Source organism: Saprospira sp. CCB-QB6 (genome assembly GCF_028464065.1).
Classification (GTDB): Bacteria; Bacteroidota; Bacteroidia; order Chitinophagales; family Saprospiraceae; genus Saprospira.
This window is the reverse complement of record NZ_CP116808.1, coordinates 4,141,618-4,185,531: the sequence shown is the minus strand read 5'-3', so window position 1 is coordinate 4,185,531 and position 43,914 is coordinate 4,141,618. Positions and strand designations below refer to the sequence as shown.

The 43,914-nt window shown below is 44.1% G+C and carries 30 protein-coding genes (1 of these 30 only partly in view); 21 read left to right on the top strand and 9 right to left on the bottom strand.

All coding sequences use genetic code 11. The annotated features are described in order from the left end of the window. Window positions 1-320: 320 nt before the first annotated feature. Complete coding sequence (locus PPO43_RS15995; RefSeq protein WP_272619641.1) at window positions 321-1,280, bottom strand: bifunctional metallophosphatase/5'-nucleotidase; 960 nt, start codon at window positions 1,278-1,280, stop codon at window positions 321-323. Between the two features lie 4 nt (window positions 1,281-1,284). Further along, complete coding sequence (locus PPO43_RS15990; protein ID WP_272619639.1) at window positions 1,285-2,043, bottom strand: 5'-nucleotidase C-terminal domain-containing protein; 759 nt, start codon at window positions 2,041-2,043, stop codon at window positions 1,285-1,287. A gap of 408 nt (window positions 2,044-2,451) precedes the next feature. Between PPO43_RS15990 and PPO43_RS15985 the strand changes: the two genes are divergently transcribed. Further along, window positions 2,452-4,347 (top strand): SH3 domain-containing protein, encoded by a 1,896-nt coding sequence (locus PPO43_RS15985; protein WP_272619637.1) that lies wholly within the window; start codon window positions 2,452-2,454, stop codon window positions 4,345-4,347. A 205-nt stretch (window positions 4,348-4,552) separates the two neighbouring features. Beyond that, a complete protein-coding gene (locus PPO43_RS15980) occupies window positions 4,553-5,593 on the top strand; it encodes a DUF6340 family protein (RefSeq protein ID WP_272619635.1) in 1,041 nt (346 codons plus the stop codon). On the opposite strand, the gene PPO43_RS15975 is transcribed toward PPO43_RS15980, so the two are convergent. The 6 genes from PPO43_RS15975 to PPO43_RS15950 all read right to left on the bottom strand — a co-directional run bounded on the left by PPO43_RS15975 (window position 5,550) and on the right by PPO43_RS15950 (window position 14,159). Continuing rightward, entirely contained in the window at window positions 5,550-6,119 is a 570-nt protein-coding gene (locus PPO43_RS15975; RefSeq protein WP_272619633.1) for a 4'-phosphopantetheinyl transferase family protein, read from the bottom strand. The genes PPO43_RS15980 and PPO43_RS15975 overlap by 44 nt on opposite strands. Window position 6,120: 1 nt before the next feature. After that, a complete protein-coding gene (locus tag PPO43_RS15970) occupies window positions 6,121-6,372 on the bottom strand; it encodes a phosphopantetheine-binding protein (protein ID WP_272619631.1) in 252 nt (83 codons plus the stop codon). Window positions 6,373-6,556: 184 nt separating this feature from the next. Next, window positions 6,557-9,001 carry a TonB-dependent receptor gene (locus tag PPO43_RS15965; protein ID WP_272619629.1) on the bottom strand — a complete coding sequence of 815 codons (2,445 nt, stop codon included), beginning with the start codon at window positions 8,999-9,001 and terminating at the stop codon, window positions 6,557-6,559. A gap of 75 nt (window positions 9,002-9,076) precedes the next feature. Continuing rightward, the gene (locus PPO43_RS15960) at window positions 9,077-10,909 is read right to left on the bottom strand and encodes a cell envelope biogenesis protein OmpA (RefSeq protein ID WP_272619627.1); all 1,833 of its coding nucleotides are present in this window, start codon (window positions 10,907-10,909) and stop codon (window positions 9,077-9,079) included. 97 nt (window positions 10,910-11,006) lie between these two features. Continuing rightward, the gene (locus tag PPO43_RS15955) at window positions 11,007-11,690 is read right to left on the bottom strand and encodes a hypothetical protein (RefSeq protein WP_272619625.1); all 684 of its coding nucleotides are present in this window, start codon (window positions 11,688-11,690) and stop codon (window positions 11,007-11,009) included. A gap of 9 nt (window positions 11,691-11,699) precedes the next feature. Next, window positions 11,700-14,159 carry a M48 family metallopeptidase gene (locus tag PPO43_RS15950; protein ID WP_272619623.1) on the bottom strand — a complete coding sequence of 820 codons (2,460 nt, stop codon included), beginning with the start codon at window positions 14,157-14,159 and terminating at the stop codon, window positions 11,700-11,702. 1,151 nt (window positions 14,160-15,310) lie between these two features. Between PPO43_RS15950 and PPO43_RS15945 the strand changes: the two genes are divergently transcribed. The 12 genes from PPO43_RS15945 to PPO43_RS15890 all read left to right on the top strand — a co-directional run bounded on the left by PPO43_RS15945 (window position 15,311) and on the right by PPO43_RS15890 (window position 32,765). Beyond that, entirely contained in the window at window positions 15,311-16,834 is a 1,524-nt protein-coding gene (locus PPO43_RS15945; protein ID WP_442985465.1) for a type I restriction-modification system subunit M, read from the top strand. Further along, window positions 16,831-18,096, top strand: coding sequence for a restriction endonuclease subunit S (locus PPO43_RS15940; protein ID WP_272619619.1), 1,266 nt, complete (start codon window positions 16,831-16,833; stop codon window positions 18,094-18,096). Before PPO43_RS15945 ends, PPO43_RS15940 begins: the two co-directional genes overlap by 4 nt. A gap of 443 nt (window positions 18,097-18,539) precedes the next feature. After that, window positions 18,540-21,752, top strand: a complete 3,213-nt coding sequence (locus PPO43_RS15935; protein ID WP_272619617.1) for a type I restriction endonuclease subunit R — start codon at window positions 18,540-18,542, stop codon at window positions 21,750-21,752. Beyond that, entirely contained in the window at window positions 21,749-22,447 is a 699-nt protein-coding gene (locus PPO43_RS15930; protein ID WP_272619615.1) for a M48 family metallopeptidase, read from the top strand. The genes PPO43_RS15935 and PPO43_RS15930 overlap by 4 nt, the downstream gene beginning before the upstream one ends. A 95-nt stretch (window positions 22,448-22,542) precedes the next feature. After that, window positions 22,543-23,928, top strand: a complete 1,386-nt coding sequence (locus tag PPO43_RS15925; protein ID WP_272619613.1) for an RtcB family protein — start codon at window positions 22,543-22,545, stop codon at window positions 23,926-23,928. Window positions 23,929-24,013: 85 nt separating this feature from the next. Next, a complete protein-coding gene (locus tag PPO43_RS15920; protein WP_272619611.1) occupies window positions 24,014-24,451 on the top strand; it encodes a hypothetical protein in 438 nt (145 codons plus the stop codon). An 89-nt stretch (window positions 24,452-24,540) separates the two neighbouring features. Then, on the top strand, window positions 24,541-24,972 hold the full coding sequence (locus PPO43_RS15915; protein WP_272619609.1) for a hypothetical protein: 432 nt from the start codon (window positions 24,541-24,543) through the stop codon (window positions 24,970-24,972). A 97-nt stretch (window positions 24,973-25,069) separates the two neighbouring features. Then, entirely contained in the window at window positions 25,070-25,327 is a 258-nt protein-coding gene (locus PPO43_RS15910) for a hypothetical protein (RefSeq protein WP_272619607.1), read from the top strand. Between the two features lie 650 nt (window positions 25,328-25,977). Beyond that, window positions 25,978-28,797: a leucine--tRNA ligase gene (gene leuS, locus PPO43_RS15905; RefSeq protein ID WP_272619605.1), complete on the top strand. Its 2,820-nt coding sequence runs from the start codon at window positions 25,978-25,980 to the stop codon at window positions 28,795-28,797. A gap of 302 nt (window positions 28,798-29,099) precedes the next feature. Continuing rightward, window positions 29,100-29,717, top strand: coding sequence for a class I SAM-dependent methyltransferase (locus tag PPO43_RS15900; protein ID WP_272619603.1), 618 nt, complete (start codon window positions 29,100-29,102; stop codon window positions 29,715-29,717). Window positions 29,718-29,720: 3 nt separating this feature from the next. Continuing rightward, on the top strand, window positions 29,721-30,527 hold the full coding sequence (locus tag PPO43_RS15895) for an ABC transporter substrate-binding protein (protein WP_272619601.1): 807 nt from the start codon (window positions 29,721-29,723) through the stop codon (window positions 30,525-30,527). A 195-nt stretch (window positions 30,528-30,722) separates the two neighbouring features. Next, window positions 30,723-32,765 carry a DUF3857 domain-containing protein gene (locus PPO43_RS15890; RefSeq protein ID WP_272619599.1) on the top strand — a complete coding sequence of 681 codons (2,043 nt, stop codon included), beginning with the start codon at window positions 30,723-30,725 and terminating at the stop codon, window positions 32,763-32,765. A 65-nt stretch (window positions 32,766-32,830) separates the two neighbouring features. Here the strand turns inward: PPO43_RS15890 and PPO43_RS15885 are convergent, their stop codons facing one another. After that, window positions 32,831-36,124: an AAA family ATPase gene (locus PPO43_RS15885; protein ID WP_272619597.1), complete on the bottom strand. Its 3,294-nt coding sequence runs from the start codon at window positions 36,122-36,124 to the stop codon at window positions 32,831-32,833. 346 nt (window positions 36,125-36,470) lie between these two features. On the opposite strand from PPO43_RS15885, the gene PPO43_RS15880 reads away from it, so the two are divergent. From PPO43_RS15880 to PPO43_RS15850, 7 genes are all read left to right on the top strand, one after another. Continuing rightward, window positions 36,471-37,040 carry a hypothetical protein gene (locus tag PPO43_RS15880; protein ID WP_272619595.1) on the top strand — a complete coding sequence of 190 codons (570 nt, stop codon included), beginning with the start codon at window positions 36,471-36,473 and terminating at the stop codon, window positions 37,038-37,040. Between the two features lie 195 nt (window positions 37,041-37,235). Beyond that, window positions 37,236-38,177 (top strand): hypothetical protein, encoded by a 942-nt coding sequence (locus tag PPO43_RS15875; RefSeq protein WP_272619593.1) that lies wholly within the window; start codon window positions 37,236-37,238, stop codon window positions 38,175-38,177. A 4-nt stretch (window positions 38,178-38,181) separates the two neighbouring features. Continuing rightward, window positions 38,182-39,141 (top strand): hypothetical protein, encoded by a 960-nt coding sequence (locus PPO43_RS15870; RefSeq protein ID WP_272619591.1) that lies wholly within the window; start codon window positions 38,182-38,184, stop codon window positions 39,139-39,141. Window positions 39,142-39,179: 38 nt separating this feature from the next. Beyond that, complete coding sequence (locus PPO43_RS15865; protein ID WP_272619589.1) at window positions 39,180-40,409, top strand: hypothetical protein; 1,230 nt, start codon at window positions 39,180-39,182, stop codon at window positions 40,407-40,409. Between the two features lie 6 nt (window positions 40,410-40,415). Further along, window positions 40,416-41,288 carry a hypothetical protein gene (locus PPO43_RS15860; RefSeq protein WP_272619587.1) on the top strand — a complete coding sequence of 291 codons (873 nt, stop codon included), beginning with the start codon at window positions 40,416-40,418 and terminating at the stop codon, window positions 41,286-41,288. Window positions 41,289-41,515: 227 nt separating this feature from the next. Then, entirely contained in the window at window positions 41,516-42,613 is a 1,098-nt protein-coding gene (locus tag PPO43_RS15855) for a hypothetical protein (protein ID WP_272619585.1), read from the top strand. A gap of 628 nt (window positions 42,614-43,241) precedes the next feature. Beyond that, window positions 43,242-43,914 carry the 5' portion of a hypothetical protein gene (locus tag PPO43_RS15850; protein ID WP_272619583.1) on the top strand. The gene runs 485 nt beyond the window's last position, so 673 of the gene's 1,158 nt are visible here — the first part of the coding sequence; it begins with the start codon at window positions 43,242-43,244; the stop codon falls past the right edge of the window.

The window sequence follows — 43,914 nt, the reverse complement described above, 5'->3', positions numbered from 1 at the left end:
TAAATGAAATGGGGGAGGAAAAAGGCTTTAGGCCTTGAGCCGGGAAGGGCTAAGGTCGAGAAAAAAAGACAAAGAAAAAAATTGATTTTTTGCTAAAAATGCCTTAGCGATGACAGGCAATTGATTTAGAACTTATTTAAACAAAGGATTTACTTTGTTTCATTGGTCAAGGGCTGTTTAGAGGAGCGAAGCGACTGGCCTAGCGATGTGCAGCAGTGGCCGAAGGCCAGACCCAGGCGGCGAAGCCGCCGCAGGGCCGAGCGAAGAGCGAGCTGCGAAACGTAGCGCCCGCCGCAGGCGGGAGGCCCCAAATCCTTATACTAGTCAATAATTGTATTTTGGCAGCTAATACATTTCTTCTTTTTGGAGGGTTCAAAATAGACATCGATGCGGCCAAGGACGATGCCTGCCCAGCCTGCTTGAGAAACCAGTACTTCTTCGCCTTTGGGGTTTTTGACCAAAGTGGGTTGTTCTAGAAAAGTGTGGGTGTGTCCGCCAATAATGAGGTCTACTGCCTCTGAATTTTGGGCCAAAACGAGGTCTGAAATCTTGTTGTGTTTATAGCTATAACCGAGGTGAGAGAGGCAAATGACATAATCGCATTTTTTCTCTTCCTTGAGGAAACGAGCCATTTTGTTGAGGGCCTTTTGGGGGTCTTGATATTGGGTTTGGCCGTAAAGTGGACCAGGCACTAGGCCATCTAGCTCAATGCCAACCCCTGTGAGCCCAATTTTGAGTGCTCCTTTTTTGATAATCGTATAGGGTTTGGCGAGGCCTTGCATGGGGGTGTCCTCAAAATTGTAATTGCAGTTGAGGATCGGGAAATTGGCATGGGCCTTTAGTTGCTGCTCTAGGTTTTCGATGCCCGCATCAAAATCGTGATTGCCCAAAGTGCCCGCTTCATAGCCCATATTCGACATCAATTTGAGTTCGAGCTCGCCTTTGAAGTAATTAAAATAGGGGGTACCTTGAAACATATCGCCAGCATCGAGCAAAAGGACATGTTCTTCCTCTTGACGAATTTTTTGGATGAGGGCGGCCCGACGGGCGGCGCCTGCCTTGCCTTGGTTGCGGCCTCCATCCATAGGAAAAGGTTCGATGCGGCTATGCACATCATTGGTGTGCAAAATGCTTAGTTTGATGAGTTCTGGGGCTTCATCGCTTTGGGCCAAAAGTTGGCCATGAAAAGCTTTGAGGGAAGAGGGGAGAATCAGGCTTGTTCCAGCCAAAAGACCAAATTGGCCCAAGCGGCCCAAGAATTTTCTTCTATTGTAGTTCATGCGCTTATTTTTTTTGGCTGATTCGGCCTTCTTTTCGGGCCTTAATAGTTTTTCCTTTGGCCGTTTGGGCAGAGATGTATTCTATGGCTGCATCTCGGAGAAATTTCCCCGTTTCATAGCGTTTTTTGCCTTTAAAGAAGCTGCAATTATCGCCTCCATTGGCCAAATAATCAATAGTGGCAATGCGATAGTTCTGATCGGGAACAATGGCTTGACCTTCTAGGCTAATATTATGGGGTGCAAACTCGTCGTCCATCTGCATCCGAACCGCAGCGCTAACCGGCCAACCGCCCTTCATGCAGATGTGCTCAAAGAGGGCAGGCAATTCGCTGCCTTTAAGCTCAACCACGACAATCATATTGTCAAAGGGGAGGAGCTCATAGATTTTGCCTTTTTTGAGTGGGCCTTTGGGAATAGAGGGCAGGCGAAGCCCACCATAATTGAGGACCGCAAAATCAATACTTTGACCAGTATATAATTGTGCTTGGACGGCGACCATATCAGCCGTGAAATTCCCCATGTTAGACTCTGGCTGTTCCTTGATGAGATCTACATCCAATTGGCCCAATTGCTCATTCATCTTGGCCTCCAATTGTTTTTTGTAAGGAGCATAAATAGCCGCAGTGCTGCTATCCGCCTCTTGGTGCTCACTGCTGTTGAGCTGATAATATTGTCCCTCTTCTTTGACAAAGTGCTGGTAGGACTGACAACTGCCCAATAGCAAAAGAAAGAGGGCAAGTATAAAAAGCTGTGGTTTGTTCATGATGTTTTGGCTGTTTCGGGCCGAAAATACAAAAAAGCCCCGCTATTTTGGGCGCAGCCCTTGTTTTAAGTTTTTGTTTAGTCAGTTTAGGCCAACTTAAAATCCCGCTTGCCTTAAAGGCCCAAATAGTTAAAAAAGCTTAAAATATTGGCCAGGGAAATGAGTGGAATTCATGGAGTAATAGCTTCCCTTAGGGGCCCAATAATATCCTAGAAGCAGCTTGTTTAATATTATTTTCCCTCATAAAAGAAAAGCTTTGAATAGCAAAAAAAAAGAATAAGTTACCGCTAACTATATGGATTATTGGAGTGGGCTAGCTCAAAAATTAAAAGTTTTTTTGCATCTTGAAGAAGCAAAACAACTTGAGCTGAGCCCTTTGAAGCTCGGCTTTTAATCAAAAAATCTCTTATGTCGCTCACTCCTACTTCTTCTTTATTCCTTTTGTTGAGTATGCTAATTTTTTGGACTGCCAATGCCCAAGATATCCTTTACAATAAAGTGGCGGCCCCCCTGCTACATGAGCCTGAAGCTGAAAGCGCTATGGTCGAATTTCTCCTACAAGGAGAATTATTATATCCTCTGCAAAAAGAAGAAGGCGACTTTGTTGCCATCGAAAATCAATCTGGCCGAAGAGGTTGGCTACATAAACAAGACTTGAGTACCGAAGCCATCCGCCCCCAGTATCGTTGCTTCTTGTCTAATCTCCGCCTAAGAAGTCAAGGCAATTTAAAGGCTAGTGTAGTGGCCAAATTACAAGTAGGGGAGCTGGTCCGCTTTACGGGCCGAAGAAGCCCAAACAAGGAAACTATTAGTATCCGTGGCCAAAAACTTCCCCATTATTGGCTAGAGGTAGAAACCCAAAAAGGACTAATTGCTTGGACCTATGGCGGCGGACTGGAAAAATTGGTCCCTATCCCAACTATCCCTGGCAACCCTGATGTAGAAAATGAAACAACAAAGCCCAAAACGGAGGATAAGACCGAGAATACTAACTCGCATCTAGAATTGCCGCATGCCTCTAAAGTAAAACAGGCCGAATCTCTTTTCCTTTGGTGGAATGCACTTCAGCCCGAATGGAAAGCCTTTTATAACCAGATGGTCCTACTCAAACCAATTGAACAAGCGTATAGCGAGGCGAGCCTAGCGGAGATTGAACAGATTATGCGCCTAGAAGAACTGGATCTCTCTCAAGATGATGCCTGCAAAACGGGCCCTTTCTATGCCGTGCCCCTAAAAAACCTTTCGGGCCTAAGCGGCCTGCCCCTGCTCAAACGCTTGCACGGCAGAGGCCTCCAACTCGAAAATCTTAATGGTCTTCGTCAATTGACGAACTTAGAAGAGCTAAGCCTAACAGAATTGCATCTGCAACAATTACTCTTTTTACCCAAAAAATTAAAGAAACTCCAATTGGCTTTTGCTCAAGAACAAGAGTTTCCCCTACAACTGCTAGAGGGCCAGACCCAACTGCAGGAACTGCATATTCAGGCCCAAAAAATTAAAGACTTAGACCGCCTGATCCAACTTCCCAAAATTAAGAAACTTAGCTTACACATCAGCGACCTCCGAAGCACCCAAGGCATCAATAGCCTCTTTCTACTCGAAGAGCTAAGCCTGAAAGCCGAACAATCTGATCTCGATTTACGCCCCCTAGCTGGACTCAGTCGCCTCAAAAAACTGAGCCTCCTAGCCGATGAGGTCCAAAATATGAACAGTCTTGTCCATCTACAACAACTGCAAGAACTCGAACTGAATGTTAAAGCGAACCGAATTGACGCCCGCTTATTGGCTCGCTTTAAAGCTATGCGCTGGCTGAAAATTAAAACGCCCGAACTTAGCCAGACAGAAAGCTTGGCCGAACTAAAAGCCCTGCAGTTTTTTGCCTGCCAACAGGAAACGGCTTTTCCCATCCAACATCTGCCTAAGCAAATCCAACAACTAGAGTTGGCCGCAACCAACTTCCAAAATCTTAAAACGCTAGCCCAATTCCCCAATCTACAGAGCCTAGAACTCTCCTCCATTGCCCTCCAAGGTCTAGGGCAAATTCCCGCCCTCGAAAAATTAGAAAAACTCTATATCAAGGCGCCCAAACTCATCAACCTCAAAAACCTTAACCCCCTCCCCAATTTGCGCCTTTTAGACCTTAGCCAATGTCCTGAATTACAAAGTTTTGAAGAACTTAAACAGCTACAACAGCTGGAGTTACTCTACCTCCCCAAAAGTATTTCTCTACAAAGCGAGTTGGTCCAAAATATTCACCATTTGGGCCTAATTATCCGACACGAAGCCCTTTCTGGCTGTTTCTAAATCATTATTTTTGGGCCCGCGGCCAGCTAGGCTTCGGCTAGCTCGGCCGCCGCTAGGTTTCAGGGCTCGCAGGTCTGCTCGGCCCTTCAGCCGCCTTTGGCGGCTTCGGTCTGGCCCTGCGGGCCACCCCTGCGCAGCGCTGGGCCTTTACCTCCTCCTCATCTCTAAGAGTGCTTTTTGCTCATGGGGTGGTTAAACTTTAAAAATGAAAAAGATCGTATTTCTTTTGCTCTCTCTTAGCCTATTTAGTTTGGGCAGTTGTAGCACTAAAAAGAAAATCAGTTATTACCAAATGCGTTGCCCTGATCTCTATGTTCCAGACAGTTTAAATCAACTTCTTGTTTGGAACCGAGCTTTTGCCAATAATTCAGGCAAGCAGCTTATAATCAACTCTCTAGAAGGCCTAGCTTCTGGTGAAACAGTAGGCCAAGATCGTCAAGCAGCCAAAGGGGCTATGCAAGGCTTTGAAGAAGCTATTATTGAAGAGCGAAAACGAAACTATCAACGGCTAGACACTAGCTATGGCCGCTTGTATTTATCTGAAGATGTTCCTCCGCCTTTACCTGATACCTTTTTAAAGGCCTTGGCCAAAAAAGGTCAATTATTGGCCAGTTTAGAGATGCTCGATAGCGAGGAATATGATTCTTATAGTGAATCTTCGTGGAATTCGGGCGTTGGACAAACCTCTCGCTCTTCAACAGGGCGTAAAATTCAATTAGTTGCTTGCTGGAGGCTCTATGATTTAAGGGCCAAAGAAGTTGTAGATATTTGGCGCTTTGACCAAAATTTTTCTGGAGACTCAAATGCAGATTATGGTGTGCTTGGTCAAATCGTTACACCCTTCAAAAATAAAAAAATGAAGGCGCAGGGATATCGTTTAGGGCGTAGCTATGCTATGCGCATCTGTAGCACAATGGTCCAAAAAAGGCGACAAATTTATGTTAAGGGCCATAAAGATATGAAGGCCGCCTACAAATTGGTTAAGTTAGGAGATTGGGAGGGGGCCGCTGCTATTTGGCAAAAAAATCTAGAAACTAATGATGCTAAACTTCGTGGCCCATTACTCTTTAATCTAGCTGTGTATGAGGAACAAAAAGGCCATTTGGCCAATGCAGAAACTAGAGCTAGGGAGGCATACTTCTTAAATGCCTTTAAACCAGCTAATGAGTATTATAAATGGTTGGCAGAGGAACAAAAACGCATTAAAAATTATGAGCGACAGAAGGACTTACCTTGGCCCAACTAGCCCAAGGTCCATCATAACTTAGACTCAAAGGTATCTTTGGGCCTGCCTCTTCTTTCCAGAAGGGCAGGCCTTTCTCATCTTTTATCAGTTGGCCCAAACCTAAATTTTGTCCAATCAGTTGCCGCAAAGCGGAGGAACGTTGCCTTGGCTGTTCTGCCCATTGAGGCCAATAATAAATATTCGCCTGAATACGGGCCAAGTCTGAGCGGCTTGGGGCCGCCTGCGCCCAAATATAATCTTCGGCCATCTCCAACTGAAGGTAAATGGACCAAGCTGAACAGAAAAAATAGCCCAGCTCCAATTCTTCTACTGTTATCTTTTTGGGGTAATAGCCTAGAGGAGCCCCCAAACGCAAGCCCAACTTATAAGCGGCCTCTTTTAAGGCCCAGAGTTGGGCAAAAGCCAAAAATGGCTGGGGCATATGCCCCAGCCATTTTTGTTCTTCCTTAGAACAGATTTTATCTATTCGTCTGGACCAGCGATCTTGCCTTAGTTGTCTAAGCTGTACGATATCGGTTCCTAGCATCTTAAGCAGTAGTTAGCTCCTGAATAATATCAAGGGCAGCGCCTACGGTCATCATCCTTTCGGCGGCTTCATCATCAATTTCAATGTTAAAGGCATCTTCTACATCTAGGATGATGTCTACCAAATGCTGGGAGTTGATTTTTAAATCGTTCATGAGGTGGGTGTCTTCTTGAGCCTGTTCAAAAGCAGCTTGGTCCTGAACATAAGGGGCCATAATCTCTTTGAGGGCCTGAGTTAATTCTTCTCTAGTCATGAGTAAAAGTTGAGGAAGTGGGAAAATAGGCTGCGCGCGGGGGCTAAATGCCCCAAGCGCAGCAAGGCCTAGCGCTGTGGAAGGGTGGCCCGCAGGGCCAGACCGAAGCCGCCAAAGGCGGCTGAAGGGCCGAGCAGTCCTGCGAGCCCTGAAACCTAGCGCCGCAGCAAAGCTGCGGAGGCCCCTAAAAATCGATCTGAAAACTCAAAACGGGGAGTAGGCCCGAATTGGGATCAAGGACGATAGATTGAATATTTCGGTCATATTCTACCGCACGCCAGTTATCTGTTTTATTGGTGGCATTTTGAATGTCGAGACCAAGTGTATAAGAAAAGTTTTTATGGTCTTTGCGGTAGGCAATACGCGTGTCGAGGCGGAAGTAAGGTGGGAAGCTGGCATCAAAAGCGGCTTCTTGGTCCTCTACAAAAGCGCCCAGCTCGCGAGAAGCTTCTAGGTCGGCCTCTTGATGATGCAAGCCACCGCGAAAAAAGGTTTTTACACCCAATTGCAGCACGCCGCCATTTTTGAAGATAAACTCTTTGGTAGCCATCAAGCTAGTCGAAAAGCGGTTATCTAGGCGGGCAGGGCGATAATCCTCCTCCCAAGCCTTGAAGGTAGAGCGGAAGGCTGAGGCCGTAAAGAGCATGAAAAAGCCTTTGCCAAAGAACTGCTCTAGGGTAAGATCTACCCCATAGTTTTGGCCTTTGCCTTCAGAAGTCATGGGAATGGTTCCGTAATTATCTCGAAGGTTATAGAACCAAAAGTTGCTGTTTGGATCGGTAGAAATGGGCACATTAAAGAGCTGCTGAAAATAGCCTTCTACCTGCAAGCGAAGCTTGGGCGTAAGCATTTGCTCCACTCCAGCAATAAGATGATGGGCTCTTGTAAATTTAAGGTCCTTATTGGGCTGGTAGATTTGTCCGTCGCTCCCTTCAAAGCTAAGCATATAGGTGCCAAAAGGTTGAATCTTGCTGTGTAGACCGTAAGCGAAGGTAAATTTGGTGTTGGGGCTTAGCGTATAGCGCATAGAAAGCCTTGGGTCTAGGGCCCAATCAGCATTTAGGGCCAAGAAGAGGAAATGAGCCCCAGCATTGATCGTAAACTTCTCATTGACATGATAGCTGGCCTGAGAATAAGCTTGTTGACTAAAGGTGCTCCCTAGTTCGCCTTCGCCTTCTAGGGTGGGGATATCGCCCACTTGATCGGGATCAAAATAGGCTTCTGTCAAGGGGCGGCGGGGACCAGGTGTAAATTGGCCCAAATAGTTTTGGTAGCCTAGGCTATCTCCCTGAAAGAGGCCATACTCCAAATCCCAAAGGTAATAGGTGCTAATGAGTCCCGCTTTGAGGCGGAGCTTGCGGTTGATCTTGCGGCTATATACTCCATGCCAGCTAAATTTAGTGGTTAAGAAGTTATTGCGTTCCAACCAATAAGTTGAGTCGGCGGCAATGGTGGGCTCTACCTGATAGTCATTAAGGTAGTTGGTTCCTACGCCAGCAGACATTTTAAAGAAGGATTTATCATCAATCAGACGAGTGTAGGTGGTTCCCAAAACGCCCAGATTACTAGTATTGGCATCCCAAACATAGTCCAAGCTATTTTGCCAGCGGTCCGTAGGCAACATCCACCAATATTCTTGGCTGAGGCCGCCCATCCCAAAGATGGTAAAGCGATCTTTGTTCTTAGGGCCAGAAAAATAGAGGTTGAAAGAAAGGTCCTGAAAGGTATTTGATACATTTTCTCGAACGACATGCAAACCTGCTTGGGCCAAAATTCCCAAGGTAGAGTAGCGGTAGTTAATCAAATAAGAGCTGCGGCCCTTTTTAATGGGGCCTTCTGCGGCAAAGTCAATCCCAATAACTCCCGCCCGAAAAGTATACTCTCTTTTCTCTAGATTTCCTTTGCGGAAACGCACATCAAAAACACCCGAAAAGGCATTGCCATATTCTGCGGCAAAGGCCCCTGTGCTAAAGTCGGAATTGCTCAATAGAGAAGCGCTAAAGACGGTAATCCCTCCACCCGTAGTGGCTGGACGAGCAAAATGGCTAGGGTTCGCAATATCAAGGCCCTCTACTCGCCAGAGGACACCCACCGCAGAGTTTCCTCTGATGATGATATCGTTTTCGGTATCTTGATTGGCTTGTACGCCTGGAAAGGCCATAACCATCCGCCCAGGGTCATTGATCGAAGCGGCATAGCGCTGAGTTTCTTCTACTGAGAAAGAGCGGGTACTGACGACGGAGAGCTCATTGATGGCTTCATTTCCACTGCTGGCTGCGGCAGCAGTTACCGTGACCTGTCCCGTTTCTTGGACTGTCTCTAGCATTTCAATATCAAGGTTAATCTCCTTGGCTGCAGAAATAATAATGGGTTTGCTCAAAAAGGGCTCATAGCCCAAATAGCGAGCTTCAATCTGTTGGCGGCCCAAGGGGACCTCTATCTTATAAAAACCATCAAAGTCCGTGACGGTGGCCAAGGTGGGCTCACTCTCAAACAAGAGTACGGTAACCCCTACCAAAGGCTGCTTACTCGTTTTGTCGATAACTCGACCTCGAATTTCTTGGGTATCTTGGGCCCACAAAGAGGGGAGTAGGAGGCCCATGAAAATACAGAGACTAATCCAGCGCATAGTAAAATAAAGCTTGGTTGAAATAAATGGCAAAGCTCAAAAGTAAGCTTTTAATGCGGCAACATATCGGAAAAATTATTTTTTAAGGGAAACGAACTCTATTTCTAAGCGCCGCTCGGCGGCGGCAGCTGCCGAGAAAATGGACCATCGGGGCTGATCAAAACGATCGTTGACGCCTGCTGGGGCTCGACTCTCGCCTAGGGGCAACCACTCTAAACGCAGCTGCTCCTGGGCCAAATAGGGCGCTAAGGGCCCGCTTTCCCAATCCTTGAGCAAAGCATCAATTCGCCTTTGGGCCAAATTAAAGTTGTAATCCGTCCAAGAGCGGGGAGAACAATAGGCCCGAATGGCTACCTCTAAGCGATAGCCCTGCTGCAATAAGCGCAATAGCTGCCGCTCAAAACTATCCAACTGAGCATATTGGGCCTTAGCCTGGGCCTCAAAGTTTTGCCAATGGGCCAAGCTACTGGCATTCTGCTGTCGATAGAGCGGAAAAAGCGCCTGATAACTATCCCAAGATTGTCGATAAGTTTGGCTAGAAACAATGGCTAAGCTATTACTATCGGGTTCATCATTGTGAAAATAAAGGGCAATGGGCAGTTGCTGCTGCAAACTGGTCAGCAGCTCTTCATAGGGCGGGCGAGCGGGAGGTGGACTGTCGAGCTGGACCACTAAGGGCGTATCCACAACTACTGGGGGCAAAAAGCGCTGGCTCTCAAAACGATAAATATCGGTGCAACAAACGGCCTCCTTGAGCTGTTGCGAGCCCTTGCGATTAGAGGCAAAATAGCCCGTACTATCGCCTGGCTCCAAATAGAAATAGAGCTCATGAGCCGCCGAATTGAGGCCCGCCCCCAGATTAAATACCGTATCGCCAATAGCGCAAAAGATATCGAGCCCGCCATAGCCCGCCCAAAAATCAGAGGCGAAGAACAGGCTGTCGCCCCGCCGAAAAGGCGAGAGCTCTCGGCCCATACTATTGATTTCTGGCCCCAAAGGGACGGCCGTTAAGACGATGCTATCTGCTTTGATCTTGGCCCGCCAGATATCTTCCTGCTGCTCTTCGGAGCGATGCACAAAGTATAAATAACCCGAATCTGGCCCCAAAGCCCAATAATGCGGCTGACTGACCCTAGGCGGTAAATTCCCCAAGGCTTTTGGGGGCGAAAAACGGCCATTTTCCTCTCGATAGCTATAGGCCAAATAGCTCGTACTATCTGTTATTACACTGAGGTAGCGGATGCCATAATGCGCCCCCCAACAACTGGCCCCTAAGGGCTGCTCCGAGCGGATAGCCCAATAGCGCTGGGCTTTTTGCTCCTTTTCGCGCTGGCTATAGAGTTGGCTCTCAAAGGGGGCTTGGGCATCGGCTTGTCGGAGAGCGGAAAAGAAGAGGCGGCCCAGACTGTCTGGATAAGCTGCATAATCTGCCGAGGGACCATTGATTTTAGGCCCCATATTTTGGCAGTCCCAACTTTGGTCTTCTGCCTGGCGGCCGATCATCTCTAGGCCCTTCAAACACTCTTGAATATGGGCCCGCTCATAGGGCGAAAGCGGCCCCAGCTCTTGCTTTTCCCAGATGGCTTGCGCCTGCTCATATTGGCCCGACTGCTGCAAACTCAAGCCATAACAATAATAGAAGTTGGGATAATTTGCCGCTTGTTCCTCTGCTTGGGCATAGGCCTGGGCGGCCTGCTCATGCGCAAAAGCTCCCGCCAATGCCTGGGCATAGTTCCAATAAACGGCCGGCTTTTGCTTGCTCTGCAAAACGGCCTCATAGTAATAAATGGCATTGTAATAATCTGTCCGCTCCAAGGCCGCTTGGGCGGCTTTCTCATAGGCACGTAAAGGTTGGCCTTTTAGGGATAAGTTACTAATGAAGCACAGAAAAAGTACAAGGTATTTCATCTTTTTCTTTGGAAGATAATAAACTGATTTAAAAGAGGCTTTTTTTGTCTATACTATAGACAAAAAAAGCGCCCCTGAGGGCGCTTTAAATTCAGCATTAGAGTTCTCCTCTTTCGTATTGGTAAAGGATGTTTTCGAATTCTTTCATGCTGAAAGAGGCTTCGCTATACTCAATACCTTCATGCTCTGCTTTGTCTTCTACAAACTTGCGGCAGTGGCGGTAAAGATCTGCACTGATGTTATTCGTTTCCGCCATATTAGCAAGGCTGTTCATGATGTAATTTTGGTTGATGAGCCCCCAGTAGTTTTTATTTGCTCCCATTATCAACATAGCTACATATTCCTCGTTTCGATCTGTTTTGATTCTATATTGATATTTCGTCTTAAATTCCTCTAGAAACAAATGTCCTTGACTGGGTTGGCGGAAATAGAAGAAGTTGCCAACAGTTTTTAGCTTATAGATATCGTCTTGATAAACATAAGTACTTCCGTAGGTTCCCATTCTTGTGCGCTTGAGGCAGTAGACATCTCCATCACGTTTGATAAAGCTAGGGCCTTGAAAATTCCAAAGACTTTTTACTTCGTCTCCATTTTCCAGTTGAGCATTAACTTCATACTGGAAAAAATCTTCATAAATATTGATGAATTTAGCTTTTTTAATTTTGCTAATTTTTTGTCCCTCATTATTTAGAAAGGCAGCCAAATCTGGATAATATATATCTTGGGCCTGCAATTGTAGCCCTAGGAAAAGCAGCAAAAAGCTGCAAATTAGTGATTTCATATAAATAGCTTATTTATCTTCCGCTTTGATGCGTTTGAGGTCTTTACGAATTTGTTTTTTAACAGATTTAGATATATTGCCAACTCCTTTATGTAGTGCATTGCTATTGACTCCTAAGGTCTCATAAGTAGAGTTTTGAGTGTTGAAGATGGTAGAGAAGTAAAGCTGATTACCTGTAGCGCGAGCATTGTTGATAGGATGGAGAAGCGCTTGAAAGAACAGACCTACTCCTGAAACTACAGCAATAGACATCCCTACCTGGGCTGATGAGCTTGTTGAAGAGGGGGCTGTAAGCATTAGAGCCGCACTACTAGCAACAAGGCCTCCGTAAACTCCATAGGTGATTTTTCTACGACGAGCTAATCTTTTTCCATCATAGCTTTGTTGCATATAACCACCTGTTACGATATAAGGACTACCATACTTTGCACAAATTTCATCCACCTCTCTTTGGTTAAATACAGGGTGATTGCGATCCTCAATATTCATTCGAAGACGAATCCAATCTTTGAGGGTCGCCACATCAGCATATCGGTCTGCAGTTAACTCCTCAAGTTCTCTAGTATCTAAGATTTGCACAGAAAGTCCAATTTGATCAGCAGTTTTATGTACTTCAGTATAAAATTTTTGAAGCAATTGATGGTTACTCTGAAAATCAATAGAAATATCATCGTGCGTCCAAACCTTTTTGCGCTTCAAGCTCAACATATAAGGATTGACATAAAGAATAGAGTCAATGCCCAAGTTGCGATCTACCTCTTCTTTGGCAGCTTTGCGGCGTTCTGATTCTACATTGTAGAGCGAGTCTCGTTCTTCCTGCGCCTCATGATAATCTTCCGTACGGCTATAATAGTCCTCAAAGTCCTCATCTTGCATTAGGTCCGAAAGAATATAACGGGCAAGATTATAGCCTTGGTCTAAATTACTGTAGCCATATTCTTTGCGGTAGCTATCAAAAAGAACCTCAATATTTGCATCCTGAAGCACCTCGATAAGGCTATCTTTGGTCACCTTAGGTACAGAGTAGTCTTGTGCTGCAGGGGCCTTGGCCAAATAGGCCTTAATTTCGGCCTCTTGCATGGCTTTGGGCAATTGCTCAAAGCTGGGAATATGCTGTTGCAAGACATAGATAGCATCGCGGTAATAATCGAAGATGTAACGATCTTCTGGATAGTCCTTATGCAGCTTCCAAGCCTTGTAAAGGGCTAAAGCAGCTAGCTCTACCGTCCGAAGATTGCTGCTCATAAAGTAAATTTGCTGTTGTCCGCCTTCAATATTCTGATAAATTTTTCGCTGACGACGATGGTCACTAGAGAGAAAGCTTCTAGACTCATACATAGAAAAACGAGAAATAGCATGTAGGGCCTGTACTTCCACTTCTCTCAAGTAGCGGCTGTTGGGCTCTTCTTTGCGTAGCAATTGGACCACATAAAGCGCATCCTCAAAACGGAAATTATGTAGGTAGTAGCTGGCCAATTCAAAGCGCGCTATTTTACGCATGCGCTCAAAATCTGCCTGAGGCTCAATAAACAATTTATCGCCAGCAGTTTTGCCCGCAATCGCTTCCTTGACAATCTCCCAACGGCGAAGCGTACTGGGGTGAGTGCTTTTTAAGGTATCTGTGTTTTCTGCGTCATCTACCCAAGCCGAAATATGCTTTAGGCTGTCTTTAGCCAAAAATAAAGAAGGATCTAGCTGGCAACTTCCCTCATTGTAGTAATTAACATCAAAGCGAGTCGTGTCATAAAGCAAATAAGAGTAATAGAGCATCTGAAAAGAAGACTCTAATGCATCTACACTATAAGGCGTTTTGAGGAAAATTTCTAAGCCTCCCTTATCCGCTTCAAATTCTAGTTCTCTAGAGTAAGAGTTAGACTCAAGCAGGGCGCTGTTAAAGTCCGTTTTCTTAAAAAGACTGCGCTGACGGTTCTCCTTGAGAATGGCAATGTCTTTTTCATACTGACTCAAACCATGCTGCTTTTGTACGTGCATGAGCTCATGAGAAAGTACAAAAGCTAGTTGGGCCTCATTCTCCAATTGGGCCAAAAGTCCCATATTGATGCAGACCAAACCCGTTGCCGTAGCAAAAGCATTGACTGCAGAAGAGCGAATAATGAAAAAATCAACCTTGCCTTTGAGTTCAGGAGTGTGCTCCAACAAACGATTACCCACCCGATTGACATAATCATTGAGGGGCGTGCCAAATAATACTTTACCAGAACGAAGCAAATCGTCAATGGTGTAAATGGCCTTTTGCTGGTACTTTTCTTGGGTTTTTCGGTCTTTGTTGCTTAGGCCCTCATCCAATTGGGCCAATCCTAGCTCGTACTTTTGTGCCGAGCTTAAGGAAAATCGTTCGGGAACTTCACCGCTGGATCTAAGACAGCGGTAATCATCAAAGTTTTGGGCCCAACTATTTTGTCCAAAAAAAAGAAACAAAATAAATGCCCATAATTGCGTGTTTTGCATGGTTTTGGTTCTGGAAGGAGGTTAAATAAGAAAATACGTTCTACTAGATGCAAAATTAGGGATTTTGGTTCCCTCCTTCAAATGTTCATTTTTATAAAACGACAACATTTTTGTTTAAGTTAATGGTCTTCTTTAGGCCGATTCTTTTTGATATCGGCTTTCTTGTAGAATTAAGTTTTGCTAGTATTGCTCGATGTGGTGTTAAGTTTTATTTTTACTTGCATTCTGTCACATAGCTTGTGTTGTCTGTTGTGTTTGTGACATTTATTACCCCTCTAAAAAAATATTATTTTTTCTCTCTTTTTTATGCTCCATTTTTTGGGGCCCGCGGCCGGCTAGCCTTTGGCTAGGTCGGCCGCCGCTATGCTGCGGGGCTCACAAGACTGTTCGGCCCTTCGCGGGCTTTGCCCGCTCGGTCTGGCCTTCGGCCACCCCTCCGCAGCGCTGGGCCTTTTGGCCTTCGGCCATCTTGGCCGAGATATAGGCTAGAGGATACATGCCCCTAGGGCCAAGGCCCTAGGCTAAGGTATTGGTCGCCCCCTCCTTCGAGGGGGCTTTTTTGTGCTTCGGTTGATGGTTGTTGTAGGGGATGGGGGTAGCGGCTGGAATATACTGTAGGTTAAAACCTACAGCCAATTAACGAATGCATTTAATATAGTATAGAGGGTTAAAACCCTCCATAAATAAACATGTTTTAGGTAGGTTAAAACCTACAGCCAATTAACGAATGCATTTAATATAGTATGGAGGGTTAAAACCCTCCATAAATAAACATGTTCTAGGCTGCCTCAATCATAAATGCAGCAGTTGTGAGGATGGTTAAAAGCTGTGGAGGGTTTTAACCCTCCACGTTATGTATCTAGGATGTTTTTTGTTGTATGGCTGTAGGTTTTAACCTACAGCCCCATGTAGCAGGCCCGAAGGGCCGCAGGCCTAGCGATGCGGCGGGGTGGCCGTCAGGCCAGACCAAGGCGGCAAAGCCGCCGCAGGGCCGAGCGAATAGCGAGCCCCAAAGCGTAGCGCCGCAAGGCGAAGCCGCAGCGGAGGCCCCAAAAAAAACAGCAGCATCTCGCCTCAAAAAAAACTTGCTCAAGCTTACTGAAAGCCTTACTTTAGGCGCATTATATATAGACCGAAGAAAGCAAGAAACAGTGAGTAAAAAACTAACTACAGCAGAGATTAACCAGGTGGTTTGGAAGGCCTGCGATACCTTTAGAGGGGTGATTGACCCCAGCCAGTATAAAGATTATATTCTGACCATGCTCTTTTTGAAGTATGTGAGCTCGGTGCATGATGCTAAACGGGCCTTTTATATGGATAAATATGAGGGGAATGAGCAGCGAGTGCAGCGGGCCATGGAGCGAGAGCGCTTTAAGTTGCCCGAAAAAAGTAATTTTGCCTACCTCTATGAGCAGCGAAATGCAGTAGATATTGGGGAGTTGATTGATAAGGCTTTGGCGAAATTGGAAGAGGCGAATCCCGAAAAGCTGAGCGGAGAAGGCTCTGGAATATTCAGAAATGTATCGTTTAATAGCAGCAATTTGGGGGATGTTAAAGATAAGAATGTCCGCCTAAAGAATTTGCTGAAAGACTTTAATAGTCTGGACCTGCGGCCGGAGCATTTGGAGGGCAATGATGTGATTGGAGATGCCTATGAGTATCTGATTCAGAACTTTGCGGGAGATGCGGGCAAGAAGGCCGGGGAGTTTTATACCCCCAGCGAGGTCTCTACTTTGGTGGCTCGATTGAGCAAGCAGGGGCCTGGGGTCCGCATTTATGACCCTACTTGCGGCTCTGGTTCTCTATTGATTAAGGCGGCTAAAGAGGTGGGCAGTAAGGATGTTTCGCTCTATGGGCAGGAGGCCAATGGCAGCACCTGGGCCATGGCCATTATGAATATGTTTTTGCATGGCTTTGATGATGCGACCATCCGTTGGGGCGATACCCTGCGCAACCCCAAACATAAGGAAGGGGATGAGCTGATGAAATTTGATACGGTGGTGGCCAATCCCCCTTTTTCTTTGGATAAATGGGGATATGAAGAAGCGGAGGCCGATCCCTACAATCGTTTTTGGCGGGGACTGCCCCCCAAGAGCAAGGGCGATTGGGCCTTTATTAGCCATATGATCGAGTCGACTTATGCGCAAAAGGGGCTGGCCATTGTGGTGGTGCCGCATGGGGTGCTTTTTAGAGGCAGTTCGGAGGGCAAGATCAGAAAGCAAGTGATTGAGGAGAACCTCTTGGATGCCGTGATTGGCTTGCCGGCCAACCTCTTTTATGGAACGGGGATTCCCGCCGCTATTCTGGTCTTTAGCAAGGCCCGGCAAACAGATCGCTCGGTCCTCTTTATTGATGGGAGTCAAGGTTTTGAGGCCGGCAAAAAGCAAAACCGCCTAGGCGAGCAAGACCTAGAGAAAATCGTGGCGACTTATCGGGCCTATAAGGCTGGAGATTATGCCCTGGGGGTAGTTGAGGATAAATATAGCTATCTGGCCAGCTTTGAGGAGATCGAGGAGAATGATTTTAACCTCAATATTCCCCGCTATGTAGATACCTTTGAGGAGGAAGCGCCCGTAGATATGGCCGCTGTGCAAAAGGAGATTGGAGCGCTAGAAGCAGAATTGAAGGCGGTGGAAGCCGAGATGCAGGGCTATTTAAAACAGTTGGGACTATGATGAAGACGGAATATAAACAAACAAAGCTGGGACTGATTCCTGAGGATTGGGAGGTGGTGAAGTTGGGGGATGTGGTGAAAAATTTAAGGTCAGGAGTTTCTGTAAATACAGAAAATTACCCTGCGTCTTTAAATGAAAAAGGAGTTCTAAAAACTAGTGCAGTATTTGGAGGTATTTTATATCCACTAGAGAACAAGGCTATAACTAAGGTAAAGGAGCTTAAACGAGCTAAACAAACCCTTGTGGGGGGAGAACTTTTAATAAGCAGAATGAATGCGCCTAATTTGGTTGGTGCTTGTGCATATATTCATCAGTCTTATGACAACCTATATCTACCAGATAGATTATGGATGACTGAGTTAAATCATGATATTGTCAATTCAAAACATTTGAATTTACTGTTAAACTCTGGGTTGTACCGATATAAATTAAAGATGAAAGCTACAGGTACAAGCAATAGCATGAAGAATATCTCTAAAAAAAGCTTTTTAAAAATTAAAATCCCCCTTCCCCCTCTCCCTGAGCAGGCTCGCATAGCGGACTGTCTATCGCAATGGGATCGGGGCATTGCCCTATTAGAGCGTTTGATTGCCCAAAAAGAGGAGCAAAAGAAGGGCTTAATGCAGCAGTTGTTGACGGGCAGGCAGCGTTTGCCGGGCTTTGCGGGGGAATGGGAGCGGGTGAAGTTGGGGGATGTATTTGAAGAAATTAAGGAGATAAATGATGGCGGAGATCATGAACCACTAACTATATCAGCAAAAATAGGATTTGTCTCACAGCGTAGTAAGTTTGATAGAGTTATTGCAGGAAAAAGCTTGAGTAAATACAGGTTGTTAACAAAGGGGGATTTTGCATATAACAAAGGAAACTCAAAGACTTATCCTATGGGCTGCGTTTATCTATTACGAAAATACGACTCAGCACTAGTACCTTTTGTTTACATTAGTTTTAGGGCTAAGGTAGATGCAGATATTGACAATATGTTTTATCAGCATTGGTTCTCAAACCATGGTTTAGATAAACAGTTGAAGCAAATTATTACTTCAGGAGCTAGAGGTGATGGACTTCTAAATGTGAATAAAGGAAGTTTCTTTTCATTAAAAATCCCCCTTCCCCCTCTTCCTGAGCAAAAGGCCATTGCGGCGGTATTAAACACTGCGGATCGGGAGTTAAGTTTATTGGGGGCCAAGTTGGGGCAGTATCGTCTGCAAAAGCGGGGGTTAATGCAGCAGTTATTGATGGGGCGGAAGCGGTTGGTTTAGCAAATGTTATTATATTGAGGGGGGAAGAAAGGGCTGTTTGGAGGAAGGCTTTGCCAATCATCGCCTAGGGACAAGCCCCTAGGCTAATCCATCTGCAGTCAGCCCTAAAGGGCCTCAAATGATATAGGTCGCCTTGCCAAATAGTTATAGCCAAGAAGGGCTTTATCCCAAGGCCCTCTTTAGAGGGCTGTCCGAAAAAGCTAGCCTAGGGGCTTGTCCCTAGGCAGCAAGGGGGGGAGTTTATTGTTATTTAGGGGCCTCCGCTGCGGCTTCGCCTTGCGGCGCTACGTTTCGCAGCTCGCAGGTCTGCTCGGCCCTGCGGCGCTTGCAGCGCCTTGGTCTGCGGCTGCGCCGCACTGCTGCACATCGCTAGGCCAAATGAAAGCTCTGCGCTTCGGCCATATAGAAAAACGCATTACAGACAAACATTAAACATAAGAACAATGCAAAGACCATCCTTTAAAGAAGATCATATCTCGCAAATACCGGCCTTGGCCCTCCTAATCAATATGGGCTACCGTTATTTATCGCCTTCTGCTTGTTTGCAAGCAAGAGGGGGCAGTCATCGGACCGTATTATTAGAAAACATCTTGGCGCAGCAGCTCAAGCGGCTCAACAAGATAGAGCGGGCAGGCCAGCAAATAGACTTTTCGGAGGCCAATATAGGGCAGGCCATTCGCCGCTTGAGTAGTTTGCCTTTGGCAGAGGGATATATTACGGCTAGTCAAAAGCTCTATGATCTATTGACGGCGGGAATATCCTTAGAGCAATCCATAGCGGGCCAAAAAAAGAGCTACAACCTAAAGTATATCGACTTTGAGCATCCAGAGCGCAACTGTTTTCATCTAACAGAAGAGTATTCTGTTTTGCGTACGGGTCGTCGGGATCATTATCGGCCAGATATTGTCCTTTTTGTCAATGGGATTCCCTTGGGCATCATAGAATGCAAGCGGCCCGATATGAAGCAGCCCATAGCGCAGGCCATTTCTCAGCATTTGCGCAATCAGCAAGAGGATGGGATACGGAATTTGTATGTCTATGCACAAATCTTATTAAGCATCTCGACCAATTCGGGCAAGTACGCCACCAATGGCACCGCAGAGAAATTCTGGTCGCACTGGCAAGAGAAATTTGCCAATGCGCAGGCCAAGCAAGACTATGAGCAGCAGCTATATGCCCTAAAGAACCGCCCATTAAGCGAAGCAACTAAAAATGCCCTTTTTGAGGAGCGCTATCGCTATGTTCGTCAGTACTTTGATGCTTTGGGGGCAGAGCCCATAGCGCCTAGTCCGCAGGATGCCTACCTTTATGGTTTGTTTCGGCCTGAGCGTTTATTAGACTTTGTGCGCAACTTCATTCTTTATGACAATGGGGTAAAGAAACTAGCTCGCTACCAGCAGTATTTTGCGGTGGCCAAGGCAATGGAGCAATTGCGGCCCATACAGGCGGGCAAGCGTTCAGGGGGCGTGATTTGGCATACACAGGGTTCGGGTAAATCGCTAACCATGGTGCTATTGGCGCAGGCCATTGTGATGGATCCACAAATCAAGAATCCGAAGATCGTACTCGTAACGGACCGCACGGATTTGGATGAGCAAATCACCAAAACCTTTCAGAAATGTGGGATGCCCGTAGAGAATGCAAAGACGGGCAAGCAGTTGGTGAGGCTCTTAGAAGAAGATGGGGATGTGGTCATTACCACGGTCATCAATAAGTTTGAGACCGCAGTAAAGAAAATGAGCCAGCCCTTGCAGAGTCCCAATATCTTTGTTTTGGTGGATGAGGGCCACCGCACACAACATGGAACCTTCAATGTCAATATGGAGCGGGTATTACCCAATGCTTGCTTTATTGCCTTGACGGGAACTCCTTTATTCAAGAAAGACAAAAACACCTTGAGCAAGTTTGGGACCTTGATCGATCATTATACCGTCGATCAGGCCGTCAAGGATGGGGCAGTTGTGCCCTTGCTCTATGAGGGGCGGCATACGGCCCAAACCGTAAATGCGGCCGCTTTAGATAACTTCTTTTCGATGATTGCGGAGCCCTTAACGGAATATGAGCGCAAGGATTTGAAAAAGAAATTTAGTCGAGCGGATCAGCTCAATAAGGCGGATCAGAAGGTTTATGCGCAGGCTTGGGATATTGCCAAGCATTTTAAAGAGAACTTCCGGGGAACGGGCTTTAAGGGGCAATTAGTCGCTCCCAACAAAGAGACGGCCATCAAGTACAAAGAATTTTTGGATGCCACCAATTGGGTCAGTAGTGAGGTCGTCATCTCGGCCATAGATGATCGGGAGGGAGAAGATAGTGCTTATGGGGCCAGTTCTGATCGGCTAAAGTCCTTTTGGAAAAGGATGATGGAAGAGCATGGAAATGCCAGTCGTTATCAGAAGAACATCGTCAATCGCTATAAAAACGAGGAGCATCCTGAGATCATCATTGTTGTTGATAAGCTATTGACTGGTTTTGATGCGCCACAGAATACCGTATTATATTTGACCAGAAACCTCCGCAATCATAGTCTATTGCAGGCCATAGCGCGGGTCAATCGGGTCCATCCGGACAAGGACTATGGGTACATCATTGATTACTATGGGGTATTAGGAGCCTTAGATGATGCTTTGGCCATTTACGCCTCCTTTGATGACTTTGATCCTGATGACTTGAAGGGTACCTTAACCGATATTAAGGAAGAGATTGGCAAATTGCCGCAGCGGCATGCTGAGCTTTGGGACCTTTTCAAAACGGTCAAAAACAAGCGAGATGCAGAAGCTTACCAACAGCTTTTGGCAGATGAAGCCATTCGCCTCAGCTTTTATGATAAGCTGCGGGCTTATGCGCGGACATTGAAAATGGCCTTATCTTCTGCTGCCTTTCATAAGGAGGAGCCTAAAAATCAACTGGCCCAATACAAGGAGGATTTAGCCTTTTTCTTAAAGCTGCGGAAGGCCGTACTCACTCGCTATTCCGATCAGGTAGATTACAGGCGCTATGAGGGCCAGATACAGAAGTTGATCGATCAGCACATCAGTAGTTCGGGAGTAGAGCAAATTGTAAGCATGGTCGATATCTTTGATACCGAGGCCTTTCAGGAAGAGGTAGAAAAAACTATAGGCGATCGGGCCAAGGCGGATAAAATAGCTTCTCGGACGGCCAAGCACATTAGTGAGCGGCTAGAAGAGGATCCTGCTTTTTACCGCAAATTCTCGGAGATGTTAGAAGAGGCTATACGAGACTTTAAGGAAAAGCGAATGACAGAACTACAATATCTCAACAAGCTCAAGGACCTGATGCAAAAGGTCTTGAATCGGGAAGATAGTAGTTTGCCGGCGGCATTGGCTGGGCATTCGGAGGCACAAGCCTTTTATGGTTTGGCTTTGGAGGAGTTAGAAAACTTGGCCCCCTTGGAGCTAGAAGCAGAGAAAAAACAACAGTTAGCCTTAGCTTTTGCCTTAACTAGCGATCAGCTCATAAAGGATATGATTGTCGTGGATTGGGTACAAAAACAGGATGTACAAAATGAAATGTCTAGAGATTTAGGGGATATTTTAATTGATAGTTTAGAGGCAGAGGGCTTATCGCCTGATTATAAGCAGGTCGATCATTTAGTAGATCGTATTATTGCCAATGCCAAAAAGAGATATAAATCATGACGGATGTCATTGCCTTTGGTTCCAAGCAGATCACTTATGAAATCAAGTATGTGGACCGTAAATCTTTGGGGATAACGGTCACGCCAGAAATGCAAGTGATTGTAAAGGTGCCGCCAGAGACCTCCTTGGCGCTAATTCGGGAGAAGGTGCATAAGCGGGCGCCTTGGATCATCAAGCAATTGAGTTACTTTTTATCCTTTCATCCTAGGCGGACAGAGCGGACCTATGTCAGTGGGGAAACGCATTTATATATGGGGCGGCAGTACTTGCTCAAAGTCATCCTTTCGGAGGGGCAGCAGGGCGTAAAGTATCGGGGGCGCTATATAGAAGTGCATACTAAAGAGAAGGCCAAGGCAAAAGACTTGCTTTTAGCTTGGTATCGGGAGCGGGCCGATCATAAGTTTAAAGAAATTGCTGCGCCTTTAATTCAGCGCTTTAAGTCCTTTCACGAAGGGCCAAGCGCCATACAGTTAAGAGAGATGCCCAGTCGATGGGGGAGTTGTACGCCTAAGGGGAAAATCATTCTCAATCCAGAGTTGATTATGGCCCCTAAGCGTTGCATCGAGTATGTGATTATACATGAGCTTTGTCATTTGTTGCATCCTCATCACAATCAGGCATTTTTTGAGTTGCAGACCTTGCTCCTGCCAGATTGGGAAAAGTGGAAATTACGTTTAGAGCAATTGCTGGCTTAGGCTAGCAGTGGTATTAGATTTAACTTTTTTTTAGGCCTAGGGAATTTTTTTGCCAAAGGGGGGCTTTAACAAGCCGTCAAATAAAAAATAATATCGTGGCAAAGAAAGAAAAATTAAAATCAAAAGAAATTGCGGCTCTAGGATATAAAGATGCCGTATTGAGAAGCATGGCCATGTTGGCCGTAGGGAAACATTATAAGTATACGCCCAAAGAAGAAAAAATGGCCCTTTTGGCCAAGCTATGGAAAGATGCCGAGGCCTATCGACAAGATGCGGTTCTTGGTCCCTTGGCCCTAAAAGTACTGGACTATCAAGCGGAGGTCCCCCAATATGATTTTGTGGATAAAGACTTCCCCATTTTTGGGGTAGAACAAATTGCTCAAAATGCTTTGGACCAAATGAAAAACGCTATGCGTTTGCCCATTACCAAAGCTGGCGCCCTTATGCCTGATGCCCATCACGGCTATGGTTTGCCTATCGGCGGGGTCTTGGCTACCGAAAATGCCATTATTCCCTATGCCGTAGGTGTAGACATCGGTTGCCGAATGTGTATGAGTATTTTTGAAGCCCCTAGCGATTTTCTGGAAAAAGAAAGAGCCCAGCTGCTAAAAAGCTTGAATCTACATAGCCGCTTTGGTAAAGCTACTTTTGAAGACAACAAAAGAGGGGATGATTTCTTTGATCGCTCCGAATTTGGACAATTGGCCATCCTAAGAAAAATGAAGGATAAGGCTTATGCCCAAATTGGCTCTTCTGGTGGGGGAAACCACTTTGTAGAATGGGGCTATTTAGATTTGGAAACAGAGCGTTTTGGTTTGCCCAAAGGCCGTTACTTAACCCTCTTAACCCATAGCGGATCTAGAGGTTTTGGGGCCTTTTTAGCGAATCATTATAGCCGCCTAGCTCAGAAAAAACGCCAATTGCCTAAAGAATATGCGCATCTGTCTTGGTTCAATATGGAGGAGGCCGAAGGTCAAGAATATTGGATGGCCATGAATATGGCTGGTGATTATGCCTCGGCCTGTCATCATCATATCCATCGCCGAATGGCAGAAGGCTTAGGGCTACAACCTTATGTCCGAGTGGAAAACCACCATAATTTCGCCTGGAAAGAGGTCCATAATGGCAAGGAGCTAATTGTTCACCGTAAAGGAGCAACTCCCGCTGCTGCTGGCGAGCTAGGCGTAATCCCTGGTTCTATGACGGCTCCCGCCTTTTTGGTAGAAGGTAAGGGCTTGGCCGCAGCTTTAGGCTCTGCCTCGCATGGCGCTGGCCGAAAAATGTCTCGCCGACAAGCAACCGAAACCTTTTCTAAGGCAGAAATGAAGGCTATCCTGAAAAATGCAGGAGTAGAACTTATTGGTGGCGGATTGGATGAATCTCCAGATGCTTATAAAGATATTGAGTCAGTCATCGCCGCACAAACCGATTTAGTAAATGTTTTAGGCCGATTTTATCCTAAATTGGTCCGTATGGAGTAAAAGTGAAAGGCTACTGAGGAGCAGTAGCCTTTTTTATTGTGAGCGTCTAATTGTATTAAGTTTTAATAGGTAATAATTTAAGACTATGGATAAAGTGTATTGTAGAAGCGCTAAAGATCATATAGGCTACGATGATCTACGGTTTTCAGGTATAGAATTACTTATACTGAGAGAAAATAGCCAGACGGTAATCTTTTTTAATGGGGGGACTTTCTCTCGTAAGGATAGAAAAGAATTTGACCTGTCTCTATTTAGAGAGGTAGATATATCTTTTGATGAACAAAGAAAAGAGGCTAAACTTGTTGATGTACGATACCACTATGATGAGTTAGATCATTATATGTTGTTTGATAATTCTACTATAGTTCAAATTACAAGTCACCCTATAGGCTATGGCGAGACTATCCTACAAACAATCATAAAATATGATGCTGATAGCCAAAAACGCAGCTCTTATAACTCAGCTAAAAGCTCTTATTTAGAGTCTGATATTTATGAAGATCTGAATCTTGAAGACTGGTAAAACGGCAAACTAGTCCCTCAACTTTTTCTGCTCATAGAAGAAATAAACCAAGAACCGCTAGCCAAAACGATTAGGAAATCAAATTAAATATGAAAGATCTAGAACATCCATTATTAGCGCCCTTTGCTGCTGATTTTAGCTTAGTGGAGGAGGCTGCAGGAAAGGGAATAATTGAATATTTCCATTTAATTGAAATATTTGACTATCGGGCTACTTCTTATCTAGGAAATATCGCTTGGGATACTTTTGAGACAGCCTACAACCTTAAATGGGATGAATTATGGCCAGTAGATATTGAGGCTCGTTTGAAAAAATCGTCTTTGTCTGAACATGAGGAGGTATTTTTACAATTAACTTATGGTGCGCCTATCTTGAAAATATCCACAAGTTCATTTATAGCACATTGGGATGAGATATTATATCAGTCCGTAGAAGGATTTCCACTGGCTACAGCAGATGGAAAACTGTTTTTAGAGTGGTTAAATAATCCTAAGTCGATATACTCGAATTTTTTAATCTAGAGCCAGCTTATCTAGCTGTTTTCCAAACAAAATAAATATGAACTCATTGAATATTGTCCTGTACTTAAATTATTTAGTAAGCCACAATTAAACAAGTATGATGGATGAAGAATGGATGAGAGTACTAAAGCTCCTTTTAGATGAAAAGATAAATGCGTTATCGCCAGTCTTAAATCACAGAGGAGAAACCTATGGTTATAGATTTGTTGTCATTCAAAAAGACAGTCGAATGGGGTATTTAATTATATGGAAAGAAGATACATTACAAGCTGTAAATATTTCACGAATTAAAGTCCCAATTACTTATCTAAATCAGAGACAACCTATTCCTGAAAATTTAATTTTCGATTGGTAGATAGGCGTTCATCCGTACTAGTTGCCCCATCTGTATTGATTGGTAGTTGGGGCCTCCCGCCTTCGGCGGGCGCTACGTTCGGCAGCTCGCTATTCGCTCGGCCCTGCGGCCTGACGGCCTTGGTCTGGCCTGCGGCCACTGCTGCACATCGCTAGGCCGCTCAACTGTCTTTTTTCTTTTGGCTTTCAGCTTCGGTAGCTGGGCGGTTTTGGGCCCATGGGCTGAAGCCCATGGTTGTAGACTGAGCAAACTGGCGGGCTAAAGCCCTTGTTTGCTATAAAAATGGAAAAGGTTCGCAGCAAGAAAAACAACAATGGCCCAACCACAACGGCAAAGAAAAATCCCCTCGAATGAGGGGATGACAATTTTTTCAATAGCCTAGGGCCTTGGCCCTAGGGGTGGCCGAAGGCCAAACGGCCTAGGGGCCTGAAAGGGTGGCCGTCAGGCCAGACCGAAGCCCGAAGGGCTGAAGGGCCGAGCAGACCTGCGAGCCCTGCAAGGGCCCGGCCGCCGAAGGCGGCAGGCCCCAAAAAACAATAAAAACGCTTAAAATACGTTCAGTTTAAACGATTCTTTGAAAAAAGCCAAAACTTGGCTAATTTGCGCCCTTAGATCGAATTCATTTTGCATCATTCAAGACAAGAAAAAAAATGGAATATAGGCCACAGGAGATCGAAGAAAAATGGAGATCCTATTGGAAAGAAAATAAGACCTACCAAACTCCAACTACCTCAGACAAACCCAAATATTATGTGCTCGATATGTTTCCTTATCCCTCTGGGGCAGGTTTGCATGTGGGCCACCCCTTAGGGTATATTGCTAGTGATATTTTTGCTCGTTATAAGCGCCTTTCGGGCTTTAATGTGCTGCACCCTATGGGCTATGATGCCTTTGGTTTACCAGCCGAGCAATACGCGATTCAAACAGGAGTGCACCCTGCAGTATCTACGGCCGAAAATGTAGGCCGCTATCGCCAACAGCTCGATAAACTGGGCTTTAGCTATGATTGGGATCGCTCTGTTAATACTTCTTCTCCTGATTACTATAAATGGACACAGCAGATTTTTATCTGGTTGTTTGAGCATTATTATGACAAAACAGCAGATAAGGCCTTGCCCGTAACTGAACTCATTCGTCAGTTTGAGCAAGCTGGCTCAGAAGCCGTAGCCGCTGCACATAGCCATGAAACAGCTTTCTCTGCTGCCGAATGGCAGGGCTTTTCAGCCCAAGAGAAGGAAGAGGTGCTCATGAATTATCGTCTAGCTTACCGCAAAGTAGGCTATGTAAACTGGTGCGAGGAGCTAGGAACCGTTTTGGCCAATGACGAAATTAAGGATGGCCGTTCGGAACGTGGAGGCTTTCCTGTGGTTCAAAAACCAATGATGCAATGGGCTTTGCGCATCACGGCTTATGCCCAACGCCTACTTGATGGATTAGATACTGTAGAGTTTTCGGAGGCGCTCAAAACACAGCAGCGCAACTGGATCGGTCGGTCTGAAGGGGCAGAACTCTTTTTCCTCACAGAAAATAAAGAGGATAAAATCGAGGTCTTTACCACCCGACCCGATACCCTTTTTGGGGTGAGCTTCATGGTGCTTGCTCCTGAGCATGAGCTGGTCCAAAAATTAACTACTGCCGAACAAAAAGAAGAAATTGAGGCTTACCTCCAATATGTTGAAGGTCGTTCGGAACGCGATCGCATGATGGATGTAAAAACCATTAGCGGAGCCTTTACGGGTAGTTATGCTATCCATCCATTTACCGGCAAAAAAGTGCCGATTTGGATCAGTGAATACGTTTTGGCCGGTTATGGCACAGGCGCTATTATGGCGGTTCCTTCTGATGATGAACGCGATCAACGCTTTGCCCAACATTTTGGACTAGATATTTTGCCCGTAGTTGATCAATCAGACTACCCCAATGCAGAAATGGGCCAAAAAATCGGCAAATTGATCAATAGCGATTTCCTTAATGGCCTAGAAGTGAAAGCAGCCATTGTCAAAGCTATCGAAAAGCTCGAAGCCCTAAATATTGGCCAGCGCAAAGTGAATTTCCGCTTGCATGATGCCAACTTTAGCCGCCAACGCTATTGGGGCGAGCCTTTCCCTATTTCTTATGATGCAGAGGGCCTCACGCAAGTAGAAACAGCTTTGCCCGTAGAATTGCCCGAGCTAGATAACTTCCAACCTACAGCCGATGGACATTCTCCCTTGGCTAGAGTGGAGTCTTGGGTAAATACCCCAGAAGGACACAAAAGAGAAACCGATACGATGCCTGGTTTTGCTGGCTCTAGTTGGTATTTCCTTCGTTATATGGACCCCAAAAATGAAACCGCTCCCTTCTCTGAAGAGGCTGTTAATTATTGGCAGGATGTAGATCTTTACCTCGGTGGAGCAGAACATGCCGTGGGCCATTTGATGTATTCTCGCTTTTGGCATAAATTCCTTTACGATTTGGGCAAAGTGCCCACGCAAGAGCCCTACAAAAAGCTGGTCAACCAAGGAATGATCCAGGGGATTATCGAGCAGATTTATATGCTCAAAGAAAAGAATGAAGCTGGCCAAACAGTTTTCGTTTCTGCCGACCGCATCGCAGAATATGGCGGAGCCGAAGCTTTTGCCCTTTTACCTGTGCATATCGATTTTGTAAGTAATTATGGTCAAGATGACTCATATTTGAGCACAGAAGGCGTTGCTCAATTCCTGGAATGGCGCCCTAGCTATGCCGATGCCGAGTTTATCTATAATGAGGCTGGACAGCTAGTGACGGATAGCGAAATTGGCAAGATGTCTAAACGCTATTATAATGTGGTCAATCCCGATGATATGGTGGCCCTTTACGGTAGCGATTGTTTCCGCCTCTACGAAATGTTCCTTGGCCCCCTAGAAGATTCTAAACCTTGGAATACCAGCGGAATTTCTGGCGTAGCCAAATTCCTCCGCCGCCTTTGGTTGTTGTTCTACAGCCCAGAAGGGGAGTGGTTGGTCCAAAAAGAAACGCCTACGGCTAAAGAACGCAAGGCTTTGCATCACTGCATCAAACAAGTGCAGTATGGACTCGAGAGCTTCTCGCTCAATACCTGCGTTTCCGATTTCATGAAGCTCAGCAATGAGTTGCGCGATCTCGATTGCCATAAGGCCGAAATTCTAGAGTGCTTTGTTTTGTTGCTCGCCCCCTTTGCCCCACATTTAGCCGAAGAGCTTTGGCAGGCCTTGGGCCATCAGGAATCGGTCTTCAAAACAGGCGCTTTTCCTAGCTTTAATCCCGCCTTTTTGGTGGAGGATAGCATTGTTTATCCCGTTTGCGTAAATGGTAAAAAACGCGCTTCTATCGAGCTCCCCAACGGCTTGGCCCAAGATGCCATTAAGGAACAAGCCTTGGCTTTAGAAGAGGTTCAAAAATGGATAGAAGGTAAGAGTATCCGCAAGGTGATTGTCGTGCCCAAACGCATGGTCAATATTGTGGTTTAAGTTTTGTTTAAGGTCTCCAAGTTTGCGAATTTGGAGACCTTTCTGTTTTTTAGGGGCCTCCGCTGCGGCTTCGCCTTGCGGCGCTACGCTTCAGGGCTCGCAGGTCTGCTCGGCCCTTCAGCCCTTCGGGCTTCGGTCTGGCCTGCGGCCACCCTTTTGCATCGCTAGGCCATAACTGTAGGTTGAAACCTACAGCAACAATGGTATTGCTTCGCAATGATATATGTCTGAGAGTTGAAACCTGTAGATCGCAAAAAAAAACATAACGAATATAAAACCGCCCCTCCCCAAAAAAAGGAAAGATGAAAGAATTTTGGAACCAGCGCTATGGCGCTGAAGACTTTGCTTATGGCCGTCGGCCCAATCGCTATTTTGCTGCTCATTTACATGATGTAGAACCTGGGAAAATCTTGCTCATTGCCGAGGGCGAAGGCCGAAATGCTATTTTTGCCGCTCAAAATGGTTGGGATGTTTGTGCCTGCGACCTCAGTGAGGAGGGCCAACAAAAAGCCTTGGCTTGGGCCGAAAAAGAGGGCTTGGATTTGCGCTACGATTTAGGCGATTTTGGAGCACTCAATTATCCCAAAGAAAGCTTTGATGCTTTAGGTTTGGTCTATGCGCATTTTCCTCCTCATCTCAAGACAGATTATCTGCGCAAAGCTGCCGATTTGCTTAAACCAGGAGGGCTCTTGCTCTTAGAGGGGTTTGCCAAGGGGCATCGGGCCTATCAAGAAAAAAATCCAGCTGTAGGTGGTCCACAAAATGTGGAGATGCTTTTCACGAAAGAAGAAATGCTAGAGATCTTCTCTGATTTTGAGTTTTCCATTCTCAAAGAGGAGGTAGTAGAACTGCAAGAAGGGCTATATCATAATGGAGAGGCTGAAGTCTTGCGCATTATGGCCCAGAAAAAAGAAAACTAAAAGATGCCGATTTATATCGACCAAATGGGCCGCTCTGTAGCTATAGCAGAGCGGCCTCAGCGCATTATATCCCTGGTCCCTTCTCAAACAGAATGGCTAGCTGATTTAGGTTTGGAGCAAGAAGTTATTGCTTTGACCAAATTCTGTATTCACCCCAACTCTTGGTGGCGAAAAAAAGAGCGGATTGGCGGGACCAAAACCTTGGATATTGATAAAATTAGGGCGCTTCAGCCAGATTTAATTATTGCCAATAAAGAGGAAAACACTCAAGCGGAAATAGAACTTTTGGCCCAAGAATTTCCAGTTTGGATTTCGGATATAGAGCGTTTGCCACAGGCTCTGCAGATGATGCGGGCTTTGGGTCAAATTACAGCTAAAGCTGGGCGGGCCGAAAGTCTTTTGCTTCCTTTTGAACAGGCTTTGGCCGCTTATCAGGCGCCTTCAGCTAAATTATCGGTTGCTTATTTTATTTGGCGGGAGCCCTGGATGTTAGCGGCTAGGCAGACCTTTATCGATGAAATGTTGAATTGGGCGGGATTTAAAAATGCCTTGGGGCATTTGGACCGTTATCCTAGTCTATCGCTAAAGGAATTGGAGAAAGAAAAAATTGATTTGATTTTCTTATCTTCGGAGCCCTATCCCTTTAAGGAAAAGCACATAGCTGAGCTAAAAGAAATTTGGCCCAATATCCCAATACTTTTGGTAGATGGCGAGATTTTTTCTTGGTATGGCTCTCGTCTATTTAAGGCGCCAGCCTATTGTCAAGCTTTGTGGACCAAGATTTTAGGGCTGGGTAATTTGGGCGGCTAGCCGCCCTTGGCCCTTGGGCCATATCGGCTGAGGGATGGACAGCAGTGGCCCGCAGGGCCAGACCAAAGCGCGCAGCGCTGAAGGGCCGAGCAGACCTGCGAGCTGCGACACAGCCCGACCCGAGCCGATAGGCGAGGGGCAGCCCCAAAACATTAAATTAAATGAGTTTATCAACAACTAATTTGTTTTAACGCTATGAAAAACAGAAAGTATCCCCTTTTACTCTTGTCTTTTGCGCTTTTGGGTGCCAACAGCCTGATGGGGCAAACCTTTAGTGAGTATGATTGGGGGGGCGAGATGCCCAAAGTGGGGGATATTCCCGCAGAGATGCAGCAGGAAGATGCTGTGATTGTGAAAAGCTCGACTTATAGTAGCAATGAGTTTTCGGGAACCTTCCCTTATATTGAGCAGCTGGCTAACTATAAGGAGTATCAGCATATTAAGTTTTTGAAAGCGGAAGCTACAGAGGATTACGAGCATCTGATTATTCCCAAGTTCAAGGGCCGAATTGGTGATTTTGTGCAGATGAAATTTGTGGATGTGCGCATTCGTAGAAAAGATGGCCGTGTGGAGGACTTGGTCATTCGGGACTTGGAGCAACCTACCTTTGAAGAAGATGATGAGTTGTATGAGACGCAAAAAAATGCTTATATCTATAAATTGCCCAAGCTAGAGCCGGGGGATGAGATGGAGCAGATTACGGTCATTGAGTCGAAATTTCCGGATCAGGGGCGCATTGTTACCTTGTATAAGGATTATCCTGTTTTGGAAAGTGAATTTAAGATTTCGGTTCCAACTTCTGTGGGCTTGAAGGGGCAGATTTATAACGGGATGCCAGCCGTAGATATTCAGCAAAGAGGTGAGCAGCGCTTTTATACATGGAACATGAAAAACCTAAAAGCGGTACCTGAGGCCAATACATCTGGGACTATTTTTACGACTGAACTTGAGCATTTTGTGTATGAGTTAGATTTTTTGGCTTTGCGTGCTGATCGCAGCATGAAGGTGAATAACTTTAGTGATCTTTTGCGTCAGTATAGCACGGACTTTATGGATGTGCGCATTCGTTCTAAGAAAAAGGTGCGTTTATTCTATGAAAACCTTTTTGCGGAGGGGGCTAAAACCTTTAAGAAGTCGGTAGAGGAGTTAAGTGTAGTAGAAAAGGCTTATTTGATGAATAACTTTGTGGTTAAGGAGTTGCAGTTGGTGGGGCGTCTCAAAGATTTTGAAGAAAGTGAGGGGATTGATTATTTTTTGACCAATAAGAAAGCGGACTTCAGTACATTACTTTGCATTTATCGCGACTTTTTTGAGCGCCACAATATTGAGTTCTATTTTGGTATTGGCAAAAGCCGGTTTGATGGTCCATTTGACAAGGACTATCCTTCGGCTACGCAGATTAGCTCTTACCTTTTCATCTTTAAGGATGAAAATGGGTCGCTCTTTACTATTACGCCTACGGGAGGACTCAATGAATTGCCTGCAGAATTGCAGAATACAAGCTGTTTCATGCTCAATCTAAATGACAAAAAGGCCAGCTTGCAATCCATTAACTTTAATGATGCAGTACTAAAGGATAGCAAAAATAACAGCCGTAAACGTCGTCTACAATTGACTGTAGCCAAAAATGGTGATGCAGTCATTAAGGGAGATCTTAAGCTTTCGGGTTTGTTCTCAGGGCAGCGTAGTAGTTGGGTAGCCGCCAATAAAGAAGGGCAAGACAGCTTGAAAATAGCTTTAGAGCGTAGTCTTAGTAGTCGATTTGATGATCGTGAAGTGATCGTAAAATCGGTTGAAATTAAGCAATTGAATATTGTGCAACCCTATGCTTTTTCTTTGGTCTATGAAGCTGAAGTAAAGGGACTATTTGAAGAGAAAGAGGGCAAGATTTCGCTCAAGCTCAAAGATTGGTTGGGGCATAGTATTCGTTGGGTTAGTAATGCTGATAAGCGTACTTTAGATTATCATAATCGCTTTTTGGGGCAAGATGAAGAAGAGATCTTTTTGGTCTTTGATGGTCCCCGAAAAGTGGAGGAGATTAAGGAGTTTAGCAACAGAAAAGACAATGATCAGGCAGCTTATAGTCTTAAAGTGAGCCAAATGCAACCCAATGTGGTGCGCATTAACTCTAGTTATAGTGTTAAGCAATTGGATCTCAGTCCTGAAGAGGCCAAAAAGCAACAAGAAGTGAATAAACTTTGGGATGAATTGACCGATAAGCGCATTTATCTCAAGTAAATGATAGCATTTAGTTAAATATTAAGGGCCGCTCCTCAGCTGAGGAGCGGCCCTTTTCTTTGGCTTTAAATATAAAGTTGTTTATCGGAGGGGTCTAGGGCAATATAAAGCAAGACTGCTAATTCTTGTGGACTAATTTGTGCTTGATTGGTATAAGCGGTTCGCAAATCGGTTAGGGTAGAACGGGCCTGTTCTTCGCCCATCCAGATATCGTACAAACGAATAATTGCCAAAGGACTTGCGCTTAGTGCTTCCTCTTGAAACTGTATCCGTAGACGGATAGGTAAAGCGGTTTGTTGTGGACGATAAAAGAGGTGGTAGCCTTCTTCTTTTTTGAACAAATCGTAAATCGCATAACCTTCTACCCAGATTTTTCCTGGTTCCATTCGGTAGTTGAGGTCCAAATACTCTAATAAACGAGCATAATTAGTCTGCAAATAATCGATTTCTTTTTGTCCTTGACCTTCAATAGCCGATTCAAAATGTAGGCAAATGTTATCGGTTTCTTCTTGCAGTGCCAAGCGACAAGCCATGCTCAGAAAAGTAACTTTAAGCAACTGCTGTAAATAAAGGGATTGGCTACGTCCAAATTGATCGGGGGCATTTTGATAGACATAGCGCAACTCGGCCAAAGCGGCATCTTCAAAAACAGCCTCTTGCTTGAGCTGCTCCTGACTAGCTGTTGCTTTTTGGTAAAGCAAACTACGAGTACCGCTGTTTTTCAAGCGTAAAGGTGTTACTTCTTGACTTAAGCTCTTAAACTCTAAGAGTAAATGTTGTAAGCGCTCTTTGAGTTGTTCTAATTGTTCTTTAAGCTGAAAGAAGTGCCATTGCTCTTGTGCTGGTTGGCTGCTATAAAAATGGCTTTCTTCCTCCTGACTGTCTCTAAGGAGGCTTTGCATCTGTTCGACTTTGCGGAGTAAATCCTTATAAGCATAGGGACCAAGTTGCTGCATATTGGGCAATCCACTCTGCTCCAATCGCTGTGCAAAGCGCAACTCTTCTATGCGGGCCTGTAATCGGTCTTCTTTGAGCTGAATATCAAAAATGACGGGTTGTTCCCCCGTGGTTTTGAGCAGCTCTTCTGCTGTAAAGGCTGTAAGGTCGCGCTCAATTTGTCTTTTGAGTGCCCGCCCGCCCATGCGTTTGCTATAGCCTCTGTTGGCCACCCATTCTAGGGCTGTTGCCGAAATATTGAGGATGCTGGTTCGTCGAACAAAGCCATCTCTACTCAGTAGTTGCTTGATTTGCAATTGGGCAATCTGCAAAATATGAGGCAGCTCTAAACTATTGAAGATCACAATCTCTTCAATGCGATTGATGAGCTCTGGACGGAAGAAGTTTTCTACTGCTCTGCGATAAATAGCTGCTTGCTCATCGGGACTATTTCCAAATCCCAGACGACGGTCCAAATCTTCTGCTCCGATATTAGAGGTCATAATGATGATGGTATTGCTGAAGTCTATCGGACGCCCTAGGGCATCACTCAAGCGACCATCATCCAAGATCTGTAATAGAAGATCATGCACCAAGGGGTGAGCTTTTTCAATCTCATCAAAAAGGAGAATTCCAAAGGGATTGTAGCGAAGCTTTGCCCCTAATTGGCCTTCGGGTTGGGCATAAGTGCCCAACAATCGACTACTACCATTATAATCATTGTACTCATTCATATCAAAGCGAATGAGTTGCTTGGGGTCTCCAGTCAAATAATCACAAATAACTTTGGCCGCTTCGGTTTTTCCCACTCCCGTTGGTCCAATAAATAGAAAGGAAGCCAGCGGGCGGTTAGGGTTCTGCAATTTGGCCTTGAGCAAATGAATCAATTGACTAAGTCGCTCTACGGCCTGCTCTTGCCCGATCAAACGAGCTGAAATATTCTTGCGTAGTTCTTCGGCCTCTAACTGATAGTTGTCATCTAAGATTGGCGAAGCGAGGCCTGTATATTCTTTAAATTCTTCCTGAACTTCTTCTACATCGATACTTTGTCCTTGTAACTTGCGGGCCAATTGTCGCATCATCTTGGCCACGCTACCAGGTAGCGCCCGCTTCTTGAAGTAGTTATGATGGATGTTGAGCATTTGTTGCAAGGCGGGCACACTAATGCTACAAGCTTCTTGCAACTCTAGTTCTTTGCGCAAGCCCAAAAGCATACGAGCAGCGTCCTCCTCTTTGGCCGCAGGAATCCGTTTGAGCCTAAATAATTCCGTAAATCGACGGTCCTTTTCCTGTAAGAGCTTCCATTCTTCTGGACTAGCAATCAAGATGAGCTGAAATGCCTCTTGTTCTAAATAAGGCTTGAGCAAATCCGCTAAGGTCATGCTGTTTTGAGCCGTTTTTCCAATGCGGACCAAGGCCAAGGGGTTGTCAATAACCAATTTGTGACTAAGCAGTTCATTTCGATATCCTTTGGGCTGCCGCAGTTCTTCTACAATGGCTTCCATTCGTTTTTGCCACATCCCCACAATGCTCATCCCTGAAATTACCCGAATAGGATCAAGTCGCCAGATAATCTCTTCTTCCTCTGGCAGCTGTTCTTCGGCCTTTTGCATATAGCGGTAAACCAGTTCTTCAATTAGGCTGTGCCGACCCACTCCTGCTTCTCCAATAAGGGCTAAGGCCTGATTATTTGGCCCATATACCAGGGGGTAAAGCTCCTGTAGGAGCGATTCTCGCTCAAAAGCGCGTTGCAATTCACTTGGATAAAAGTTGTTGAGGTTGCGTCCTAGGCGTTCCAATTCTTGTGCTCCATCAAAGGTGCTAGGAGCCTGAAAAAAGGCCATGAAATCACTTTCTCCACTCGGCTCAAAAGAAAAATCACCCTGTTCTAAAGAAATGCGCATTTGGAGCTCTTGTACAAACTCAGAACGCTGCAAACAAAATTGTTGTAGCTCCTCTAAGGAGCTGCCTTCTTCGAGCTCCATCAAAAGCAATTCTTCAATTACTTCTTTGGTCTGAGCTAAAATATCAGAGGGCTTTTGTCGCTCGGCGTCTACCAAAAAACAATAGGATTGAAAGCTAGGCAAACAAACAATGCCTTGCTCCTGCAACTGAAAATAAAGAATGTGAAAGCGCCCTTGAAATAATTGCTCCTTCTCCAGCAGAAATTTAAACTGTGGCTTAAAGGATTGCATCTTTGGCGAAAAACGAAACCAAAGTAGCTGTTCCATACTATCGCGTTGCAACTTGAAGTCTCGGAAATAGGCCCGTAGTTCTTTTTTAAACTGTTGAAGAGCAGGCTCATACCGACGGTCGGTAGCAATGGGCGATTGAAAAAATAGCGGGCGAATATAATATTGCCAGCGCTCATCTACCTTAATATTTTGAACCAAAATAGGCAGTTGCAGCTGTACAGAGGACATAAATTCTATTGGTTTTAGTTTAAGCTCAGTAAGCTAAGGAATCTTAGCTGTTTGGGCAAAGGCCACCCCATAAATTTAAGTCTAGCTGTTCTTTTTTTTAATATCATTAGAATCTGGGCCTAGGCCTTTGGTCCAGCTCAGCCGTCACTCTGGTCCTCCTATTGGTCGTCGAACTGTGCCTTAAAGGGGGTATTGTCGCTGTTCGAAGGTTCCCATTATAAGAAGTAATTCAGTGACAGTTATCTTTGTTTTTATTGGATCTAAAAAAGAAGTGAGTTGTTATTTTTGTTGTTTTTTTTGCTGCGGGATAACTATATTCGTGAAGATCAATAGAACAAAAAGACAGATGAAAAATTTAGAGAGAGACTTGGCTTGGTTGAAAGCCGTCTTGGATTATCGTTTACAATGGGCTGTAAATCGCTATAGTCAAGAGCAAACAGTGACTTTGGCGCAACTTCCACCACCTTCTATTGTAGATGAGCGGGATAGCTACGGACAATTTATTATCAAGCATAATATTTCTATTGCTGAGCGTTTATTGCTCATCTTGAGTATTATTCCGCATGCTGAGCCTTTTTATTTGACTGAGGCGCTGGCACATTTAAAGGCGGCCACAAATGATTTGGAGACCAAAGTTCTTTTTGTGCGTTATGACACGCCTAAATTTTTAGAATTTGCGCTTTTTCGTGACCCCAATTTGGGCTATTATTTACCAACGGGCAATACTTTTTTGTATTTACTCTTTGGGCAAGATATAAAGAGTCGTTTGGCTTATAGCCATTTACTTAAAAATAGTCATCCTTTTTATCAGCAGAAGATTTTGCACAAACAGGCTTTGAAGGGAGCGGCAGTTTTTGGTAGTGAATTACTATTGGCCGATATTTCTTTTTATGAAAGTTTGTTGAACAATAAATAGTTGAAGAAAAGGGGGGGCATTTGGCCTAGCGATGTGCAGCAGTGGCCGTCAGGCCAGACCAAAGCGCATAGCGCTGAAGGGCCGAGCGAATAGCGAGCTGCGAAACGTAGCGCCGACGAGCGCAGCGAGGCGGAGGCCCCAAAAAAAAACTTAAATAAATAAACAGAAAGAAGTTATCCTCAAAAAAATATCCCCATGGCAAAGCAATTACAAAAACAGCAGGAGAAGCAGGGTTTAGGAGCAGTACAAGGACAAAAAAACAGCATTGAATCTACGGAGGCCGCTTATCCGATGAGTTATACGGCGGGTTATGAAAATGGCTATGAGGCTTATCCTCCTTTATATGGGGAGGGCGAACTGGCTGAAGTGGATCAAAAACCAAATTTTAAATTCCCTAAAGAGTTATTAGAAGAATATCGAGAAAAATATCCTTATTTTGTTAGTTATATCGAAAATAATATTAAAAATGATTTAATGAATAACGAACTGATTCTGGAGGCCTTGGAACGATTTTCAGGAGGAAATCTTACCCCAGAACAAGTTGAAAAGGATGCAACTTGGGGTGAAGGTAGTAGTCCGTTAATCGTTATTAGAGATATGACTGACGGGCAAAACGGGCAGTATGTACGAGGACATGGTTCGGGAGGAGAAGGTGTTTTTGAACAGGCTAACAGTGAACATTATATAGTGTTGGATGAAACTTTAATTATTGCATTTGAAGAAGAAATGTCAAAGCAAAATAAATCTACAGACCTTGGCAAAAAAGCAAGTTTACTAGTTATTATGAGTACATTTTGGGAGGAGTATGTTCATTATGGAGATGGTAGAGACGGTATAGACTATGATGAGGTTAATAATATCCCCAAAGAAAAAAATTTGGATTCAGAAGGAGATGGTTATGATGAATTTGACGAAGGAAATGCCGCAGAGTCCTATATCCTTGGAAATAGAGATATGATTTTAGGTAATACTATAACACCAATGGATAAAACATCTTTAATAGAAGCTGTTCAGACTTTATTTTCTGTAGAAAAAGGGAAATTATTTGAATTACAACCTGATGGTAGGGCTTTGCCAACAAAGGATGCACCAGAGCTGAAAAACCCCTCTATTATTCCAACCTTGCCAAAACGGTAGTTTAATGAAAGCAATAGCATTGATTTTAGCTGTTTTAAGTAGCTTAAGTTTTTTGCATGCTCAAGAAGATTTGGAAGACGAATTTGAGCATTATTTTTCTGAGCTTCAATGCAAAGGCTTAAGGGATGCAAAGCGGACTATGGAGGAAAAGATGTTGCAACAAATTATAGATGGAGCATCTTTAAAGCCCTTTTTATTGGCTAGAAAGAAAAATCTGGCTTATTTAAGTCTGCGCATCTTTGATCAAACCGCTTCTTTTGCTGCACTGCGCTTGTGCAGAGCTGGAAAGCCGCTCTCAGTAGCAAAAGATTTTCCAAGGAATATCAATGCAGCCCCTTTTTTTGATCTTATCATTTTAGAGCGGAAGAAAATTGGCAGTATAGAACAGCTAGCGTTGTTTTTTTGTAAAATGGACTGTAGTGCAGAAAAACCTCATCTGGCTAAATTTTATTTTGACACGCAAGGAGATACCCCCATTTTACTGGCAGAAAATATTTTTCCTCTGTCTGAAATAAACTTTGGAGATGAGCTACCTAAAATAAAGGCCAAAAGAGGCCAACAAATGGCTAGGGAGCTCAAAAAAAAGGATGAGTTTTTGTCCGCCATTTTTAAAAGTAGTCAATTTGTAGAGTTGGTGCGTAAAAGTCAAGATTTAGGCAAGACTAATTTGCGTCTTATTGATGATGAAGGGCAGTTCTTGGCTATAGGTAAAAGAGCAAAACAGGAAAATTTTACAATAATGGATACAATTCCATTAGATGCGAATATCAGGACAGATCATTTAGATATTTTCATTAGGAAAGCCCTTGGCCCCAAAAAACTTATTCGCATAGAGTTGTTTTTTTATGAAAATAGTTGCTTGCAAGGGCATAGGTTGTCTAATCCCTACATTTACAATTTCTATTTTAAAAAATTGGGAGCAAAACTAAAAGTTGTTGCTGTGGAGCAGGGTAGCGCTTCTTAAAATACAAAAATAAAAATCTAGCCTAGATTCAAGGACAGTTGGGCAATCTTCAGGAAGTTGTTCTTGGTGGAATTCAAGAGTTTTTAATTACAGCAGTATTCCAGGCCGGAATTGAATGGATTATCGGCTTGTTGACTCCAGCAGGTGCTTTTGTTAAGGCGGCCATGGCCATTATAGATATTGTCAAATTCTTTATCGAAAATGGCAGCCAAATTATGGCTTTAGTGCAATCTATCATTGACTCTTTAGCGGCTATTGCTGCAGGAGATGTAGGCTTTGTAGCACAGGCCGTAGAGGGGGCCATGGCAAGTACGGTCCCTATTTTAATCGACTTTTTAGCCTCTTTATTGGGAATTGATGGCCTATCAGATAAAGTACAAGAAATTGTAGGTTCTATTCGCAAACGCATTGATGATGCGATTACGGGCTTGATAGATAAGGCTAAAGCCTGGTTTAAAGGGAATGGGAAGGATAAGCGGAAAGAGGAAGAAGAAGAGGAAAAAGAAGTAGATGAAATTACCATCTCATTTACAATGAATGGAGAAGATCATACCTTGTTTATTCGTCAGGGCGAAATCCGTATGGCTTCTAAGCAGGCAAAAAATTTGCACCAAAAAATAAAGGACACAAAAGCCGCTTTAGAAACAGCAGGAATTACAACAAAGGATTTAACCAATGTAAATAGTCAATTTGAAGCGGTACTTCAGCATGCGAAAAAGAAGAATGCGCTAAATAAATTAAAAACTCGTGAGGATTGGATGCCTCTGGTAAAGAATTTAATTGCCTCCTTGGAGGATTTAGCAATTACAGATCCCACGTTTGTTGGTTTATTGGGCGATTTAGACGACTTATCAAAAGAAGCTGTTGAAGAAATAGTTGCTGAAAGACAAAAACAAATAGATGATAAGGTTTTAGCATTTGTAGATCCTAGCAGCTTTGTAAGCCTTGATAATAAGTTAGGACATACTTTGGTTATGGTGAGTGGAAGTTTGCAATGGGCAAAAACAACTTCTGCTAAAGTAGAGGAACGAGTAGCAATTTCGGCATCTGCTGCTAGCAAATTGGTGAGTAAGCAAAATGCACTTAATGTAGGAGGTGGAGATAATTTTAGAGGACGAGGACCTGCACCAAAAAGAGGGGGCATTGGAGGTACAGGAATGCAAATCAATCTAGAAGAAAAAACTGAAACAGCGACTTGGGAGGAGATAAGAAATAATGAGAATTTTGAAGGATATATCAATTACCATATTGATGTTGTCAAACCATAAAATAATATGATCAGCAAATACAAACTTACTGAAGAACTAAGTCTCAACTTTTTGGGCCTAGAAGAGCTGAATAATACAGACTTAGCCCAAAAAGATAAGTATCGTCTCCATTTTGAAGTACTGTTTCCAAAATTTGATATTACAGATCCTTATTATGTCGAACTATGGCGGCTAGATGCCTTTTTTAAAACTCAGCTCGAAAATATTCCGCCTGAAAAAAATCTATCTTTTGATAGACGCAATAAACATTATATCTACTTGACGAAGGAGGCTTTGTCTCTGGAGTTAATTGAACTCCTCATCCAACATTTGCTTGAAAAAATAAAAAGTTATCTTCCAAGCGTTTTTTTGCCCCAAGAATTAGAAGCAGAATACCTTTATCAAAGTCAACAAAAGATAAGGTTATACACTCCCGAAATGTTTTTTGAGCAACGAAACTTCTCTGTGAGAATTGATACCTTTATGAAGTATGATGAGGAATGCCTAGAAAATTATGCCTACCAAATTATGCGTGACTATATGGATCGAAGAGAGGCCGATGCAGAAATTGAAGATATTGAAAATGACCCGAATAAGCCCGAAATAAAAAATATTAGCGCTAGAGTACACTTTTTAGTAAGAAAGCAGCCTTCTTTTATCGTTAAGTTTAATTTTTTTCCAGAGCAAACCGCCTTAAACAACCAAGAAGACTTAATCAATCCCTTGGATCCCTCAATGATTAGGCCCAGACTCTTTCAGCTTAAAAAATTTGTTCTGGGCAAAACATTTAATCAAGAAGAAATTAGTCGCTGGCTAAGTCGAATAGTCAGAAATGGTACAGAAGCAATTCCTCCCGAAATTTATGGGGAAAGTCTACAGGATGTTTTTGATATAACATAAGTCTTAAATCCTTTATTTGGGCCCTTAAAACGGGAGAATGGTTAATTGAAAATGGATATACAATACCTGTAAAAAAAATAAGAAAGAGAAAAGTCAAACTGTACAGTATCTTTAGAGGTGGCTTCGATCATTTACTCAATTTCTTAGCTATTCCGAGAGAAATTCGGCTTTTGTCCTGTACTTAAAGCTGAATTAACTAGATCGATAACCCGGGCAATACATTGATAATGATTAAACTTGTCAAAACGATAAGGAGTCTAGAAAGTACAATTAATGGAAATCTTTTTTTTTCAAAGAGAAATGAATTACTAAGCTGGTCTGATGAAGGAACAATTTGTCTCTATGCTTTAGAAGATGGAAGACAAAAACTAATTAAACAACATCATACGCCTGTTACACAGGCTTTTGTATGGAAAGAACAATTTATTGTTTCTATTGCCTATGATGGACAAATTAACGTTTGGGACAGAAAGACATTTTCTAACTACAAATTATTAGAAAATGTAAACAGAAGCTTTTTGGGGGCTCAAGCTTGGGATGAACAACGAATTATAGCATGGGATGCGGAGGGCGACATATCTATTTGGGAGGTAGAAAATGAGCGAGAAATTTCTATACTGGAGCAAGCCGTTATGGATTATTATAGGAATTCAGCGCAGCCGCCTTTTTTGCTTTGGCAAAAATATGACTGGCTTGTAAGTTGGGGAAGTATTGAGCTAGATTTTTGGAATTATTTGAGCGGCGCAGTAAAAATTAGTCTATGGGAAGAAAATTTTAATATAGAAGGAGCTTGTTTATTGAATGAAGACGAACTACTTAGTTGGGGAACTGCCTTAAGAATTTGGTCACCCAAAGGAGTTTTAAAACGAGAACTGAAGGGAAATAAAAAACCAATTCGTTTTGCCTTAGTTTTAGAGGAGGAAACAATTATTGCTTGGGATAATCAGCATAGAATTTATGTTTGGACTAATTTTTTGCTCACTCTTTGCTTTGAGCAACACAAAAGTCTGCTTCTTCATGTTTGGCCGATCAATGATGAACTTTTATTATCGAAATCTATAGATGGACAGCATATTATCTGGGACAAAAAAACGGGAGATATAAAAAATAGTCTTCAGGGCTTTTCTAATGAAGGTTGCCTGCTCAATACATCCTTTTACCTTAGTTATCAGGCTAATTCGATCATGATTTGGAATCTAAAAACGGGCGAAGATTTTATTTTGGAGAATGCACATGAGACGAATATTCAAGAACTCCTTCCATTGGACCAAAATCGATTTTTGTCCTGCGCCAAAGATGCAGAGAGAAAAATTTGGGAATGCTAATTTTTGGAGCCTCCGCCTCGCTACGCTCGTCGGCGGTTACTCCCTACGGTCGTCGAACTGCGAACTAAAGTTCTTGTTGTCGTTTACTTCGTCGAACTGGCGCCTCTTTGAGGCTGGTTGTCGCAGCTCGCTGCTGTTTTGGGGCCTCCGCCTCGCTGCGCTCGTCGGCGCTACGTTTCGCAGCTCGCTATTCGCTCGGCCCTGCGCAAAAAAACAAGTTTTTTGCTGGGTCTGGCCTGCGGCCACTGCTGCACATCGCTAGGCCGCACAACTTTAGTTTTTTCTCTGGTCTTTTTTCTTCGGCCCTCAAATCCCCCTTTCAAATAGCGGCTTTCAATTAGCAATTGGGTTAAAAACAACAGAATTTTTTCTGCTGCATTTTATGAGCCGATGGTTTTAACCATCGGCTCATTTTTTTGGATGTAGAACGGCCATCTTTTTTGCTGTGGGTTTTAATCCACTGGTCTGTAAAAAAACAAAACAACAACCGCCAAATGAGCCGAGGTTTGAAACCCCCAGCTTATTTTTTTGTATTTAGCAGAGCTTTCTTTTTGCTGTGGCGATCCCAAAAGAGCAAGGAGAAAACCGTAATTTGAAAAGCAGAATAAAATTAAAGACAAAAATAATAATGATACACCTAATTACCTGGGATTCTGGCTACCTAGACTATGTAGAGAACAAAGCTTTAGTGACGCAATTTTTGGAAGAAAAAGATCCTTCTAAACATTTAGCTTATGCTAAGCAGTTACTACATGAGTATCCGAATGATATTTTTTCATTTGGTTTTGTTGCGGCTAGGGCCATTACCTTAGATAGTAGTGGGCGCAATTTTAATAACCCCTTACATTCTTTATGGACGGAAATAAGAAAGAAATCCATAGCAATTTTAAATGCCCCTCCAATGCAATGCCCCTTGGAATATTCATTTCCAGACTATAAACTAGCTTCTTGGGTTTTATTTGTTACAGCTGTTCCTGCAGATCTTAAAATTTGTTTACAACTTCTGCAAACTTATGGCAATAAGGACTCCTCACTAGGAGCAGAAATAAAAGGGACTATCTATGAGTTAAACAAAAAAGTCTGGCTTCTAGATGAAGAAACCCAAAAAATGCATTTGGATTTTTTAGTGAAAGAACTAGCCACATATCCCGAAGATAATGATCGTGCAATCAAAGAGCTGCTGCTTTTTGCTGAAGAAGAGCACTGGAATAACTATTTGTTAGCGGTGAAATCAGGGAAAATCGTTAATATGCGCTTAGCAGAAGAACTCTTTTACGGCCTTTTGTACTCGCCCATAGAGA

What these genes read in the sequence shown, in the direction of transcription:
- PPO43_RS15900 (WP_272619603.1), top strand. Translation starts at nt 29,100, where the DNA reads ATGAAAGAATTTTGGAACCAGCGCTATGGCGCTGAAGACTTTGCTTAT.
- PPO43_RS15935 (WP_272619617.1), top strand. Translation starts at nt 18,540, where the DNA reads ATGCAAAGACCATCCTTTAAAGAAGATCATATCTCGCAAATACCGGCC.
- PPO43_RS15955 (WP_272619625.1), bottom strand. Translation starts at nt 11,690, where the DNA reads ATGAAATCACTAATTTGCAGCTTTTTGCTGCTTTTCCTAGGGCTACAA.
- PPO43_RS15950 (WP_272619623.1), bottom strand. Translation starts at nt 14,159, where the DNA reads ATGCAAAACACGCAATTATGGGCATTTATTTTGTTTCTTTTTTTTGGA.
- PPO43_RS15870 (WP_272619591.1), top strand. Translation starts at nt 38,182, where the DNA reads ATGAAAGCAATAGCATTGATTTTAGCTGTTTTAAGTAGCTTAAGTTTT.
- PPO43_RS15930 (WP_272619615.1), top strand. Translation starts at nt 21,749, where the DNA reads ATGACGGATGTCATTGCCTTTGGTTCCAAGCAGATCACTTATGAAATC.
- PPO43_RS15855 (WP_272619585.1), top strand. Translation starts at nt 41,516, where the DNA reads ATGATTAAACTTGTCAAAACGATAAGGAGTCTAGAAAGTACAATTAAT.
- PPO43_RS15975 (WP_272619633.1), bottom strand. Translation starts at nt 6,119, where the DNA reads ATGCTAGGAACCGATATCGTACAGCTTAGACAACTAAGGCAAGATCGC.
- PPO43_RS15940 (WP_272619619.1), top strand. Translation starts at nt 16,831, where the DNA reads ATGATGAAGACGGAATATAAACAAACAAAGCTGGGACTGATTCCTGAG.
- PPO43_RS15985 (WP_272619637.1), top strand. Translation starts at nt 2,452, where the DNA reads ATGTCGCTCACTCCTACTTCTTCTTTATTCCTTTTGTTGAGTATGCTA.
- PPO43_RS15990 (WP_272619639.1), bottom strand. Translation starts at nt 2,043, where the DNA reads ATGAACAAACCACAGCTTTTTATACTTGCCCTCTTTCTTTTGCTATTG.
- PPO43_RS15980 (WP_272619635.1), top strand. Translation starts at nt 4,553, where the DNA reads ATGAAAAAGATCGTATTTCTTTTGCTCTCTCTTAGCCTATTTAGTTTG.
- PPO43_RS15895 (WP_272619601.1), top strand. Translation starts at nt 29,721, where the DNA reads ATGCCGATTTATATCGACCAAATGGGCCGCTCTGTAGCTATAGCAGAG.
- PPO43_RS15995 (WP_272619641.1), bottom strand. Translation starts at nt 1,280, where the DNA reads ATGAACTACAATAGAAGAAAATTCTTGGGCCGCTTGGGCCAATTTGGT.
- PPO43_RS15965 (WP_272619629.1), bottom strand. Translation starts at nt 9,001, where the DNA reads ATGCGCTGGATTAGTCTCTGTATTTTCATGGGCCTCCTACTCCCCTCT.
- leuS (WP_272619605.1), top strand. Translation starts at nt 25,978, where the DNA reads ATGGAATATAGGCCACAGGAGATCGAAGAAAAATGGAGATCCTATTGG.
- PPO43_RS15970 (WP_272619631.1), bottom strand. Translation starts at nt 6,372, where the DNA reads ATGACTAGAGAAGAATTAACTCAGGCCCTCAAAGAGATTATGGCCCCT.
- PPO43_RS15885 (WP_272619597.1), bottom strand. Translation starts at nt 36,124, where the DNA reads ATGTCCTCTGTACAGCTGCAACTGCCTATTTTGGTTCAAAATATTAAG.
- PPO43_RS15910 (WP_272619607.1), top strand. Translation starts at nt 25,070, where the DNA reads ATGATGGATGAAGAATGGATGAGAGTACTAAAGCTCCTTTTAGATGAA.
- PPO43_RS15875 (WP_272619593.1), top strand. Translation starts at nt 37,236, where the DNA reads ATGGCAAAGCAATTACAAAAACAGCAGGAGAAGCAGGGTTTAGGAGCA.
- PPO43_RS15915 (WP_272619609.1), top strand. Translation starts at nt 24,541, where the DNA reads ATGAAAGATCTAGAACATCCATTATTAGCGCCCTTTGCTGCTGATTTT.
- PPO43_RS15860 (WP_272619587.1), top strand. Translation starts at nt 40,416, where the DNA reads ATGATCAGCAAATACAAACTTACTGAAGAACTAAGTCTCAACTTTTTG.
- PPO43_RS15880 (WP_272619595.1), top strand. Translation starts at nt 36,471, where the DNA reads ATGAAAAATTTAGAGAGAGACTTGGCTTGGTTGAAAGCCGTCTTGGAT.
- PPO43_RS15960 (WP_272619627.1), bottom strand. Translation starts at nt 10,909, where the DNA reads ATGAAATACCTTGTACTTTTTCTGTGCTTCATTAGTAACTTATCCCTA.
- PPO43_RS15920 (WP_272619611.1), top strand. Translation starts at nt 24,014, where the DNA reads ATGGATAAAGTGTATTGTAGAAGCGCTAAAGATCATATAGGCTACGAT.
- PPO43_RS15890 (WP_272619599.1), top strand. Translation starts at nt 30,723, where the DNA reads ATGAAAAACAGAAAGTATCCCCTTTTACTCTTGTCTTTTGCGCTTTTG.